A 55903-nucleotide genomic window follows, 5' to 3' on the forward strand; every position below is an offset into this window, starting at 1 on the left:
TGGTTATAGGGAAGACTGTCACTCATGCGTGGAACAATAAAAAATCCTTTGCTCCGAAGCTGCTTCATAGCAATCGGGTCAGGCTGCATAGGCTTGAGATACGCATCCTCTGGGGAAGTTTCCACAACAAGCCCTTCCTGTCCCTGATAACTCCACGGCTTTACGTTGATGCCCAGGCTTGTAAACGTACGTAAAATTAACGGTTTTAGTGCCTCAGCATTTTCTTTGTCAGCGAAAACAACGTACGTAAAATTCTCATTTGCAGGTGAAAGACGTTTTTCCAGATCCGCAACATTCTGAGTCGTATAGGTTACGACACGGCCCGCTTTACGGAAATCATCCAACGTGCTTTCATACATCGCCATGCTGTTCACACCAGCCTGCTGTAAGCGGTCAAGCTGCTCATTCAGATAGTCCTGCGGATGAGCCTGATACGAAGCCGCCTCTGTCAAATCCCGATAATCGAATACAATCTCTACTTTTTTACTCGAGGATTCTGTCTTTACACGATCGGCGATGACTGGAATGGAAGCCAGCAAGCCAACAGCGACCAGAATCCACAACCATTTTCGAGAAGTCGTATTCCAATACTGCCATTTCTGATACACCAAAGAACCTCCTTAATATTCGGGATTTTGCAAAATTCAATGCCGCCCACCTTGCCATTCTACTTTGATGTAGGTCACCCATTGAATTTTGCAAAATCCTCCGTTGCCGGAATAAGCCTATTTTTCCAAAGCCTCTTCCAGGTTATTCTGCAATACAGAGAAATGACCTCCACGGCGTACTGCCCTTTGCCGTGAGAGGTCACCGATTACTTATTTCATATCTAATTACCTTAACCTATTCTATTATAAAGGGAATTTTCTCAAGCGTCTACGCGAGCCATAACAGCATCGACCAGCTGACTGATTCTTTGCTCCGCGTCTTGCAGCGAGGAACCACGTACTGCAAAGTATACTTTGATTTTAGGCTCTGTGCCCGAAGGACGCAGGCAGAACCATGAACCGTCCTCCAATAAAAACTTGAGTACGTTTTCCTGTGGAAGTCCGTCCAGGCCTTGTGAGTAGTCCAGTACTTTGTCTACCTTCACACCTGCAATCTCTTGAGGTGCGTTGCTGCGCCAATCCATCATTTTGCCCTGAATTTGCTCTACTCCATCCTTCCCCTTGAGTGTACGAGACTCCAGCTTCTCAAGGAAGTAGCCAAACTGCTCGTACAGCTCTTGTAAAACATCATAGAGCGTCTTGCCTTGCGTGCTGTAGTAAGCAGCAGCTTCAGCGATCAGCATGGCCGCCAAGACAGCATCCTTGTCACGAGCATAATTTCCTGCCAAATAGCCATAGCTCTCTTCATAGCCAAAGAGGTAGGTATACTCGCCAGTTTGGTCAAACTGGTTCATTTTCTCCCCAATATATTTGAAGCCGGTTAGTGTGTTAAACACTGTTGCTCCAAAATGTTCGGCAATGACTGCACCCATTTCACTAGTTACGATGGTTTTGATAACTGTACCATTGTTCGGAAGCTTTCCAGTTTCTTTCAGCTGATTCAGCAAGTAGTAAACCATAATTGCGCCGGACTGATTACCGGACAAGACCACATATTCGCCATCACGGTTTTTCACAACTGCCCCCATACGGTCAGCATCAGGGTCTGTTCCGATCAACAGATCTGCACCAATTTTCTCACCCAGCGCAATGGCCAACTTGAACGCATCACGTTCTTCCGGATTAGGCGATTTAACGGTCGAAAATTCTGCATCTGGCTGCTCTTGCTCAGGCACAATATGCACCTGTTCAAAACCGATTTTCTCCAGTACACGACGAACAGGTATATTTCCAGTGCCATGAAGAGGTGTAAACACAACTTTGAAGTTCTTGCCCGGTCCAGCTGCAATCAGTTCTCGGTTCACACTCACACTGGCTACCGTATCTACAAACGCTTCATCTTCCTCTTCTCCAAGCCAAACCAACAATCCCTGTGCCTCTGCTTCTTCACGTGTCAGACTTTTGATGTCAGCAAAAGAAGGAACCTCACGAATATAGCCAATCACCTTTTCAGCCTGATCCGGAACAAGCTGACCACCTTCATCATTGTATACCTTGTAACCATTATACTCGGGAGGATTGTGACTCGCCGTTACAACAATTCCGCCACTAGCTCCCAAATGACGTACACTAAACGAAAGCTGTGGCGTTGGACGCAAGGAAGGGAACAACTTAGCTATGATACCATTGCCCGCCAGTACCAAAGCTGCATCCAACGCAAACTCTGGCGAAAAATGACGCGAATCATGTGCAATGACAACCGAAGGTTTGCCTTCTTTGCCAGCATGCTGCTCTAAAATATAGCGAGCGAGCCCTTGAGTCGCACGTCCGATCACATAACGGTTCATCCGGTTACTACCTGCCCCAATCACTCCACGTAGACCGCCTGTACCGAATTCCAGTTCTTTGTAAAAGCGATCCTCTAGTTCCTGGTCGTTGCCTTGCAATGCGCGCAACTCCTGTTTGGTTTCTTCATCAATATAAGGGTCTTGCAGCCAGCTTTCAATGCCTTCTAATGCTTTTTTACTCAACTGCGTCATACGGAATTTCCCCTCTCCATTTTTGGGTTGTCAAAACAGGATCTCTATGTACACATGCACTCGGTTCAGACGTCGTGCTTATGTCGGCAGGGCTAATTTATTGGGGTGGGTCTGATAAAGCAAACATAATCTCGCCCTCAGCTACTACTGTGTCGCCCACTTTCGCCGTAGCTTTTCCTTTGCCAAAAGCGCCTTTGGAACGAGTAATTTCCACTTCAAGTGTCAGCGTATCCCCAGGAACTACCTGCCCACGGAAACGGAAACCGTCCAACCCTGCCAAAAAGCCGATTTTACCGCGATTGCTCTCTAGGTGCAGTAATGCGACTGCTCCGACTTGAGCCAACGCTTCAGTGATCAACACACCAGGCATAACGGGATAACCCGGAAAATGTCCAATAAAATGAGGCTCAGTCATCGTTACATTTTTAATGCCTACTGCTCTCTTTCCTTCCTCCAGTTCAATAATACGGTCCACCAACAAAAATGGCGGTCGATGCGGAATAATCTCCTGAATTTGATTAACATCCAATTGCAATTTGTCCATTTATCTTAATAACTCCTCCCGCTTGCAGATTTGACTCTGTTCAGCCATGAGTTACTGCAAGCATAATATTATCCGGCTAGCGCTGTATAAAAACAGCTCATCACGGCAACAATGTTAGATATCCTTCACCTACTGCAGAAGTGAAGGTTGAGATAAGGGGCTTTTTCCGCCGGTTATGCAACTAGAGGCGAGAAGAAGCCCTTTTGCTCGTGCTTGGTTTTACCCCGCAGTGTTATAAACTCCCCATCATTATACATTCATCAGATGCAAAAAGAAAATTATGCGGAAGTACCATATTTGTTGCTCCTATTATGGAGTGAAGCGAAGTTTCAGTTGAGTCAAGGTGAGCAGGCTACGGGGATGGATCATTCTTCCGATCGCTGTTATCCCCAGATTTTCCATTATATAAAACCCGAAAGGGTAAAATCCGAGGATAAAGGCGAACGCTATCGCTTCTTCAGAACGATTCCATCCCCTCCGCCAAGTTACTTTTGGCTCATAAAGAAAGCCCGCTTCAATAATACTCGCTTGTCGTGAAGGGCAGAGAAATAATCGGATGGCTCTGCGAATGGCCTACATTGGCCGCAAGCCATGCGTGCTGCGCTGGCGGCTCTTGCCGCTGGAGACATAACAAAACCCTGCGCCACTGGCACAGGGTTTTGTTTTCTATACTCCCCACACAATCGCGGGTGGTTTATTTTAATAAGAGTGGCCCTGATGGCGGCCAGCGGAGCGAAGGATTTGAATCTGTAGAAGCGTGAGCGTTCGCCTTTGCAACGGGATTTTTACATCTAAATAACTTATAAAATAAGAAAATTCCGTTGCAACAGCGATCGTAAGATCAAATCATTCGCGAGCGTTCACTTCCCGCCCCCACTCATTAAAGTAAACTAAGGCGCAAATATAAGATCAATCACATGCTGCCAGGTTTTCCATTCAAATACGCCTGCCAGCCCTTGCTTACCTACAATTACATATCCTGCAATTAGGCCGCCTAACAGCGAGAACAGAAGCAACAACGGAACTACGAAATAACGAGCAGTACGCCAGCGGGATTTAGTCTTTTCAGGCATCGGACGGGAATCAGATTGTTCTTCCTTCATCACCAAATCCTTAAGCCCTCAAATTGTTAGCCAGGTTCATCATGGTATCGCTAGAGGTTAATGCCCGTGCCGCCATTTGATACATCCGCTGGACTTGCATCATATCCGTCATTTCGCCCGCTAAATCCACATTAGACTCCTCAAGATAACCGGAACGCACAGATACGTCCGTTGGAACAGCACCTGCCACCCCCGCTGCACCGAATACGTCGGCTTCTGTCACGCCATTTGCTAACACAAACAGGTTATCATCCCGCTGTTGCAATCCTTCTGGACGCTGTACATCCATTAGCTTAATTCGCTGACCAACTGTCGGAGCGCCAGTTCCATTAGCACGAATCAGCAATTCGCCATCAGAGTTAATAGCTACTTTGGAACCCGCTGGCGCAGTCACAGGAACATCGTTATTATCCAGCACAGAATAACCTTCGGCAGTGGTCAACATCATCGTCTCATTATCATTCGGATCAGGAATAAAATGAAAGCTGCCATCACGCGTCCAAGCTTTTTGTCCATTTCCTTGGATTTCAAACAAAGCATTCCCCTGGATCGCCAGATCCGTAGGAAGTCCCGTCTCCTTGAGCGGACCTTGCTCCATATTTTTCATAATTGCGGTCGTTTTGACTCCGTAGCCCAAATTATAGCCGAGCGGCATCGCCCGTCCATTTTGGAGATACGTCGAAGGTTGTTGCTGCACATTGGCCAATACATCTTCAAAGGAACCCTGTTTACTCTTATAACCAACCGTATTGACATTGGCGATATTATCGGCAATTAAATCCAAACGTTGCTGCACACTGGCCATAGACACCATTGCGCCAATCATGGAGTTGTTCATCACTTACCCCCTGTTATACACGGCCTACTTCGTTAACGGCCTTGTCCAAGCTTTTATCATAAAATTGAATAACCTTCTGATTCGCTTCATACGCTCTTAACGCAGCCATCATATCCACCATCGACTGAGCAGCATCTACATTAGATACTTCCAGATAGCCCTGGCGAACAGATACAGTATCATTAGCGGTCATCATTCTAGCCGTAGCACCATCCGTATCATTCAGGCGGAAATTACCGTTGCCCTCACGAACGAGCTGGTACGGCCGATCAATCACACTAATTCCAAGCGTCGTTCCGAGCAACTGGTTGGATTGGCTGTCCACCAATTGACCCCGTTCATTTACTTTAAGCGCTGAGACAGACCCCGTCAATTGAATTGGGTTTCCATTCGTATCCAACACTGCTGAACCAGTCGACGAAAGCAATGCTCCCGTTCCATTTACTTGGAAATGCCCATCACGTGTATAGCGGACATTACCATTATTGTCCCTTACCGTAAAAAACGCTTCTGGACGATAGGTGACTTCACCGTTAGCATTGATGAATTTTCCCGCCTGATCAAAAGCCATAGGTCGACCAGTAGCCGGGTCATTCACATTAATATTGGACTGTATCGCAAAATCCGTAGTTTGTCCACTATCCTTCAACGCTCCCTGAATGTAAGGAGAGAGGCTTTCCTCAGCGAAAACGCCAGTATTAAGCTTGCCGACCGTGCGGTCCGGGTTATCAGGGTTTCCCCCCGTCATGGAAATAAGCATTTCGGGGAATGAGCGCTGAACGCTATTCTCCTGTTTATATCCCGTAGTATTCATATTAGCAATATTTTGCGTCACAGTGTCATGACGTCGTTGTTGTGTCATCATTCCGGCGGCCGCAGTATATAAACCTCTCAACATGTATCGTGCACCCCAATCCTATACTCTGCTCATCAATTATATGCTCGCATGGAGGCACTTAAGCCAAAATGCTAGGCAACATGCCTGACCGCACACGAGTCTCTTATAGTCACTATCGGCAGATTAGAACTTTTTCTTAACCACATGATCCAAATTATCCAACATAATTCCTGTGCCTTTAACGACACAATGCATCGGATCTTCGGCAACCAGCACTGGAACACGCAATTCTTCAGCAAGCAGCTCGTCCAAACCGCTAAGCAACGCACCACCGCCAGTCAAAATGACACCACGGTCAATAATATCAGCTGATAGTTCCGGTGGGGTCTGCTCCAGTACAAACTTAGCGGCAGCTACAATCGCTGACACGGGATCTCTCAGTGCATCCTGCACTTCTTCCGCGGAAATACTTAACGTTTTGGGCAATCCGGATACCATATCCCGTCCACGGATGTCCATCTCAGCACGTCGTCCGCTCGGATGTACGGTTCCGATAGCAATCTTGATATCCTCAGCCGTACGTTCTCCGATGAGAAGCTTGTACTTCGTTTTTACATATTTCATGATGGCTGTATCAAATTTGTCCCCTGCCATTTTAATAGAAGAAGCTGTTACAACATCTCCCATAGACAGGACTGCAACGTCTGTTGTTCCGCCACCAATATCTACGACCATGTTGCCGCTAGGCTCAAAGATATCCATTCCTGCCCCGATGGCAGCCGCTTTTGGCTCTTCTTCCAAAAATACTTCTTTCGCCCCGCTACGCTCCGCCGCTTCACGAATCGCTTTTTGCTCCACTGAGGTAATGTTCGTCGGCGCACAAATCAAAATACGAGGGTGGCTGTACCAGCTTTTTCCCCCTACCCGATTAATAAAATATTTTAACATCGCTTCCGTGACTTCAAAATCGGCGATGACACCATCACGCAATGGGCGGATGGCTATGATATTACCAGGAGTACGTCCTACCATACGGCGTGCTTCCTCTCCGACAGCCAGAACTCTTTTTGTATCGCTTTCTATCGCAACAACGGAAGGTTCGTCAAGAACAACCCCCTTACCTTTGACGTGGATAAGCACGTTGGCCGTACCGAGGTCGATACCGATATCATTACTGAACATATTAAAAAGGCCCCCAAAGTGATATTTTAAAAAGCTAAGATTCGACAAGAAGCGGCAAATATATGTATAAACCTACGGTTACATGTCATTTTTCGTCTTGTACCATCTTTTAACATATCATACTTCAGGGGGTTGATTCAATGGCTTTGCCAGCCAATTCACTATATATTTTTAGGACTTGCCGGAAACAAGAATTCCCCTTCTTTTCCCACTCGTTTTTTTGTACTTAATTTTCGTCGCTTCCCCTCCCCGCAGATGGCGGATGGATTTATGGTATTCGAGAATGTGCTTCACCTGATCGGCAAGATCCGGGTTAATTTCAGGCAGCCGTTCGGTCAGATCTTTATGCACCGTGCTCTTGGAGACACCAAATTCCTTGGCAATCGTACGGACCGTATTCCTTGTTTCCACGATACAGCGACCGATTTTGATGGTCCGTTCCTTGATGTAATCGTGCACGCTCCCGCCTCCCTACTGTGGATAGTTTGGTACATTATATGAGGAGTGTGCCTATATATTCGCGGTTTGGCGGGAAGACATGCTTCGCAAGGCCTATTTATTTGGCAAAAGCAGCTTTGTTTACCCTATGCGCTAAAGCTACACAAGAAAAAAGCAGGGAATATGAATTCCCCGCTTTGCATGCAAAGCTATGGCCTAATTTATTTTTTAGGAAGCAGACCTGTTGGATTCACCGGCTTGTCATCCTGGTACACTTCAAAATGCAGATGTGTTTTCAAATCCTTTTCAAGCTCGTTGCGTCCTGCTGAAGCAATCACATCATTTTGTTTCACTTGATCGCCTTCTTTTACTTTCAGGTCACTCAAGCTTTGATACACTGTTTTGAGATTATTATCATGCGTGATTTCTACGACATTACCTACCAGCGGATGTTGTTCCACACGGGATACTTTCCCACTCAGGGCGGCTCTCACCTCAAATGCCTGATCGTCGGACCGAGAAAGATCAATTCCGGTGTTAGCGGTAAATGTTTTATCGTACTCTACCATAGCTGCCGCTTGCTCATCAGCTGTCGCGTTTTCGTCAAAGAAAGGCTTTACGACCTGCACTGCGCTAGCATCTGCCACCGGCCATGCGATATTTTCCGACTGAGCAACAACCTCTACACTTTCTGGTTGTTGTTCGTTGACATCGGTACTCACTGCGCTTGTGCTTTGTACCGATGGACTAGCTGGGTCAGGTTTGAAAGACTTCTGGCTAGCATCCTGATAGACCCATACTAAGGTTAGTATAATGGCTGCTGCGGCAATGTAGGCTGCCGGGTATGCCCACCTTTTGGACAACAGCTTTTTCCACGAAGACGGCCGTGAAGCTCTTCCACCCTGAAAGGTTTTGGGTGTATCTTCATGATTTTGGTTCTGGTTTTTATTTTGTTCACTCATTTGCTCATCACCTCAGTAACCAGTGTTACCGGGCGCAACTCTTTTATACTTCAAAGTTACGAAAAATTTACTAACTTAGAATACGAGAGGCATTCGCAAAAGAAATGCCAGTATAATAGTGAAGAAGAATCTGAGTGGCAGTATGGCCTTCCTTGGCCATTCCATTGGCTCCCCACTGGCTCATACCGACGCCATGACCATAACCATAGGTTGTTATAGCAATCCGATCCCCTTCAGTCTTCCACGTAAATTCAGCCGACCGTAGCCCTAGTTTGTTACGAATTTCCGGTCCCGTAAAGACCGAACCTCCCACCTCAATCTTCTTGATGCGATGCCCTTCTGTTTTGGAGAGTATACGAATCTCTGGCATACTTCCCCCTCCAGTAGAAGCGGTGACCGCAGCACGACTCAATCCTAATCTATCGAACACGCTCTGACGGCTCAGTGTAACGGTTTCTGTAAAACGAGGGGCCAACTGCTTGTCCCATGGACTGGACACACTTCGTAAATAGGGCACGGCCTTCGCCCATACATCCTCTGAATTTTCAGTATAGCCATTGCTGGTAGAAAAAAAAGAAGCAGTAATGGGTTTGCCCTCATATACCATGATTGTATCCTTGGTGTCGCGTACAGCCTGGCGAATCTTTGCCAGATCTACGGATTTACCAGAATGCTCCCATTCCCTAGTAAGTTTAGCTTTGGAGATGTAGGCCTGGTGTTTAACGGTATCTGTCACATCTGCGCCTGCGGGGGCGCCGCTGGTGTCATCAGCCAACAAACGCCGGGTAATGAACGTACGCGCGGCAATGGCCTGTGCTTTCAGGGCTTCTTCCTCGAAGCTGGGCGGCATTTCAGCTGCTACTACGCCGACAATGTATTGCTCCAAAGGCAGTGTCTCCGTCCGGCCAGTAGACGTGACGTACACCCGCACGTCCGGCTCTGCCGCTGCCGGCACGCTGCGCGCTGGAGCAGCCGGTACGGCCGGCATCGGCGGGACACCCGGCAGGCGCGTAACGGGCGCCTCGCTCTTTGCCGCCGTATTAGGCTTCGCGGGTTCGGCTGTGCGGCTCCCAGACGGCAAAGGCTGCACTGCCTGGCGTGGCCATGCCATTAGTGCGGGCACCGTCATGGCAAGCACCAGCACCCCTGCCATCGCGGCAAAGGGCAGCCATGGGCGGCGGCTACCCCAACGCGGGGCTCGCCCGGATGTAGGCCGCAGATGCGGCTGCGCTCCCTGTATCCTGCTTGCGTCGCCTGTGTTACCGGTCGCTGTTTCAGCATCAGGAAGCATCGTACCGACAGTGTGTATAGTGGGAGTCAAGGCTGTTGTCCGCCGATTGCTTTTGACGCAAATCGGCAATGCGCCTGTTCTGTCAGGCTGCTGCTGCATAAGCTTATTTTTCTGCAACGAAGTTGCTATAGAGCCAGAGCTTTCCTTCGCAAGTGAAGCCTGGCGATGTTCCTTAGGATGATGAATGGGTATACAGATGCGAACCTGTGAATCTTTCATAGGCTGAAACCTCCATCAAAGGGCTAAGTGTCCGGCTAAAGTACAGATATACTCCAGCAGATATTCTCAATCATATGAGGTCGTCCACTTTGATAGAACCGTTTTGAGAGAACTGAAAGAATGAAAAAGACAAGCAGCAAAAACACAAAAAAACCAAGCCCTTTCGGACTTGGTTCTAATGGTTCAAGTTAATACCTATGCCAATACATTAAAGATTAGGCGAGGGAAGGCTGAATCTTCTTGAACAGATTCCCTGACGTTTCTTCTGGCACAACGCGCTCTGTGCTGGCCGAATGATCCAGTTTGGATTCATCTACAGTCACTCTGTAAATATCCGCTCCCAATCCAGTCAGTTTCTCAGCCAAATGAACGTAACCACGATCAATGTGATGAACGCCAGATACCTCCGTTGTACCTTCCGCAATAAGTCCGGTCAGAATTAACGCAGCTCCTGCACGCAAATCAGTCGAGGTTACTTTCGCACCCGTCAGCTTAGCATTGCCAGTTACAATCGCCGAACGACCTTCGACCTTAATTTCCGCATTCATGAGATGAAATTCATCCACATGCATAAAACGATTTTCAAACACAGTTTCCGTAATGATGCTCGTTCCTTCAGCGGCAAGTTGAAGTGCCATCATCTGAGACTGCATATCGGTCGGAAACCCAGGATATGGCAATGTTTTAACATCAACGGCCTTTAATGGCTTATCAGCAATGACACGAATACCATTTTCATCAGGTTGAATCGTTACACCCATTTCTTCCATCTTGGATATAACCGGTCCCAAATGATCGGATATTGCGCCTTCTACATATACGTTCCCGCCTGTGATCGCAGCAGCAACCATATAAGTACCTGCTTCTACCCGGTCGGGAATGACCGTATGTTTTACACCATGCAGCTTCTCGACGCCTTCTATACGAATTACGCCTGTGCCTGCACCGCGTACTTTGGCCCCCATGCCATTCAGGAAATTGGCGAGATCAACGATCTCAGGTTCCTTAGCAGCATTCTCAATGGTAGTTACGCCCTCAGCAAGAGTAGCGGCCATCATAATATTCTCGGTTGCTCCTACGCTGGCTACATCCAAATAAACTTTAGCTCCGCGCAGACGACCGTTACTTTTAGCTTCAATAAAGCCCTGGCCCAAGCTTATCTCGGCGCCCAACGCTTCAAACCCCTTCAAATGCTGATCAATAGGTCTTGTTCCAATTGCGCATCCGCCTGGAAGCGAGATTCTTGTACGTCCCAAACGTGTAAGCAATGGCCCCATAACCAAAAATGATGCGCGCATTTTCCTAACCCACTCGTAAGGGGCTTCACAGGAAATTATCTTCCGCGCGTCAACACGAATGACCTCGTCTTGGTATGTAACGCCTGCTCCTAAGGACTCCAGCACTTTGTTAATGGTCATCACATCGTCTAGAGGAGGTGCATCCATAATAACACTTTCTCCTTCTTCTCCTAACAGAGAAGCGGCGATGATCGGCAGAACTGAGTTTTTGGCTCCGCTGACTTTGACACTCCCGGTCAATCTGTTGCCACCGCGGACGATAAATTTGCTCATCTATGGTTCCCTCCGCGCGTCATTTCTCTTTTCCATTTTTGAAAAAAAGAACATATTCCGCTATTTTCATGCCTTGCTTTTTCATTGCATAAAAAAACAAGATTTTACTGATACCCTAACTGCCATCATACCACTGATTAAAACAAGTATACAAGCGTTTTTTGTTCTTGACGATCAATGCGTTCTAACTGATTCAACCAGTTATACATGTATGGGTCTTTTGTTTACCATTGTTAACAATATGGCACGATGTTATTCGACAATTCCTGCACATCCACAGCCATAAAATCATATAACCCGCCTACTTCATGTTAAAACAAATTCTAGAGCATCTGGCTCCAAGAGATGTAGTCCAACAAGAACCCAGAAACCAACTGTCCCAAAATAATAGCAAGAAACAAGTGAAGCAATCTGCCCTGCGGTCCTTTGGGTTGCCGGATTAACAAATCCAGCTTTAAGCTTTGCAACGCCCACCAAGCTAACGCTATACAGATGAGCGATACGATCATGGAGATCAGCGCGGTCATACTCGCCGATTGACTCAACTGTTCAGCCAACTGCTGCTTCCCGTTCATCCGTAATTCCTCCCATCTGCGTCACAGACTTCTTTATAATACTCGGCGAGCGCCTAATATGCCAGTGCTATTTCTGTTTCCAGTACATTTATTTCGACAAAATGTGAATAATCACTTCTGTTTCGCGAATTTAAAAGGTACTAAATACCTAGCTACCAAACAAGAAATAGGACTACACTTTTGGAAAAGGTAGCTAAAAAAGGGCTCGATCACAGTGATCGAAGGAAGCAAAGGTCACTTACCTTCTGCAGGCATTCTTGGGCAGAAGTTATGAAGTGGTCTCTTTGTCATTCCATCCGTATACTATGCCGAACCCTTTTAAAATTCCACTCAAAATCCAATATTAATTCTTATTGGTTCTGATACTTGTAACATTCAATCGGTTAAGCGCCCGTTGCAGAGCGACTTCTGCCCGATGATGGTCTATCTGTTCCTGCTTGCTCTGGAGCCGCAGTTCTGCCCGCTCCCTTGCCGCACGGGCACGCTCCACATCAATTTCTTCGGAACGTTCCGCACTCTCAGCCAAAATGACCACTTTATCTTTGCGGACTTCAATAAAGCCCCCATTGACCGCAATCACTTCAGTTTGACCACCGATTTTAATACGTATCGGTGCAATCTTCAAGGGAGTGACCAAGGGAAGGTGTCCTGGTAAAATCCCAAGATCGCCTTCCGAGCCGCGAACACTGATGCTGTTTACCTGTTCTGCATAGACCAGGCGCTCCGGCGTCACAATCTCTAGTAAATAGGTGCTCACTTGAATCCCTCCTGGAAGCTGCCCACAGGCAGCTCACTTCGTAAGGCTCGGCTATTTTCTGCCTGTATGCTTACAACGTTTTAGCTTTTTCCACTGCTTCTTCAATGGCTCCTACAAAAAGGAAGGCCGCTTCTGGAAGGTTGTCATGCTTGCCTTCCAAAATTTCTTTGAAGCTGCGCACCGTCTCTTTAACCGGTACATATTTACCCGGGAAGCCGTTAAATGCTTCGGCAACGTGGAAAGGTTGTGAAAGGAAACGCTGGATTTTACGGGCACGCGCTACCAGCATTTTATCTTCTTCACTCAACTCGTCCATACCCAGGATCGCAATAATATCCTGAAGCTCATTGTAGCGGGCCAAAATTTGTTTTACCCCTTGCGCTACATTATAATGCTCTTCACCCACAACGTCTGGAGACAAAATACGGGAGCTCGATGCGAGTGGATCAACCGCTGGGTAAATACCCATTTCGGAAATTTTACGTTCCAGATTCGTTGTAGCATCCAAGTGGGCAAACGTCGTAGCAGGAGCCGGGTCAGTATAGTCATCCGCAGGCACGTAGATTGCCTGAATGGAAGTAACCGAACCTTTTTTTGTAGAAGTAATCCGTTCTTGCAATTGACCCATCTCAGTTGCCAGCGTAGGCTGGTAACCTACTGCGGAAGGCATACGTCCCAACAGGGCAGAAACCTCAGAACCTGCTTGGGTAAAGCGGAAAATGTTATCAATAAAGAGCAACACGTCACGACCTTCTTGGTCACGGAAATACTCAGCCATCGTCAGACCTGTGAGGGCAACACGCAAACGCGCACCCGGAGGCTCGTTCATTTGTCCGAACACCATCGCTGTTTTGTTGATAACGCCGGAATCTCTCATTTCATGGTACAAGTCATTTCCTTCACGTGTACGTTCACCTACACCCGCAAATACGGAAATACCACCATGCTCCTGAGCGATATTGTTAATCAATTCTTGAATGGTTACGGTTTTACCTACACCAGCACCACCAAACAATCCGACTTTACCACCTTTGGCATAAGGAGCCAGCAAGTCAATAACTTTAATACCCGTTTCGAGCATCTCTGCTTGAGTTGTGAGCTCTTCGAAAGAAGGCGCTTGACGGTGAATCGGATTTCTAGCCGCTTCACTCATATCAGCACCATTATCAATTGGCGTTCCAAGCACGTTAAATACACGTCCAAGAGTAGCTTCGCCGACAGGTACCGAGATAGGCGCTCCCAGATCTATTGCTTCAGCTCCACGAACCAAACCATCTGTGGAAGACATGGCAATACAACGCACACGGTTGTCACCTAGATGTTTTGAAGCTTCGAGCGTCAGATCAATTTTGACTCCGCTCTCCAGCACAGTCCCAATATGAATGGCATTCAGAATTTCCGGAAGCTGTCCACGTTCAAACTCAACGTCGACAACCGGACCCATGATGCTCACTACGCGTCCTTTGTTCATCTTTTGGTTTCCCTCCTACAAGCTTGCACAGCCGCAAATCCGAACCATTCTGATTTGTTTTGCGCCCGCAATTTATCATAATAGTGTAGACCCTGTTATAAATCAGTCGCATTAAGACTGAGCGTTAGCCCCTGCGACAATTTCCGTAATTTCCTGGGTAATAGCCGCTTGACGAGCACGGTTATAGGTCAAGGAAAGCTCTCCAATCAACTTGGTAGCATTCTTCGTAGCAGATCCCATTGCCGTCATCTTCGCTCCCAACTCACTTGCTTTACCATCCAGCAAAGCGCCATAAATGAGCGTTTCCGCGTAACGCGGCAGTAATACTTCAAGCACTCCTTCTGGTGAAGGCTCATAATCATAGTTAATTGAGGATGAAGCTGCAGCTGAATCCGGTGTTGCCATTGGCAACAAACGATCAACTGTTGGAATTTGAGTTAATGCATTGACAAAGCGGTTATAGCATAGATAAAGCTCATCAAATTCTTTAAGTTCAAAGCCTTGAACGGCTTTGCTAGCAATCGTTTTGATGTCTGCAAATGCAGGTGTATCTGACAAATCTGTTACCGATTCGGCGATAGGGAATTCACGCCGTCTGAAATAATCCCGTCCTTTTCGCCCAATGATGAAGATCACAAATTCATCCTGTGAACGGTGACGTTCAGCAATTGTCTGCGTAACCTGCCGCAAAATATTGGCGTTATAACCACCAGCCAGACCACGATCAGATGTAATGATGAGATAAGCCGTCTTTTTAACTGGACGACTCTCCAACATTGGATGCTTGATGTTATTCGCTCCAGAAGCAATGCTGCTTACAACTTCTTTAAGCTTCTCCGAGTAAGGACGAGCCGACTCCGCTTTCTCTTGAGCTTTTCTCAGTTTGGAGGCAGCGACCATTTCCATCGCTTTCGTGATCTGCTTCGAACTCTGCACACTTTTAATCTGACGTTTAATGTCGCGCATACCTTTTGCCATGATTTCACCACCTTCAAGCTTTGACCAAGCCAAAGCTAACTTCGTAAGTTTAAAATCCAGACGGATATATGTTAAAGGACCTGTTATTGAGGGTAAAACATGCCAAGGAAGCCACAACCCAGAGGGTACGCTTCCTTAGGACACCTTTCATCATAAACAGGCAAATTCTAATATATTAAACCGACGTGGCGAACGATTTTTTAAATTTCTCGATAGCTGCCTTCAAAGCCGCTTCGTTATCAGCTACCAAGTCTTTGGTGTCGCGGATAGATTGAAGCACATCCTGATGATCGGACTCCATGAAAGACAAGAAGTCTTTTTCAAAACGTTTAACATCCGATACAGGAATATCATCAAGGAAGCCTTTTACAGCAGTATACAAGCTTACTACTTGTTGCTCTACAGCAAGCGGTTGGTGAACACCTTGTTTCAGAATTTCCATCATGCGTGCACCGCGATCAAGACGGGCTTTAGTGGATTTATCCAAGTCGGACCCGAATTGGGAGAACGCTTGAAGCTCACGATATTGAGCAAGATCCAGACGCAGGGAACCTGCAACCTTTTTCATCGCCTTAATCTGAGCGGAGCCACCTACACGAGATACGGAAATACCTACGTTAATCGCTGGACGTTGCCCTGCATAGAACAAGTCAGCTTCCAGGAAGATCTGTCCATCCGTGATGGAAATAACGTTAGTTGGAATATAAGCAGAAACGTCGGAAGCCTGTGTCTCGATGAACGGCAACGCGGTAAGTGATCCGCCACCCAACTCATCATTCAGCTTCGCCGCACGTTCCAGCAAACGAGAGTGCAGATAGAAAACGTCACCCGGATATGCTTCACGACCCGGTGGACGACGCAGCAACAGGGAAAGTTCCCGGTAAGCTGACGCTTGTTTAGTCAAGTCATCATAAACAACTAGAACATGCTCGCCTTTGTACATAAAGTATTCACCCATGGCACAGCCAGAGTAAGGAGCAATGTACAGCAACGGTGATGGTTCGGAAGCTGATGCCGTAACGACAATCGTGTATTCCAACGCACCATGACGACGCAATGTTTCAACAACTTGAGCAACCGTGGATTGTTTTTGACCAATAGCGACATAAATACATTTCATGCCACTGCCTTTTTGGTTCAAAATTGCATCGATTGCGATAGAAGTTTTACCCGTTTGACGGTCGCCGATAATCAACTCACGTTGACCACGACCAATCGGAACCATCGCATCAATAGCTTTAATCCCCGTCTGCATAGGCTCATGTACCGATTTACGGGCCATAACGCCTGGAGCCTGACTTTCAACCGGACGGAATTCTGTCGTAGCAATCGGTCCTTTACCATCCACAGGTTGCCCCAGCGGGTTAACTACACGTCCGATCATTGCTTCGCCCACAGGGACTTGCATGATCTGACCTGTACGTTTTACTTGACCACCTTCACGAATGTCGGAGAATTGACCCAAAATAACAACACCGACATTGCTTTCTTCCACGTTGAGCGCCAAGCCCAATACGCCAGTGTCGAATTCGACCAATTCACCGGCCATAACTTTTTCCAGTCCGTAGACGCGGGCAATACCGTCGCCGACTTCAACAACAGTGCCGACTTCAACGACCTCGATATCATTTTTATATTGTTCAATCTGACTTTTAATCAATGAACTGATTTCCTCAGGTTTGATACTCAAGTGTGTTCACCCCTATCTTCTATACTCGTCTGTTAAAGGATTTCTCGAGACGATCCAGCTTGCCGGCCAGACTGCCGTCGTACAGTGTATCGCCGATAACCACTTTCAATCCGCCCAGTAGACTCGGGTCCACTATATTTTCCACACGGATTGTTTTATGTTCACGGGTTCCGAATTCCTCGGCTACCGCTGTTTTTTCCTGATCACTTAAAGCATAAGTCGAATACACCTTAGCATGAGCAATTCCCAGCTTGTATTCCTGAATATCGAGGTATCCGGCCAGAAGAGATTCGAACAAATCTGCTCTACTCCGCTGAATCAACAGCTTAATTGTGTTAATCAGCGACGCAGACAACTTGCCTTCAAAATTGCTAGCCAGAACCTGAAGCTTGACTGCTTCCGTAATGTTAGGAGAATTAATGAATTTACGGATTTCAGCATCCCCCGATACAGCTTCTACAAAAGCACGTAGCTCCTGTTCGGTTTCCATAATGGTTTGTTCCTGCTCTGCTACTTCATACAAAGCTTTCGCATACCGTTTGGCAACTACCGTATCTCGGCTCATGCTTTGCCTCCTACCTCTTTAAGGTATTGGTCGACAAGCTCTCCCTGGACTTGGTCTTCCTTGATTTCTTTTTGAATCAGTTTGGAAGCAATTTGTACCGAAGCTTTACCCACTTCGCTGCGCAGTTCGGCAACTGCCTTATTACGCTCGCTTGTGATTTCACGAACAGCTTCGTCTTTCAGGCGGACAGCTTCGTCTTTAGCCTGAGTAATAATTTGCTCCGCTTGCTTGTTACCTGTTTGTTTTGACTGCTCTATAATATCGTAGGCTTCCTTACGCGCCTGCTGGAGAGCCTGCTTTTGCTCCTCAACATAAGCAGTAGCCTGCTCACGCGTTTGTGCCGCCTCATTCATTTGCTGTAACACGAGTTGACGACGCTTTTCCATAACGGAAAAGAGAGGGCCAAATGCATAGCGCGTCAGTAACCAGTACAAGATCAAAAATGCAATGATAGTGAAAACGATACTTGTCCAATTTAAACTCAATTGAAGTCACTCCTTTCCGGTGAACGTCGGTTCTGGATCTTTCATGTTCAAACGAACAAAGAAGGCGCGGATGGCTGTGCCTTCCCCGCCAAACCTTGCTTAGTTCAATTCATTAAGCCTTAGCGTAAAAAATAAATGCCAGAACGACACCGATAATAGGTAGGGCTTCGACCAGACCTACACCGATAAACATAATAGTTTGCAAGGTGGACTTCGCCTCTGGCTGACGAGCGATACCTTCAACTGTTTTACTTACGATCAGACCGTTACCAATACCTGCGCCCAAAGCGCCCAAACCTACTGCGATCGCTGCTGCTATTAATGCCCAAGCTCCCATTTTAAAAATCCTCCTTAGAGATGTGTATTTGTATTGTACATGTATTTGCAGTTAAGCGCGAAGCGTACTCCTGAACTTAACTAAAAACCTGAAACATAATTCACCTAATGTTCTTCTTCATGTGTGTCAATTGCCTGTGATATATATACGAACGTCAAAATGGTGAAGACGAACGCCTGAATGCTGCCGACAAAAATACTAAATCCTTGCCAGACTACGAGTCCCAATACGGAAGCAACCATACCTCCCACACCAAGTGCTGTCATTTTCAGCAGAACACTGATCAAAACTTCGCCGGCAAAAATATTACCGAACAGACGCATACCGTGTGTCAATAGTTTTGAGAACTGTTCAATCAAGTTAATTGGCAAAAAGAACGGAAATGGCTGAACGTAATGCTTGAAGTAAGCTTTGGTATTACGGAAGATTCCCAGGAAATGAACCAGGACAAAGATCATCAATGCCAGTCCAATGGACACCCCTGCATCTGCGGTAGGTGATTTCCACCAGCTGATACCTACATGGGCAGCTTCGCCTGGGTGAGACGCCTGTGCTTGTTCTAGTGCTTCTTTGACTGGAATGATTTCATGTCCAAATACCTGGGCACTTTGCACATTATCGAATTCAGTCACAATTCCGAACGGTAAACCCAGCATATTGCCCACGAAAATGAACATGATCAGCGTCATCCCCAAGGAGAGGAATGGCTTCCCTTTTTTCAAATCCATCGTGCTGGAAATCAGTCCTTGAACGAATTCTACGACCCATTCCATAAAATTTTGCAGCTTGCTCGGATTGTCCACAGACAAATTGCGTGTTGCAGCAAATGCCAGTCCAAATACAATCGCGCAGGTCACAACCAGCATAATAATGACGGACAAGTCAATGTTAAACCCGCCCAATTCGATAATCGGTGATTCATGCAACATGTTTTCTCACCCCTTTCTCAGTTGAGCCATTATTTTTCCTGTAGCGTGAATATGATGCCTATAATTAGAAGAAGAAATTGCCCAGTCACCAGGCTTGCCATTACAGCGATCTCATGGAAATAAGCTGGGAATTCCATAGACAGCACCACCGCCAAAATAGAGGTCGCCAATCGAACGCCAAAGCCAATCCCCACCTTTTTCTTCTTTCCTTCACCGGCAGCCGCACTCGCAACCTGTCGAATCTTGTAGGCCATATATAGCACATTTAGACAGCTTACTCCCGTTCCCAGAATGATTCCGTGAGCAATGTCACGATGTTGGGGCATGAAGGCGGAGACCAGGAAACACAGAGCCATAATCATAAGCGCTACGATCCATAACATCTTTTGCATTCGGGTCATCTCATTCATTTATCCCTCAATACCTTTCCGATCACAAGGGCAATACTGAATGCGCCTACAACCAAGCCTGCGAGAACGCTTACGCCAGTCCAGATTCCAGATCCACCAAGTTTGGCATCAAGCCATTTTCCAGCATAGAAACCACCCAGTGTGCATATCGTCAAATCAATGCCGATCGCGCTCACCAGTCCTATAGCCTTAAAGGCATTTCCGGTGTTGTTTCGGTTGTTGTTTTGCTTGGAAGGTTTGACCACTTTTCTCATGTCACCCCTGCAATTCCAGTCCATTTTACTTAAATATAAGATGCTTTGTCAATTGAGATATTTTAGCGCCCTAAAGTATAAAAATCAGTCGACAAAGCATCTTAAAATGCTGTATCCCTTGGTAACCGTACAGTTTAACTGTATGCTTACCTTGTAAAGATTAATTATTACGAACGGACGCCTTTTGTGAACATTGTGTGAAATTCTTCAGGACGTTCTGTTTGAACACCATAATGGCGCAAAATCGCATTGACAATTCTTACAGATGCCTGTCCATCACCGTAAGGATTCGCTGCCTGACTCATAGACTCGTACAACGTGGAATCTGTCAAAAGAGCCTTTGTCCGATTGTACACGTTCTCTTCACTTGTACCCACCAGTTCCAAGGTACCCGCTTCAATTCCTTCCGGTCTTTCGGTCGTATCACGCAGCACCAAGACAGGTACTCCGAACGAAGGCGCTTCTTCCTGAAGACCACCGGAATCGGTAAGAATCAGATGTGTGTGTGGATAAAAATTGTGCAGGTCCACTACATCCAGCGGATCAATCAGCTTAATACGCGGATGGTTGCCCAAAATTTCAAATGCAGGTTCCTTCACAGCCGGACTCGGATGAACCGGGTAAACAATTGCAATATCCTCAAACTCGTCTGCGATCCGCTTAACCGCATTAAAAATCTGACGATGCGGTTCCCCTTGGGACTCCCGCCGATGTGCTGTCATGAGAATCAGGCGTTTGCCCTGAGCCCAGTCCAGTACCGGATGCTCGTAGTCCTGGCGAACTGTATACTGAAACACGTCAGTTACTGTATTGCCTGTTACATATATTCGCGATTCAGGTTTATTTTCCTTCCGCAAATTTCCAGCCGATAAAGAAGTAGGCGAAAAATGCAGATCGGACAGCACACCTGTGAGCTGACGATTCATTTCCTCAGGATATGGAGAAAGCTTGTTCCATGTCCGCAAACCTGCTTCCACATGCCCTACTTCAATTTGCTGCATAAAGGCTGCATAGCTAGCCAGAAAAGTCGTCAGCGTATCGCCGTGAACCAACACAATATCAGGCTTGGCCTCACGCAATACGGGCTCCAGACCTTGAAGTACACGTATGGAGATTTCATTGAGTGTCTGGCGATCCTTCATTACATCCAGATCATAGTCAGGGTGAATATTAAAAACTTCCAGAACCTGATCAAGCATCTGGCGATGTTGAGCTGTAACGCATACCACAGACTCGATATGCTCCGGATGACGCTGAAGCTCCAAAATGAGAGGAGCCATCTTAATCGCTTCCGGACGCACACCGAAAATTGTCATCACTTTGATTTTAGACATTTTCAGTTGAACCCCTTTTCGTAATAAACATCTGCTTCCCAGACCTTCCGTTATTCAGATAGATGATCTGTCTTTAGCGTCCATAGATTTTGCCGAACCGCTAAAAGCATCTACTTGGTTCCGTACAAGCGATCTCCCGCATCCCCAAGACCCGGAATAATATAGCCATGATCATCCAAACGCTCGTCCAATGCAGCGACATAAATGTCTACATCAGGATGCGCATCCTGCACAGCTTTCACTCCTTCAGGAGCGGCAATCAGATTCATCATTTTAATTTGAGTACAGCCTCTCTTTTTCAACACATCAATCGCTGCGATCGCCGATCCGCCCGTTGCAAGCATTGGATCAATTACAATCAATTCACGTTCAGTTACATCCGTAGGCAGCTTCGTGTAATATTCTACAGGTTGCAATGTCTCAGGATCACGGAACAATCCCACATGCCCTACTTTTGCAGCAGGCAAAAGCTTTACGACACCATCCAGCATACCCAGGCCTGCACGTAAAATCGGAATAAGCCCTAGCATACGACCAGAAATCACTTTACCTTCAGTTTCTGCAACTGGTGTCTGCACCGTAATGCTCTCCAGTGGGATATCCCTTGTAATTTCATAAGCCATCAATGTTGCTACTTCATCAACCAATTCGCGGAAATCTTTCGTGTTGGTCCGCACATCGCGGATAAATGTAAGTTTGTGTTGGATCAAAGGATGATCGCAAACCACCAGTTTTGCCATGATATATTCCCTCCGTTGCTTCTCAGATACTGTGTTATTTCTAATAAGTTTATCAAGTATCCTTCATAAATCCTAATCATTATATCATTCTAATCGTGCTTTTACACTAAAGGGCGTATATGTACAAAAGTCATAAGCTAAAATTAGTATGCTTCATTATTAGGCATTATTCACACTATCGCTCAATAAACAAGAGACCGTCAATGACAGTCTCTCGTCCAAGCATTCGTTGATTAACTATAATATTACCATACCGCTTTCCCGCTACATGTATATGTGCAATTTGAACTACATGAAAAAGTACATGTGCTTGCACAGCCGCCTGTACAGGAAAAGCTACATGTTCCACAATAGCCTTGAACATCTTCTCTATTTCCAATATTTTTTTTAGAAAATAAGTTTCTCATTTTTTCACCTCCTTTCAGGTGTAATAACCATTAAGCATTTACTTCACTCTTCACCAAGTTTATTTCATTAGTATTAAAATCAATGGTCCAGTTAGAGTCAGGGTGTCTTTTCCATTGATATTTCTTAGAAGTACAAGCCCACCAGTTCTCCATAGCCACCATAGTCTGACCGAGATCTTTTACTATCCTTTCATATAAATCATCATGAATCATTGCAGTATCATTAAAAGAATTAATTAGTTCTTGCAATGCAGTTTTACGTTCATACAATTGTAAGATTTCTTCTTTTTCGGATTCCAGAACAGCTCCTACCATTTCATTTTTCATGATTTGCACCCCTTTAGTTAAATAAGTTATTAATTAATCAATTGCTTTGACTTTGTTTTATAAAACTTATGAATAGGGTCTAAATAATCTACGCTTCTTAAATTATTTCTAAACATTACGCCTTCTTTTTCCAGACAATTTTTAATTCGAACTGAACATTCCCTTTCAATATGGCTAATGATACATTGAATTTCAGAAGGCACATTGATTTGAGTCGTGAGCTTATGGTTCAAATATTTACATCTGTTGCAGTGGAATGCATCACATTCCTTGCATAATGGTGATTTTTCTAAGCCCACTAATTCATTGGTTATCAACTTCTTATCTAGGTCAAGATCGTACATATATTTTTCAGAGTCTTCAAAGTAAAAAGCAGGGCACATATAAACTTTTCCATTGGGAGCAAGTGTGAATGTATTCTCTCCAGCACCACAATTACACATTTTATCCAGCTCTAAAATATCAGTCAGTACATTAATCTCCAAGGGACTTCCCTCTTTGTAACTTTCAATTACTAACGTGGAGAGTTTACTTAACTCTCTTTCATAACTCTCCAAGTTTTCTTTCTTCCAAAGTTCGATATCATCTAAAATAAGATTAATTCTATTGAAGTTAAGCTTTAAAACTTTAATAAATTCTTTAATATTGGTTATATTCGCCTTATTTATTTTGAGAATGCATAATTGATTATCATTTTTATCTATTTGTGTATTCTGAATTTGATATATGTCGTTATCGAAAATTTGTATAAATTTATCACCTTTGTGATAATTAGTTTCACTCATCCGCAGTATTGATGCATCAGCGTAAGGAAAATCTCCTAATAGAATAGGCGTCAAGTTTTGATTTTTACAAAACTGTAGTCCAAGCTTATAAGTCTCCTCATCCATATATTCACTTTCTGATCTAATTTTACTTTTATATGAGCAATGCGTTGTTATATGATCCGATTCCAAAAACATTAAATACTTCTCTTTCCCATCTGGTACTGATACTGATGGCTTTATTCCTGTTCTTTTTTCAAACTTGGTCCAGAAGTAATCATTTGCACTACAATTTGCTTTATGCATCTTACAAATAAACGTTGCCCTTTGAAATATGGTATCAGTAGATGCAGTGTCATAATTATGTCCCACACACCATGCGCATCCAGACGCAACTTCACAACTGATACACTCTTCTGTACTTTGATTTTGAAGATTAAGTAACATAAAAGGTCTTAGACGGTTCTTATCAATTCCAGAGTGTATATTACCAATGGAGTATCCAGTTCTGTTGCTTAATGAATAATCAACGAATCTGACACACGGGAAAAAGTCACCTTTATAATCTATAGCAAGCATTTTCCCAACTCCACAAAAATTCTGATTTAGTTTTTCCTCATCGAGTGGCTTACCTAAATTTTCTTCAAAAAATCTTACATTATGATCCTTCCATAGATCGTGATCTAAAATATAATCTGCCAATTCTTTGAGCTGGTCCTCAAAAATCTGGTCATCTCCTTCTTCCCACACATCTTCAAATATTACATTTGCTGACACATCATTTATTCCTAATTCCCACAAACTAATTATACTATCTTTAAGATGTGGTAAATCATCATGTGAAAAGGTAGCCTTAGTATGACTATTCGGAAACTGTCTCTGCCACAACGAAATATTATTCTTTACAAGATCATATGAACCACTACCGTCAGGAAAAACCCTTTGCATATCATGTTTAGTCTTGTTTCCGTCAACACTAATTCCAATATTCAACTTACTCTGGTTTTTCTTAATAAATCTCTGAACTTTAGGCGTATGATATAAAAGACCGTTGGACGAAAAATTAAAACGATAATTGTTAAACCAGGGATGATTCAATTGATACATCTGAATTTTTATATAGTCACAAATTTTATCAATTAAATCAATTTCCAGAAATGGCTCGCCTCCAATAAAGTCCCAAATCACAGCTTTTTCTGGAAATTCTTCCGAATGACTCAGTATATAATCAACTGCCTTTTTAGCAATTTCAAATGTCATTTTATTTTTATGATTTTTGCCTACTATATAACAATACTTACAAGCTAAGTTACAGTCCTCAGTAACACAAAAAGTAATTTGTTTACCTTCTTCTGCTCTCCACTCTTCTACGGTTTTACCTAACATATAATTCAGTGTGCTCATATTTCCCCTCCCATAATTCCTCTTTTTAGTAGTGAACTTATTTCATCATACCTAAAGTCTTTTTTACTAATTAACCTGGCTATATGACCACTTATGAAAGCTGCTGCTATACTGGAGCCTATTAAATACTTATAATTTGGAATTTCGCCAATTCTCCTAACATCATTAACATTATCGCAAGCATAAAAATATTTATTATTAAAACAATAATCTTCAGGACTTAAATTAGACAAACCCAAGACTCCAATAACATTCTTTAATCTAGCGGGTAAGGATCTAACTTTATTATTATTAGCAGCAGCTACAACAAAGACTTTATGTTCTCTAGCTTCATACGCCAATTTTTTTAACGGCTTTGCATACCTAAATTTTTTCGTCCCTAAACTCATGTGTATAATATCAGGATTACAATCTATTGCCCTTTTAAAGGCATATAGTAATACTCTTCCGTCAGATCTTAGTTGTTCATTTAGTATATTCATACTTATAAATTCAACGTTCGGCGTGATATGCTTAATGGCCAATGCGACTGCTGTTCCATGATCGTTATTATATGAAAACTGTTTTTTCTCCAATATAATACCGTTATTATCCAAACTAAAATGTATAGATTCCTTTACATGTTCTACAAGTCCCCCTTTGTCTATATCTATTCCGCTATCTAAAACAACAATTTTGACAGGTCTAGAAGCAAAAGTATTGTTTTGAATCACCTTCTTCCTCCTTATTATTAAATTGACATTTCAGAACTAAACAGATCTATATAATTTTTATTACTAGTTAAACTAGTATGGATGCCACTCTCAATAACCTTTCCTTTATCGAGAATGATAATTTTATTACAATCAATAACATTTGATAGATGATGCGCTATAATGACTATTGTATGGTTATGAGAAAGTAAGTTAAGTGTCTTATTAATAAAGTACTGTGACTCATTGTCTACAGAAGAAGTAGGTTCATCTAACAAAATAATCCTAGTATTTCTTAATATTGCCCTTGCAATTGCAAGCCTTTGTTTTTCGCCACCCGATAAATTGGAACCGCTTTCGCCAATTGTGGTTTCATACCCATTCGGCAAATTAATAATAGCATCATGTATGTATGCCTTTTTACACGCTTCATAAAGGTCATCAACGGCGGCATCAGGATTAGCGACCAGCAAATTTTCTTTTATTGATCCACCAAAAAAATAAGGTACCTGTTGAACAAGCGTAATATACTTTCTAAGACTAAGCTCATCAATTTCTTGTAAGTTATAATTATCAATATATATATGACCACTTAAAGGTGAATAAAATCTAAGTAATATATTGAAAATTGTTGATTTTCCAGCACCACTTCTTCCTACAATTGCTGTTTTGGAGAAAGGTGATATTTCAAAGCTTACATTATCAAGAATTACACGTTCCGTCTCATAGGATACAGACACATTTGTGAAACTTATTCCTCCAATTAAATTATCCGTTACCTCCACCTTTTTTAATTCTAAGTTGTATTCTTTTCTATCCATAACAGCGAATATTCTTTCAAGTGATACCATTAATCTTTGAAAATCCGCATTGAATTCTGTAACTTGCATTAATGAATTAATTAATTGAAATGAATATGTGTTTAAAGCGATAAAAATTTCTATAGATAATGTTTTAGTTTCAACAACAAGATATGCACCTATCAAAATTATAAAAATTTGGATTGTGAAGCTAACAATCTGAGCGAGGTTTTGAGAAATAGCCTGTAAATGTACAATTTTGATTTTTTTTAATTTAAGTTTTTCTATAGCAGTACCGAAGTTAACTAAATTCTGATCTTGTATATTAAGATTTCTAATTTCCTTAATACCAATAAAAGACTGCTGTACTATGAAATATATATAATCATTAATACTAGAAGCTTCAGTACTTCTAGCTTTAATATGCTTAGAAAATAACCTTATAATCAAATATAAAATTGGAATTAGCACAACAATTAAGAGCGCTAATTTCCACTCAATGAAAAAAAGAGTTACACCTATAGCCAAAGACGTTAGTAAATTCACGATAAAGTGTACCGACTTACCCACAATGACGTCGGCAACTATCTCAGTATCATTATGCAACTTAGAAATAAATTCAGACACGCCTATTTTTTCAAAATCATAAATTGATAAGTTCATTATTTTCTTATATAACGTCTGTTTTAAGTTTAATATAATAGATTCATTTAAAAACGAAAAAAAATGAGCTCTTCCGATATTCACCAAGGTCTGAATTAAAAAGAATATTATAAAATATAATGTGAATTTGTATAGTTCATTTAGGTTTTGATTGTATAAGGAAGTAAGAATCTTTGCCCATAACAAAGGCTGAGCAAGACTTAATATAACTGAAGCTATGATCACACCTAAGTTTACTAAAAATTGTACTTTATAAGGACGGATTAACATCCACATACGCCCTAGTAATTTTAGGGTTATTGGATTTTTAATATGATCCATAAACTAGCCCCTCGCCTTGTGACTTTCAAATCTCTTAACATATAATAATACAATTCATTCCATATTAATGTGATCATTCTCTCAAATGAATATTTTTTTGAATAAAAGCAATTTATATACAATAATATGCAAATGAAAAAGCTTATCCGATAAATGAATCGGAAAGCTTTTCCATTTTTATCTATACTTCAGATTGTCCCATGCTCCCTGAAATTGCTGAAGCATTTCGTCCTTCGTAATAACGCCTGCGATATAGGCTTGCATACTACTGCTTAAATCCTGATTTAGCCCCTTCGGGAAGCGCTGGAAGTTCCAGCTCCATATCTTGCCTTCCTTCACGTGCCGAGATATTTCCGCACCCAAATCACCTGTGGTCTCGTCACTGGACGTGATACTTTTGAAGGCAGGAACGAACTTAAACTCCTTGGTGATATAATGCTTGCCTGTTTCTGATGTGACCAGCCAGTTGAGAAATTCCTTTGCCTCCTGCTTCACAGGCGAGTTTTTGTTGACAACCCAGTTCGAAGCCACTCCCACAGCCAGTTTGTCTCCAGTGGAAGAATTATTGTCTATAGGTGTAGGAAGAATACCCAAATTCAAGTTAGGATTAATTCCATCTATTTGCGGCTGCGTCCAGTTCCCCTGGTGCATCATAGCGGCCTTGCCTGTTGAAAACAGTGTCACTTGTGTATTGTAGTCCGTTGTGAGCGGATTGAGGTTTCCATATTTTAAAGTCAGGTCAAGCAACTTCACCCACTGATCGAACACGGGGTTACCAGGAATGCGAGCAGTTCCTTGGTTTAAATCCGCAACGTAACTCTCCGGGTTCGGCTGTCTGGCAAAGGGGATATTGATAAAATGGTTTCCCAGAACCCACCATTCTGCATAGCCGTTTGCAAAAGGGATAATCCCTGCTGCTTTCAGTCGCTTGGCTGCTTCCTCCAATTCATCTAACGTCTGAGGCAAATTGGTTATACCCGCTTTTTTGAACAAATCCTTATTATAAACAAAACCAAATCCCTCCAGGTTCATAGGCTGTCCATAAATCTTACCGTTAACCGTCATCGGCTTACGGGCGAAATCGTCCAGGTCCTTCACCCATGGCTGATCCGACAAATCCTCCAGGTACTCAAACCACGTATCACGGTCCTGGTAACCCTCATTCGTGAAAATGTCCGGCTGATCGCCTGAGGCGAATTTAGCCTTCAACGAAGCACCGTAGTCCGTACCCCCACCGACAGATTGAATATCCAGCTTGATACCAGGGTGCGTTCTTTCATACTCAGCCTTCAGTTTGTTCAACGGTTCCGAAATCTCCACTTTAAATTGATAAATGTGTATCATTTTGGTCCCACTCTGTTGAGCCTTTGTTTCACTACAACCTGCAAGCATACACGTAAGCAGCAACATCAGGGAGATGACAAGCAGCACTGTCTTTTTCATCCGATAACCCTCCCATCAGCCTTTAACCGCTCCGGCCGCAATGCCAGAAACGATGTATTTTTGCATCACCAGAAAAAACACAACGATTGGCGTGATTCCGAGCACCAGTGCGGGCAACGCCAAGTCCCATTGCTTGGTATATTGACCAAACAGCATATAGGTCGCAATCGGAATCGTACGCAGCTCAGGATCATTCAAAATGAGCGAAGGCAGTAGATAATCATTCCAGATCCATAACGTATTCAAAATAAGTACAGTCACGAACATAGGGAGCAACAGTGGACAAACGATGCGAAAGAACACCCCGTAACGAGAGGAACCATCTACTCTCGCCGCTTGCTCAACCTCAATAGGCACCGTTTTAATAAAGCCATGAAACAGAAACACCGATAAGGGCGCTCCAAAACCCAGATAGCACAAAATCAGTCCTGGTATGCTGTTGTTCAGACTCAATACGTTGGACACTTCCATAAGCGGCAGCATAATCGATTGAAAAGGTACGACCATCGCAGCCACAAGCAGCCCGAACAGGAACCGATTAAACAGAGTATCATGCCGAACCATTTGGTAGGCGGCCATCGAGCTGATCAGCAGCAAAAGCGCATTGCTGACGATGGTGACGATCAGTGAATTCCCCAGTGCTGTGGGAAAGTTTATTTTATTCCAGGCGTTAGCATAGTTTTCAAAACGGAAGGTTGTCGGCCACGAAGCGGAATGAGCCAAAATGTCTCCAAAAGATTTAACGGAGTTCACGAGCAAAAAATAGAACGGAACTAGAAAGATCAACCCAATCACAATTAGCAATATTTCAGCTACCCATGTGCTCAAACGATAGTTTGATGTTTTTTCCATTACATTTCGACCTCCTTTTTCTTCGTGAGACGCACCTGAATGCTGGTAATGATCGCAACGACCACGAAGAAAATCATAGCCTTAGCAGTTCCCAATCCAAGTCGATTATTTGTAAACGCTTCATTATATATGTCCAACGCTACAGACTCTGTCACCTTGAATGGTCCACCCTTTGTCAAAGCCAAATTCAGCTCAAATACTTTAAAGGACCAGGATATCGCCAGGAACAAGCAGACGGTCACTGCTGGCATAATAAGCGGCACCACGATATGACGCAAAACCTGTCTTCGGCTCGCACCATCAATTTGGGCTGATTCAATAAGAGCATGCGGGACATTATTTAGAGAGGATATGTAAATAACCATGAGATAACCTGCGTATTGCCATACAAACACAATGACAGTTCCCCAAAATGCAGTAGGCCCATCACCCAACCACGGCAGTTTGAAAAAGGAAAGCCCTGTCGCTTCTCCCACCGCTGAAAAACCACGTACAAATATAAATTGCCAGATAAAGCCGAGCAGCAAGCCGCCGATCATATTAGGCAAAAAAATACAGTTCGCAGTGCATTGCGAGTACGCAACGGCTTTGTAAGCGCATAGGCTAGGAAAAAGCCCACCAGGTTAGTTAGAATGACACCACATACGGTAAAACGTACCGTAAACCAAAATGCATTACGGAAATCGGGATCATCTTTAAAAATATGAACGTAATTCCCTAGCCCGAGCCATTTGACATGTTCAGATACGCCATCCCAGTTCGTCATGGAATAATACAGCCCCAGCAGGAACGGAATGACCATAATTAAGACGAAAAAAAACGCCATCGGTCCTACAAATATGAGCTGCTGCAATAATTGCGCGGATTTTCTTTGACTCAATGCAATCACTCCTTTGTCGTAGATCATGAAGGAAAACGCGCATAAATCCTTACTTTAATCGCTTATTACCCAAAAATGTAAGTTTCGAGTCGTCTGGAAGCAAAAAAGGCTGTTCTCCCTTCGCTAACGAAAGGAAAACAGCCTTATCATATAAAGATTAAAAGGAATGGCGACGAATTAGTATTGTGTTCCTGGATAGATCGGGAACTTGTCTGTCAACTCGCCAACCGCTTGGCTTGCTTTGGACAATACAGTATCATCTTTTGGATTTTTAAGAGTATCAGCAATAATTTTACCGATTTTAACCATAGCCTCTTCATCCATTCCACGAGAAGTTGCAGCAGGTGTACCAATACGGATGCCGCTGGTAACGAACGGACTCGTTGGGTCAAAAGGAATGGCATTTTTGTTGACCGTGATACCCACGGAATCCAATACATGCTCCGCTTCTTTACCTGTAATATTCAAATTGCGAGTATCCAACAGCATCAGGTGATTATCCGTACCACCGGATACAATGTTGATTCCCTCTGCCAGCAGTGTTTCAGCCAGCACCTGTGCGTTGCGAACTACGTTTTGCGCATAGGTTTTGAATGATGGCTGGAGCGCTTCACCCAGAGCAACTGCTTTGGACGCGATCACGTGCATCAGTGGTCCTCCTTGAGTACCAGGGAAGATAGCTTTATCAATCGCTTGCGCCCACGCTTTGCGAGTCAGAATTAGACCCCCACGCGGACCACGCAGCGTTTTGTGTGTCGTTGTTGTCACAAATTGGGCATGAGGAACTGGACTAGGGTGAATCCCTGCTGCCACGAGACCTGCGATATGTGCCATATCCACCATGAATAAAGCACCTACATCATTAGCAATGGAAGCAAAGGCTTCAAAATCGATAGTACGCGGATATGCACTTGCACCCGCTACGATCAGACGAGGGCGGTGCTTGAAGGCTGCTTTGCGCACTTCATCGTAGTCGATGCGGAAGTTGTCTTCACGTACACCGTAAGCAGCAAAGTTATACAACAAACCGGAGGCATTAACCGGGCTTCCGTGTGTTAAGTGGCCGCCATGCGCCAGATTCATACCCAGTACAGTATCTCCAGGTTGAAGAGCTGCCAGATATACCGCCATGTTAGCCTGTGCTCCAGAGTGAGGCTGCACGTTCGCATGCTCAGCGCCAAAGAGTTCTTTCGCACGATCACGTGCAATATCTTCAACGATATCTACATGCTCACAGCCACCATAGTAGCGTTTGTTCGGATAACCTTCAGCATATTTATTGGTAAGCACGGAGCCCATGGCTTCCATTACTGCTTCACTGACGATATTCTCAGATGCGATCAGCTCGATATTGTGGCGTTGCCGTTTCAGTTCAAGCCCCATTGCTTCCATCACTGTCGGGTCACTTTTACGCAGATGTTCCATCATGATTGATTACTCCCTCTCCATGGTCAAATTGTTGGGTATACAAGCAAATGCCTGCTCCTCTGTTAGGTGCCTCATCATCAATGCAAAAAAGATTAGTACAAACATGCCGACATGCCAAATGCTAATCGCAGTTTCCGCCGGTTTCTTGTTCCAGACTGTACACTGCCCGTTGTCCGCCAATAAGTGGAGGACGAGTGAACGCAGCCGTCACACGTGCTTCACCAATCCAGCGAAGGCTTGGGCGAAACGGAACGGCAATCGGGCGCAAATGCATGCCAATCAGCGTTTCGCCGATGTCTATCGCGGCATGAGCCTGCACGTTCGCTGCCAGACACGCATCGTCCATAGAACGATAGGCAACGGTAGCCATAGAACCCCCTGCTGTACGAACAGGGACAGCCGCAACCTCCATCAGGCCCAAACGCTCCAGTAGAGAACGTTCAACGACCAGTGCTCGGTTCAAGTGCTCACAGCATTGAAACGCCACATCAAAGCCATACTCTCTGCGAACGGATTCCACTCCAGACAACACTTGCTGAGCCACATCGAGCGCTCCTGCTGTGCCGATTCGACTTCCAGCCACTTCACTCGTGCTCGCGCCAATAATAAGCAGGCGACCAGCTTTGAGACTGGCTGCTTCTGCAATTTCCCGCACGACAGAAGCGGTCTGTGCTTCGAGTGAAATCTCATGATCCAATTGTTCTACCATTGGAACCTCCTTTGGTTGAACAGCCTCTCAGAGACTAGGCATGGTCCCATGCCCCAAGTTCAACACACTCTCTCCTGATCACAATCTGACTATATTATAGCCGATGTTTCAGATTTCGAGCAGAAAAAATGGAAGAACAAGAAGGCAACAGAAGATCTGCTGTAGCTCGTATACGAAAAAAGAGCAGTCCACACCTATGTGGAATTGCTCTTTTGCCCAGGCGACCGGCCGTATATCCGATGCTCCATCGTGGTTGATCCCACTTTTGTCGCCAGTTACATCGGATTCTCATTTTTCCACCTTATCTTAACGGATTAACCGTCGAAAATCAACAGATTCCGTACAAAATAGAGGAATGATACCAACTTTATTCGGAAGATCCCTTTAGCTTGTCCAACAACTTATGCAAAGCTACACGGATTTCCGCAGCTGTGACATCGTAGTCCTCCCGCGAACCGCCAAACGGATCTGAGATATCGAAGCCCGGAATCCGTTGATGTAATTCAATCATTCGTTCACGTTCCTGCGCCGATAGCTCTTGTCCGAGTGAAGCCATCAACTGCTGTGATGCATACAAGCCATCTAACTCCTGTACGTCATTCAGCACTGCGTCCCGGTCCTCCACATATTCCTTCAGCGTAAATACTTTGCCTGCCGTTTGTGGAAACCGTTGAATGACATGCTGTTTATGTCCTTGCGTCAAGGTTAAGATCAGATGTGCCCACTCGGCAAGTCCATTGCTTAAAGAGGTTGAAGTGATCTGATCGGATATATCGTGATCACGTAAAACCGCCTCTGCATGTCGGGATATCGGTGTGCCGTCCATCGCAGCTACTCCCGCAGAACGCACGTCCAGTTCCAGTCCATGCTCAGCAGCCAACTTACGCAGCATCCCCTCAGCCATTGGACTACGGCAAGTGTTCCCTGTGCATACAAATAAGATATTCTTCAATGTCTTCACCCCCCGTATGTCGAAAAAATATATAAACAGAGGATTACTCAAATCCTGTATTTATTTTACACTGTCCACGTTAAAATCAAAACATAAACATAAAGCCGAATGCCAGCAAAATGGCTCCGCCCACCGCTTCTCCATAATCCCCCAGATTGCGGCTGACCTTGCGCCCCAGTAACAGGCCTAGCATCGCCATCGCTCCCCCACAAAAACCAAAGGCCAGAACAGTCAGCACCAAATCACTCTGGAACATCCCCAGGGACACTCCCACAGAAAATGAGTCAATGCTCACCCCAAGTGCAAATAGCAAAAGACCCAAAGGCGACCGATGATCCAATACGTGTACACCGTCTCCCTTGAAGGAATTGTACACCATATGCCCGCCCAGAAGGATGAGTAATCCCCCTGCGAAATAGGTCGTCACATGGCCTAATAAAGAACTCATATAATGGCCTGTGAACATTCCCAGCAACGGCATCAGGATGTGAAAAAAACCGATCACAATGCTGATGCGCAGCACGTCTCGCAAGCGTATCCCCTTCATACCGATCCCTACGCCCAGCGACAGCGCATCCATCCCTAGCGCTACCGCCATGATCAGAATCGTTACAACCTGCCCAGCATCGGCAGAGGCTGCCAGCATACTCCATCCCTCCATTATCCGTCTGTTCTTGTACACGTTATGCGGACAAGGGGCAAATCAGTACAAGCAGGTACTGAAAACACCCAAAACAGAAACGAGGAGAGAGGAGAAATTAAAATTAAGAGACTCCATTCTTTACAGAAGCTACAGACGGATGATTCGATGACCTGCCGCTTTAAGCAATCGATTCATGACAGCGTCTCCCAATCCTTTCGGCGGACAGGCTTCCGCCAAAATGTAGGTGACGCCGTCCTCATCGCAGCGACGCAGCACGCCGTACAGGCGCTGCGCCGCCTCATGGAGCGCGTCCAGCTTGCCTAGCGTGTAGACGCGTTCTCCGGCGTAGCCGGCAGTATGGTCGTCGAATGCGAGCACCGCCGTGCGCTCCCCGCGCGCGGCAGCCTCCGCCAACGCAGCGCGAATCCAGCCCGTCACTTCTTCGGACGTCGGGCCTTGTACCACGCTCAAGCGGCCTCGTGGCGCATAGTGCGTATACTTCATGCCTGGCGAGCGCGGCGCCAGGCTATCGGCGCCCTGTCCGGGTGTGGTAGCCAGCGCCGGGTCCAGTACGACGGCGCGAGCCACCGCAGCGAGCTGTTCAGCCGTCACGCCGCCGGGGCGCAGAATGGTGACGGTTCCGTCGTCACCGACTTGCACTACCGTGGATTCCAGCCCCACCCCCGTGGGGCCTCCGTCCAAAATGCCACCGATGCGGCCCTCCAGATCCTCCAGCACATGCTGTGCTAGGGTCGGACTGGGTCTTCCTGAGCGGTTGGCGCTTGGTGCAGCCAGCGGACAACCGGCTTCCGCGATCAATCGCAGCGCTACCGGATGATCGGGCATGCGCACACCGACCGTATCCAATCCTGCTGTCACACGCGATGACAGTGCCTGCGGCACTACCGGCAATACGAGAGTCAGCGGTCCTGGCCAAAATGCATTCATCAGCGCTCGGGCTGTATCGTTTATTTCCACTACCATACCGTTTAATTGAGTAGCATCGGAAATATGTACAATGAGCGGGTTATCGGAAGGACGTCCTTTAGCAGCGAATACCGCCTCCACCGCTTTAGTGCTGCGCGCATCGGCCCCCAGTCCGTACACGGTTTCCGTAGGGAAGGCTACCGTCTCTCCAGCCTGGAGAAGCACGGCGGCCTCGCGTATGCCCTTTTCCGCAGCGATTTGAGCCTGTCCAGCCGAAACTTCGTCAGAACCATCCCCGTCAGTGTTGTTCACAGAACCAACGGAATCCGCTTTTTCCACCTCAAAAGAACAGGTAGCAGGTATAGTCCTGTTCTCTTCAGGAACCAGACATCTTACATCCCACCAGTGTGTATGAGAAGACTGTGGCGCCTGCTCCTGCCCTGCTCTCTCTTTTTTCACAAAACCTGCGTGCAAGTCATGCATTTGATTCACTTTATCGCTCATATCAGATCATCCCATATCTTATTGTCATACAGGCCAGTTCATTGCCCTGATCCCCCAAAAACCTACTTTAACTAATCAGTTCAAATTGGTTCTGCCATCTGTATATCTATCACAAGTTCCATTATAACATATGGGCAAACTTACACTCGTCGTTCTCTTTCCATAGCACTGGGGAAACATTTAAACAAACAAGCCACTCATCCAGCCCCACAGACTCGCAAGGGCATCCCACAGGAAAAAACGCACTTCCGGCTCCTTGTCAGCAGCATTCGTTCGACTGTCTCCATGACTCGTTTTTGCCGATACAGTTTGTGCTGCTGCTTCACCACTGCCTGCATCAATAAAACACAACGGCGGGAACAGCACACACCACCAATTTTGTCCTTTCCCTTGTCCCAGTGTAACCCGAAGCGCCTCATAATTCCCTGCCGGGTAGACAAGACCACCGTACATTTTCGTCGGAAAAGGTACACTGGCCAGCTCCACCTGATGATCATACGCTATACCGCGCCGAGCCAGCTCCGCACCTACCAAGCGATCAATTTCAGGTAAATGTGCGTCAATCAACACTCTTGCTTGACTTAGGCTTTGTGGATCGTCCAGTTCACCCACCCACGCATTCATCTGCTGCACGATGGCATCCCGTATTTCGCGCTTAACCAACTGATCTTCTGGACGATCCGAATTAGCCAAAATGCGCAGTCGAATGGAATCATGCGGAATCACTTTCAGCCCTGTGGTGGTTAATCCAGACACTAAAGTTCCTCTTGCTCCTGTGGTCATAGCAGCATCCGTTTTTTGACCTTCCCAAGACATCATTAATATCGAAACACAAAAGAGTATCATTGCAGCTTGCTTTATCCAACTTTTCATCTTCGTCCCCCCATACCCAAACTCTATCATGTCTATCAGTCTGTCCGGTTTGGGGGAGTCTAAACCTATGAATCTCGTAAAAAATTCAGGCTATTGCAAGCTTGATCGTCGCCTAGGAATATAAAAAAGCCCAGATTTCACAATCTGGACTCTTTCGTTGCACCGTTTCAACTCGCACAAATAAATATCAATATTTAGCCACAATCCACCTGTACTAGGCTTTTTTCGCCTTCGTCAAGCTTACTCTGGAAGGCTGCGGCAGGTCATCCTCTAGCTCCTGACCATGCACCTTAATGCTCATAACTAAGCCAATACTAGCCATGTTAATAAGCAACGAGGTACCACCATAGCTTATGAACGGGAGCGTAATCCCCGTAAGTGGCATAATGCCCAGAAACGCACCAATGTTCTCAAAAATCTGATACAGCAACATGGACACAATCCCGACAATAATATATGGTCCAGCTCGATCCCGGCATTCCAGCGAAATCAGGATCATTCGATGAATCAAAATAAAATATAGCAATAGCAGAATGGATGAGCCTACAAACCCAAACTCCTCTGCTACAACTACAAAAATAGAATCCGCATAGGTATAGGGAACACGTCCGGACTGTACCGAAGTTCCTTGCAAGAAGCCCTTGCCCATCATTCCGCCAGAAGCTATGGCCAGTTTGGCATTTTTCGTATGATAAGATGCCTTCGCGGTCGCTTCCTCCGGTACCAGCCAAGGGTCCAAACGCTCTACCCAGTGACTACGGCCAATACCTTTCATAAAGGAATCAATCTGATCGTGAAACGAGATATACGCTTTGATACCTCCACCAACGGCGACTGCAAATACGATAAATCCGATTAGTGCATGAGATGCCTTCACATTACCAATCCATAGCATACCAATGACGATGACAATGTAACCGAGCGCATTACCCAAGTCATTTTGTGCCATGACCATGGCAAACGGGACAAAGCTCACCAGAGCAACTGGAAGGACATCCTGAATAAAATACAGCTTGCTCTTGCGCTTTTTAATCAGCATATACGTCAAGAAAATGATAAGAACCAGCTTGAATACCTCAGCAGGCTGAAGATTCAAACCACCTATTTTCAAAAAGCCTTGAGAGTTATTAACCGTCCCGCCAAAAAAGCCGAGAATCAGCAGGAATATCCCGCCTCCATATACATACAAGGCTTTTTTAATGAATATCCGAAAATCAACTATCGCTAAACCCAAGATCGCTACAAAGCCCAATATATAATACCCGATCATCTTCTGGTAATCGTTGCCGTGCTCTGCCAAGTTCGTAGGACCCCTACCAGCACTGTATACCGTTATGATACTAATCGTCATGAGCAAAACCAGAATAAAAATAACCGGACCATCAATTTTTTTCAATTTCTGAAGCATGATTTCCCCCTGAGCCGTTTCTCGGTCATACTCCTCTTATTCTAAAGGAAAGACTCGCAAAAAGAAAATGCAGCATTACTCCGAGACGCCTAGGACATGTCGCTCGATCCCCGCAAGGTCAGGAATGATTAGAATGTTCTTCCAATGACCTACCTGTTCCAGCAGGTCAGCCACGTCTCTGGCCTGTCCCATCCCCAGCTCAAACCCGATTAGCCGGGGTGGGGCCTGAAGGAGCCCCAGCTGCTCCAGCATTGCCCGATACGGGCCAAGCCCGTCAGGACCGCCATCCAGCGCCATTCGCGGCTCATGATCGCGCACCTCCGGCTGCAAGCCAGCGATGTCAGCAGCCGGGATATATGGCGGGTTGGACACGAGGATGTCTAGCGCCGTTCCCGCAAACGGCGCCAGCAGATCGCCCTCGCGGAATTCTATGACTGCGCCGTTCGCAGCGGCGTTCTGGGACGCCATTTCGAGCGCAGCAGCAGAAATATCCCCCGCCGCTACGTGCCAGCGCGGCCGCTCAGCCGCCAGCGTCACGGCAATCGCGCCGCTGCCCGTACCGATGTCGAGCGCGTGCGGAGCACCGCTCGGCCACAGCCGGTCGCCGTGCTGGAGTATCGCCTCGACGAGCAGTTCCGTCTCGGGGCGCGGAATCAGCACCGACGGTGAAACCGCGAACGGGCGGCCATAAAATTCCTGCCGTCCGATAATATACTGCGCCGGTTCACCCGCAGCTTTGCGGGTGATGATCCGTTCCCATGTCTCCTTGACGGAGCAAGGGAACGGATCGCCCAGAGCAGCGTAAAACCTCGTACCTTCCAGCCCAAGCACATGTTCCAACAGCAAGCGGGCATTATGCTGCGGCTCCAACACGCCGCAACTTCCTAAAAAAGAAGAAGCCTCAACTAAGGCTTCTCTGACACTCATGTTCCGTTCCGGCGGCATCCGATACACACAATCGCGTTCGTTCCCCAAAACTTAAACCTCTTGTTCCATCAAATCAGCCTGCTCTGCAATCGTGAGTGCTGATACGATTTCTTCGATCTCTCCGTTCATCACCTGGTCCAGCTTGTGCATGGTCAAACCAATGCGATGATCCGTTACACGGCTTTGCGGGAAGTTGTAAGTACGTATACGCTCACTGCGATCCCCGGTACCTACTTTGCTCTTACGCTCGCCTGCATATTTGGCTTCCTCTTCCTGACGCATCATATCCGAAATACGGGCACGCAAAACTTGCAGCGCCTTCTCCTTGTTGGAGTTCTGGGATTTGCCGTCCTGGCAGGTTGCCACAATACCCGTTGGCATATGCGTTACACGCACCGCCGACTTCGTTGTATTAACGGACTGACCGCCCGCACCGCTGGAGCAGAAAGTATCCACGCGGATATCCTTATCTAAAATTTCGATATCCACTTCCTCTGCCTCAGGCATCACGGACACCGTGGAGGTAGACGTATGAATACGTCCGCCAGATTCTGTTGTCGGAATCCGCTGTACACGGTGTGCGCCACTTTCGAATTTCATTTTGCTGTATGCACCACGTCCGTTAATCATGAAAATAACCTCTTTAAAGCCTCCGAGGTCATTCATGTTCGCGTCCATGAGCTCTACACGCCAACCTTGGGTATCGGCATAACGAGTGTACATCCGGTACAAGTCAGCAGCAAACAGTGCAGCCTCGTCACCACCCGCAGCACCACGAATTTCGATAATAACGTTCTTATCATCGTTCGGGTCCTTCGGCAGCAGCAAAATACGAATTTTCTCGTCCAGCTCCCGCTTACGGGCACTCAGCTCTTCAATCTCCATTTTGACCATTTCACGCATCTCGTCGTCCAGCTTTTCAGCCTGCATGGCTTTAGCAGCGTCCAGCTCCTCAACGACAGTTTTATATTCGGTATATGCTTCATAAGCAGGCTGTAAATCAGACTGTTCTTTGGAATAATCTCTAAGTTTTTTGCTATCGTTCGCCACATCCGGATCGCAGAGCAGTTCGCTCAGTTTATCGTAGCGGTCCGCCAATGATTGCAATCGGTCCAACAAGCGATTCACCTCTTCAGTTAAATTAATATGAAACCAGCTTTAAATTCACTGGCTACAGCTCTTTATTATAACAACTATTCGATTAATTAGCTACATAAAATACTTGCTAATTTAGGATTTTGCAAAAATCCGCAAATCAATTGAAGTCGAATAAACAAAAACCTGCTAATGATTTGGTAACAAACTCTCAATCAGGAAAAAGAAATGCGAATCAAATAAAAAGCCGCCGCCCGGGACAGGCAGCGACTACGTGAGTTAGTACATGCGGATAACACATATACAATTACCTAATTATTTGTATATAAACTCTGTTTGCTATACGGAGAGATGACTACTAAACATTAAAACGGAAATGCATAACGTCCCCGTCCTGCACCACATATTCCTTACCTTCCAAACGAAGCTGACCACGTTCTTTGGCCCCGTTCATAGATCCAGCAGCGACCAAGTCATCGTAGGATACAACCTCAGCGCGAATAAATCCGCGTTCAAAATCCGAGTGGATTACGCCCGCAGCGCCAGGTGCTTTTGTTCCTTTGTGAATGGTCCATGCGCGTACTTCCTGCACACCTGCCGTGAAATACGTATACAGTCCCAACAAGCGGTAAGCTGCTTTGATCAGACGGTTCAGACCAGATTCAGCCAGCCCCAACTCCTCAAGGAACATTGCCTTGTCTTCGCCTTCCAGCTCAGCAATTTCAGCCTCTACTTTGGCGCTAATCGGTACCACTTCAGCATTTTCCGCTACTGCAAATTCACGTACCTTCTGCACATATGGATTGCTGTCAGCTTCCGTTACACCATCTTCACTGACATTAGCCGCATACAATACAGGCTTCATCGTAAGCAAATGAAGGTCGCGTATAATCAGCTTTTCGTCTTCTGACAATTCTACGCTACGTGCTGGTTTGTCAGCATACAGCGATTCCTTGATCCGTTCCAGTACTTCAACCTCTTGGGCATACTGCTTGTTGCCGCCCTTCATGTTTTTGCGGGAACGGTCAATGCGCTTGTCTACACTTTCGATATCCGCCAGAATCAATTCCAGATTAATCGTCTGAATGTCGCTTATCGGATCAATTTTGCCGTCCACATGGGTAATATTTTCATCTTCAAAGCAGCGTACCACATGAACAATGGCATCTACTTCACGAATATGAGCCAAAAACTTGTTACCCAAACCCTCGCCTTTGCTGGCACCTCGTACAAGTCCAGCAATATCAACAAATTCAAAAGCCGTTGGCACCGTTTTGTTCGGTACTACCAGTTCAGTCAGCTTATCCAGCCGCTCGTCCGGCACTTCAACGACCCCTACATTGGGGTCAATCGTACAAAATGGATAGTTTGCGGATTCCGCCCCCGCCTGCGTTATTGCGTTAAACAGTGTTGATTTGCCCACGTTCGGCAGACCCACGATCCCCGCTTTTAAAGCCATAATCAGAACAACTCCCGTTTATATAAAATATGCGCTATACCCTCTGTTAGTTTACCAACCCACATTATATAGGAGAACCTATACATGCGGCAAGCATACGGCTGTGAATTTAGGATTTTGCCGTATCCCTATTTTGATAGCTTTATTTAGATTTCCTTGCTCATCTGGATATCCGTAATCCGATAACCGGCCTTACGATATACATGTAAAGCCCGCTCATTATGCCCAAATACATGCAAACCGATGCGAGCCGCACCCAGCCTCCGAGCTTCTTGTTCCAACGCCTGCATCGTCAACGTACCCAGTCCTCGCCCCTGATATGAATCGTAAATGAGAATATCCAGCAAAAAAGCTTCTTTACCTTGCGTACCTTCTGTAATGTTGAACCAAATATATCCCACTTCCTCGGGGCCTTGAGCCACACTATCTGAATACTCAAGCATGTACAGGTGAGCATGGGGGGTATCCAGTCTTTGTGGCAAAAATGTTGCAAAGCTTTCCTTTGCCCGTTCTGGTGCCTCTTCCACCGTCCAGGCGCCTGCCTGGATTTTCTCTTCCGCGTAATCCGCGAGCGATCGTTGCTCAAAGCGATCATACTGCTCTGTGTTCATCGGAACCAACTTAATGAATCCACTCATCCGTTCGCCTTCTTTCTTAGTCTGGTCGTGTCTTTAAGACCTTCGATCCCAGCTACTCCGATGCCAAACATGACTGTACGCAATTCCAGCTCTACTTGCTCCAGTCGTGCTTCCAACGCCTCGCTGGAGGTGACTGCCGAGCCAAGCAAAGAGCGACCGAATCCTGCCATGTCAGCACCCAAAGCAAGCGCCTTCGCAGCATCGACACCGTTTTTCAGTCCACCGCTACCGATCAGAGCGCCATTAGGCTGGGCTGCTCTAACCTCCACGATACATTCAGCGGTCGAATTACCCCAATCGGCGAACGCCTCTGCCGCTGCACGGCGCACAGGGTCAGGATTACGAAATTTCTCCACCTGGCTCCAGCTTGTTCCGCCTGCACCAGCGACATCAATAAAAGCGGCGCCTGCATCATATAATCTCGATGCCGTCTCACCATCTATGCCCCAGCCAACTTCCTTCACTCCTACAGGCACCGAAAGACGACGACACAACTCCTCGATGCGCTCAAGCAGCCCGCTAAAATCCAAATTCCCCTCAGGTTGGAATATCTCCTGCAATCCGTTCAAATGCAGCACCAACATATCCGCTCCGGCAATTTCTACTGCACGCTGGCAATCGTCCACACCAAATCCGTAGTTCAGCTGCACTGCACCCAGATTGGCAAGGATCGGGATGCTGGGTGCCAGACGGCGAACCGCAAAAGTTGAAGCCAATTCTTCTTTTTCCACCGCAGCTCGTGCGGAGCCGACACCGAGCGCCCAGCCGCGTCTCTCTGCTGTCTCTGCCAATCGTTCATTAATCGCTCCTGTCTCGGTGCTCCCGCCTGTCATTGAACTGATGAGCAGCGGTGTCCGTACAGTACGTCCCATAAAATTGGTATCCAGACGCACCTCGTCAAAGTGTAGCTCCGGCAAAGCGCAATGCTTAAAGCTATATCGCTCCAGCCCACTGGTGATACCATGTCCGGCCACATCTTCTTGCAGACAAAGGCGGACATGCTCAATCTTCCGTTCGCCTGTCCATGCGGCAGGTAACAAAGAACCGGATCTGTCTGAGCCGTCAGATAATCCCTTTTTATTTTCTGTATTACTCATCTATGTTCCACCTCATCCAAAGTCACTCTGTTTATTCCATCAGGTTCGTGAAGCACAAATAAGACCGTCCCCGAACACGGTAACCGATCTATTTATCGTCTCATATATCAAATATCTAAGCTCTTAAAGCACTATTTTAAGATATTTTCATTGTATCATGGATGGAAAAATATATACATGACTGTGAACATTTTTTCTTGTCTATGGGATGAAAAGCAGCACCTGCTTAAGATGCAGCTTTTCTACAAAATGCCCCTGCGAAAGCGGACCCCAATCCCAGCAGGATAAAGGTCATGACAGCCTCCTTTAGCTCTTCATCGAATCAGGTATAGTTGTAATATTTTCTTGTGGTTCCTTCGTACGCCGATGTCCAAATTTGAAAACGAGAATACCACCGATAATGACCAGCACACCAATCAACTTATTGAAGGTAAACGGAATCTTTTCTAGTCCAAGCCATCCTAATGAATCCCACAACAAGGCGGTACCTAATTGTGCCGTCAATACAATAGAGATCGCATAGGTTGGGCCCAGTCGCTTCATTCCTTGTACCAGACAGAACACAACGCCGACACCAATCATGCCACTAAACCAGTACCACAACTGCATATGCTGTAAAGCAAATGTATTTTTCCCTTCAAAGATAAGACTCCCGAGCAAGGAAGCCAGGAACCCTGTTCCCAGTACCAAAGTCGTTGTGGCCCATGAACCTGTCCGCTCATTCACCTTATTATTGAATATCGTTTGCAGACTGACCAAAGCACCTGCGATAACTGCCAAAATAAGCCCTAATAACATATTTAACTCTCCCTTAATAGTCCCTTTATTGTGTTGGCCTTATTCAAAGCACTATGATTACAACGATTCATAAATATTATGGCCCGCCAGTTCACTCAAACCTTTTCTGTCTTTAATGACAATATAGCCTTTTGCCCGTTCAACCAATCCCTCTTCAATCATTTTGCGAATGACACGGTTGAGGTGCCTGTAGCTGGTTCCGATCAAATTCGCCACATCCACTAGACTGGATGCCCGTAGTTCCTCATGAAAAGCAGAATGGGATTCGTCAAAAGAAACAGATAGCAAGTAGCTCGCCAGCCTGACTTCCACCGGATACATTAGGTTGAAGCTGGAGAAATCAGAGTCCAGGCAGAACTTTCGCGTGACAATATCCAATAGAAATTGCAGCAAAGGAGCATAGTCTCTACCGTACTTATTCATCCACTGATGATGGACACCAATCACATAGATCGGCGACACTGCCTCTACTGTATTGATGACGTGACTATTACGGATATATTCAACATCTCCTATGACCTCGATCGGTGTTTTGAAGCAAAGGATCAGAGTCTTCCCTTCTGTAGAGCTGGTAAAAATTTTGACCTTGCCTTGCACCAGAATATACAGATGTTCAATGGCGTCCCCCTGCGAACAAAGCTTTTCTCCTTGCTCCAAACGATGCAGCGACAAATAGGGATGTAGTGGCTCGTAGAGTATGGATTCTAACTGATGCAGATGCAAAAAATACTTTAGCTGCTCTTGGTCCTGAATTTCTCTCATTCCTCAGCTCACCTTCAATTTCTACGTTCTAAGCTTTTTCCGTAAATAAAGTTTTATTTTTAGAGCTTTAGAATAATGACACCCGCGATCATCATACCAATACCTATAAATTGTGGCAGCTTCATCTTCTGCTTCACGATGCCGAACCATCCCTTGATGTCTACCAGGAAAGTTAAACATAACTGAGCAATCAACAGTGCCGAGATTGTGAACGTAACCCCAATATGTTGAATGGCTGTGACTTCACTAAATATAATGATAGCCGCAAAAGCACCACCCCAAAGATACATTGGCTTTACCTGTTTCATTTCAGACACACGGCCATCCTTTGTAAACATCCAAACTAATGCTGCCAAAATAAAACCTATTAGCTGAGTAACGGTAGCCGCCTGCCATGTCCCGATATCCTGACTAATCCGTGTATTCGCTACCCCCTGCAACGTAATACAAGCGCCTCCCAGAAAAGCAAACAAGATTCCTCTCATCAATCGTTATTCTCCCCATATCAATGACTTTTGTATCTATTTAAGTATAGGTCAGCCTGCCCATAAAGGACATATGTCCTCAATTATTAACGTTCTCTATTTCATTCCGTTCAGCATTCCGCTTCAATCCTGTGGACTTGCGGTAATAATTAGACAGTATCTATTTCATAATCTGCATGTTCGGACACGATAAAATGGAATGCAGCATTCAATGGAGGAGCTGATCGTCGTATGACTAAACATAATCCGCTGCATTCTGTGCCGGAATCCCAAAGAAAATCCATGCATAAGGGTCGTGCTCTTAAAATCGCCTTTTTGGTCCTTATCCTCTGGCTGATTGCCGTCATGCTGTATCAGACCCATAAACCATTGCCTCCGTTAGTCTCTTATGAAAGTCAGGAGTATTCAACGAACGAGGTAAACTTTTGGACGGATTTGACCTACCCTACTGGGGATGGAAGCACTGTACAACATGAAGGGCAAATTTTGAATCGTATGCTCGGGATCATTGATGAAGCCCAACAATTTATCGTCATTGACCTGTTTCTGTTCAACGATTATAAACATAAAGGGCAGCTCTTCCCCGAAGTCAGCGCGCAAATGACCCAGCATCTTATCGCCAAAAAGAAAGCCCATCCTGAGATGCCTATCTTTTTCATTACAGATGAAGTCAATACCAATTATAATTCTGCTCCCAATCCTTTATTGGAGAATATGAAACGAGCAGGAATTCAGGTCGTGCAGACCGATGTAGATCCATTGCGGGACTCCACGCCCATCTATTCAGCGGTGTGGCGTACCTTTTTCCAGTGGTTCGGACAGCAGGGCACAGGCTGGATTCCCAATCTGATGGCCAGTGACGGACCTGACGTTACGGCTCGCTCCTATTTAAAGCTGTTAAACGTCAAAGCCAATCACCGAAAATTGGTTGCCAACGAGCAAACTGCTCTCATTTCTACAGGCAATGTTCACGATGCAAGTACCTATCATTCCAATGTTGCCCTAGAGGTGAAGGGGCCGATCATCGGTGATATTTTACAAACAGAGCAGGCGGTATTGGACTTCTCGGGTGGAGAGCAACTTCCTGCCTACACACCTCAAGCAGAGCCCCTAGTCCCTTCAGGTAAGGACAGCTACCGGATCAAGTATCTCACTGAAGGCAAAGTGTATACCTCCGTTCTGAATGGCATTAAGCAGACGAAGCAAGGTGACAGCATTCATATGGGCATGTTTTATTTGGCTGACCGCAAAGTATTGAATAGCCTGCTGGATGCCTCGGCGCGCGGTGTACACATCCAATTGCTGCTGGACCCCAACGAAAACGCGTTCGGGCAGGAAAAAATAGGCATCCCTAATCGTCCGGTTGCCCAAGAGTTGTCCGATAAATCAAATGGGAGCATTCAAATTCGCTGGTATCATACTACCCATGAGCAATTTCATACGAAGCTGATTTATATTGCCAAGGCACAAGGAGAGCATTTGATCTGGGGTGGCTCTACCAATTTGACCCCCCGTAATTTGGATGATTTAAATCTGGAGAATGAACTGTGGGTGGCCGCTCCGGCGGACAGCAAGCTGACCCGACAGGTGGCGGCCTATTTTGATAAGCTGTGGAATAATCGGGGAGCTGAATACAGCCTGGAGCTGGCGGCTTACGAGGATCATTCAACATTTTGGAAAGATATTGTATACCGTCTCCAGGATATTTTGGGCTTTACTACATTTTGACTCTAAGACCTGCTGCCTTATCCACAGCTCATCGTTTGTGCATTACAGCAGTGGTGAAAGCAGCCGAGCGAGCGATTCCATCAAACGTTTGAACAGACGTTTCTTCATGAATTCCTCGCGTACGATCAAGCTGGCATTGTGCAAATCTCGCTCATAGTCGTTCACCATCTGTTGCACACTGTGTGTTTGAATCAACAGAGCGTTCACTTCAAAATTCAAATGGAAGCTGCGCATATCCATATTGGCTGTCCCAATAGTCGCAACTTCTCCGTCAATAATGAGAAGCTTGGAGTGAAGGAACCCTTTTTCATATTCATATACCTTGACTCCCACCTCCAGCAACGATTGGAAGTACGAATGGGATGCGAGAAAAGGCAGCCATTTATCCGGTTTCGCGGGGAACAGAATACGCACATCCAACCCGGATAGAGCAGCCATCCGCAAAGCAGTCAGGATATCTTCATCCGGGATAAAATAAGGAGTGGCAATCCAGACGGATTTTCGAGCGGATGTAATCATGGAGAAAAACAGATTTTTAAGCACTCTCCGCTCGTTATCTGGGCCGCTGGCAATAATCTGTACGCCGCCGTCCGTGATCGGTTCAATATCGGGAGACAGATATTCGCTATCCAGCACCGATTCGCCCGTCATATGAAGCCAATCCTGTAAAAATATAAGTTGCAGCGTCCGCACAGCTTCGCCCTTCACAATCATATGCGTGTCACGCCAAAAGCCGTAGGCTTTATTGCGGCTGAGATACTCATCTCCCACATTTAGGCCACCGATTAATCCAATATTACCGTCGATAACTACAATTTTACGGTGATTACGGTAGTTTACCCGACTGGAGAAGAACAAAATCCGAGCGCCGCCGTATGCAACAACCTCGATCCCTGCATCTTTCATTTCCTTCAAAAATGCCTTCGATAATTGTATACTACCGACCGCATCATACATAAACCGAACCTTAATACCCGCTTTAGCCTTCTCGATCAAAATTTTCTGAATGCTGGTACCAATATCATCCGAGCGGAAAATGTAATATTCCATATGGATATGATGCTGCGCCTTGCGCAGTTCTTCCAGCAGCGTGGAGAAGGTTTCATCTCCATTATTCAGAATCTGGGTTTCTGTCGCAAAATAAATCGGGGAGCGTGCCAGTCTGCGCGCCAGACGCATTAACTGCTGCTGCTCATCTGTAAAGCAGGTCAAATCTCGTTTGACCCGCAAAGCATCCTTTTCAATACGCTCGTAAGCCTGTTGGTCACGCAATGCCTTTTTGTCATACTTACGGCGCTTGAATACATTTTGCCCAAATAAAAAATAAAGAGGAAGTCCAACGACTGGCAGCAACGCCAGCAGCAAAATCCATGACATGGTGGTCGAAGGATTACGATTCTCCGTAAATATAATCAGGCTTATGGAAATAACCGTCAGCGTAGAGAAAATACTGATGACAGTTCCTTCATTTTTACCGATGTAATTAAACAAGCCAAAATAATAAATAATAAACACCATAGCCGCGATCAATACGGCCAGTAAGCTTCGCCTCATAACTAACCTCACTTCCAATGGACTGCATTCAAACAGATATTCCTCATTATATTGTACATGAGCCCCTTATTTCTTCCCACTTTTTTATTTAAATGTTGAATAAAAAAATCCAATTACATAACGAAATGTCGATGGGTTGACACTTACTTTTTTTCATGTGAGAATAAACTAACGAACGTTAGGTAGGTGATAATGATGGGAATGGAAGAGATTCGAAAGGCCGCTCTTTTCCAATTTGCCGCTAATGGGTATGAGGGAGCATCCTTGAGCAGTATTGCCGCCGAGGTTGGAATCCGAAAACCATCTATTTATGCGCATTTTCAAGGCAAGGAGGATCTGTTTTTGCAGGTGGCAAGTTATGCGTTTCAAGAGCAGAATTTACGTATTTTCGAATACTTTACGGAACGCAAAGAACAGTCGCTGGAACATTCACTGCATGATTTCCTGTTCTGGATGGAACAGGAATATGAGGGCAACAACTCAGCCAAGTTTATGCTTCGTTTTTCCTTTTTTCCGCCTGTATCTTTATATAACGAGGTACTGAATATTGTGAATCCTTTCCTGGAACAAATGGAGCGAAAATTAACTCGTCGCCTCCGAAATGTACGGGATCGGGAACCCTTTGGACATATGAAGCCAGCGGATGTGGCTTTAGCCTACATGACGCTGGTGGATGGAATCATGGTAGAGCTACTGTACAGTGGAAGCACCAACTACCACCGAAGGCTGAACGCTGCATGGCCTATTTTTTGGCGTGGGATTACGTTAACTTCATCTCATGAAGGGTGACGCAGTCGTAATTGTAAAATTATACTGAATTGAGGAGAAATTCATCATGAATCGCAGTTGGATTTACGTTTTTGTTGGAGGCCTGATTGAGGTCGTATGGGTATCAGGCTTGAAGCATGCACATTCTGTACTCACCTGGGCTGTAACTGTGCTGGCTGTGGTGGCCAGCTTTTATTTAATCATGAAGGCTGCAAAGCGTCTGCCTGTAGGCACGGTATATGCTGTATTTACCGGACTGGGGACAGGGGGAACCGTCGTAGGCGAAATGCTGCTTTTCGGGGAACCGTTTCAATGGTCCAAAACGCTGTTAATCGCCCTTTTGCTAGCAGGTGTGATCGGCTTGAAGTTAGTTACCGATCGTGATGCTCAGGAAGGGAGTGGTGCATAATGGCTTGGATTGCACTGGTTATCGCGGGCTGCTCGGAAGTGCTTGGAGTCATCGGCATGAAGGGAGTTACGGTCGGCAAAGGGTGGAAGGCCCTGGCACTTATGATTTTATCCTTTATTCTTAGCTTCTCTCTGCTCAGCTTCGCCATGAAAAGTTTGCCGATGGGAACTTCTTATGCCGTATGGACAGGCATTGGAACCGTCGGCAGTACGATTACAGGCATGTTCTTGTATGGTGAGCAAAAAAGCGTACTGCGTGTTTTATTCATCGCCATGATTCTTGCCGCAGCATTGGGCTTAAAGCTGATTTCTTAAAGGAGTGATGCCTTGTGATTACCACCGTAACGCTTAACGCGGCAGTGGATAAGATCTACACGGTTGCAGGCTTTGGATTGAATGCCGTCCACCGCATAGAAAACGGTCTGACAGTACCAGGCGGCAAGGGCGTGAATGCCGCTCGTGTCATTCGCACGCTAGGTCAGCCTGTACGGGCGACCGGGTTTGTAGCTGGACATACCGGACGGCTACTCATCGACGGGTTGAGCACGGAGGGCGTAAGCGCCGATTTCATCGAAACGGCATACGGGGAAACCCGTCTCGCCATAACCGTGCTCGACCCGGCTGCCCGCACGCAGACCGAGCTGATTGAGAGCGGCCCGACCGTTGGGCCGCTTGAACTAGCCGCACTGCGGCGCAAAATCGCGACCCTTGCCGAGAATTCGGCTTGGGTCGTTCTCTCCGGCAGCCTGCCACCCGGCTGCCCGTCCGATCTGTATGCCGAGCTGTGCACGCTGGCAAAGGAACGCGGCGCGCGCGTGGCGCTGGACGCGAGCGGCGAGGCGCTGCGCTTGGGGCTGCGCGGGAAGCCCGACCTCGTGAAGCCTAACGAGGATGAGGCCGCCCGCTTCGCGGGGATCGACGCCACGCGCCCAGATGCCGCTGAAGCGGCGGCATCACAGCTACTGGAAGCCGGAGCGCAGCTGGCCGTCATCTCGCTCGGCGCACACGGGGCACTAGCGGTAACGCGCGATGCACGCTACCGCGTAAGCCTGCCGGACGCGGACATTGTCAGCGCGCTCGGCAGCGGTGACGCCATGGTCGCCGGGCTGGTTAGCGGCGCGGTGGCGGGGCTGGAGCTCCCTGCCATGCTACGACAGGGAGCGGCCTGCGGCACGGCGGCTGCTCTGCACGCCATGGCCGGCAAGATCGAGCTTCAGGACGTGGAACGTCTGAAGCAAGGAATTACGGTGACGCTGGTGTAATTCAGCGTCACTTTTTTTATTTCATCCAATCATTCGCTTAATTTAATGCTACGAATAACAGCTTTCTGAATGATTTATGTTCCAAATATGCGTTGCCGGATGACTTACAACAAAACCCTGTTTTCCAGTATATTTTTCATACAAATATGCGATTTGGAAGGCCCCAGCTTGACTAGTGAATCCTGAAACTCTGCAATTTCCTCTACAGACGCGCTTTGTACCTTAATGAGATAATTAAATTCCCCGCTGATGCGAAACAAATCGGTAACCTCCTTCGCCTCCTTACAAAAATCAATCAGCTCTTGGCAATGTTCTGTCTTTATCAGAATAAACGTAGTTGTCCCCCGATCCAGTTCCCGTAAATTAAATACAGCATTATATCCAGAAATAATCCCTCGTTCTTCAAGCTTGGTCATTCTTTCTTTAACGGACGGTTGTGACATCGAAATTTCTTTGCTGATTTGGGAAATCGTTATTCGCGCATCATGCTGTAACAATTTCATGATTTTGTAGTCTATCTCGTCTATGTGATGCTGCATATCAAGTACCTCCTGATTTGGATTTAAAAAGTAACGTTTTTCGTCAAAAATATCTTCGGTTTCATAACCAATATAGTATAAAAAGCTTATTTTAAATATATATGTAGCACATAATTATTCATATAATAAGGTTTACTTACATATAAGGAGGATCTGAAATGAGTGTGAAGGGACTAGCTCATGTGGCCATCCAAGCCCGTGATTATCAAGCAACCATTGCATTTTATACCGAAGTACTGGGATTTAAAAGAGGACATCACTGGAGTCTTCCATCCTTTCGGATTCAAGAAGCTTCCATGCTGATCTCACCTGACCAAAGAACCTGTCTCGAAATCTTTGATAACGATGCCGTCATTCCTGCCCAAGGGAAAAAGGCTGCATCCGAGCAGGACATTGCTCATGGGGCTTTATTACACCTCGCATTTTACGTAGACAATGTGGATGAAATATACCAAAAAGCCCTTGTCCACGGAGCAAGAACCTTTGTGGAACCCAATCAGCTTACACTTGGCGAACCTCCTCTAGTAGTCACCAATGCATTAGTCCACAGCCCTAATGGTGAGGTTATCGAATTTATCGAGGATGTTGATTTTGACATGTCCCAATCGAGCAAGAAGTAGTCCCCACAGCTATTAAAAAGATCCACTTCCCGGGGAAGCGGATCTTTTTTTATACTCCATTCATCTCCACCTTATTCTCTATGGAAAAATTAAACTATTCTTAAGTATTTCCGATATATTGTTTATCACTTGGTTTGAAGGAGTAGATTATCATTTCAATTGATTTCAATGTGTACTGGTTTCATTTTAGCTCCGATCTGCTCATGCCGTTGTTCAGCTTGATCGGTCTGCTGCTCATCTATTTCGGATTCAGAACGATCCGTCGCCACCGTTATCGTAAACGCCACTGGGTCCGTACCAAAGGGCAAATCGTTGACGCGCATATCGAAGTAGACATAGATGTCGTTCCCTTTGACCGTGATGATCCGGTAGATACCAGCTACACCCGCCGATTAAAGGTACGCTTCTATACCGCTTCAGGTGAAGTCGTGGAATTCTGGAATCCTTATAGTACCAATCTCAGCCTCAACCGGGTTGGCAGCAAGATTAAGGTACTATACAATCCGGCCAACCCTCGGGACGCCCGAATTGCTGGCGGTGTAAATGGTGCAGGCTGTCTGGCCTTTATGTTGTTTTTGATCGGTGTCCCCTTTGCTTTGAGCGGGGTATTCGCTTTATTGAAATTTTTCTTCTAACAAGGCTTGGGTCACATACTAGTCATAAAAGTTATCGCCATATAAATGGCCAGACCCAAAATAATCAGTGCCGATATTTTGTTGAGCATAGTACCAAACTTTCCTTCTGAATCCATACGTCCTACAAGCCGGCCCGCCGTTGCCAGACCCACAAACCATATCCACGATACTGACACGGCAGCCAGACCGAAGGCCCAACGTTCCCCGCCGTTATATTGAAGGGAGCTGGTTCCAATTACACCAACCGTGTCAAGTATGGCATGTGGATTCAGTAGCGATACCGAGGCAGCAAAAATCATCTGGCGTTTCGGCAGCATCGGCTGGCTTTCTCCCGAGGAAGCAGCCTTGGACCTCCAAAGAGTCCAAGCCATATACAGCAAAAACAAACAGCCCGCCGCATAAAGCACATTCGTGAGCCATAGAAATTGCTGCAAAACAAGGGATACACCCCCAACGGCAAGCGTGATCAGAATGGTGTCACAGACACCCGCTGTAATGACCGCAGGCAAGGCATTGCGAAACCGCGACTGGGACGCCCCCTGATTAAACACAAATACATTTTGTACCCCTAAAGGCAAAATCAATCCCAATGCCAATAAAACGGCATGAATAATAGCTTCCAGCATGTTATGTACTCCCCCTAAAACATGATATATCTTTTCACTCATCTTCCACTATTTCTTCTATCCTTAGGTGAGAGCATTGTTCTGAATTCCTTATTTTTCTAGGTTTTCTCTATTCTCTGTTTTTTGCATGGACGGTACGTGTTGTATACCCTCCAATTGTTTCGCGATAAGCTGGTAATCCTGTGGATAGTTCATGTTAAACACAGCTTGCTTCCACATGTCTAAGCTCGCTCCCGGCCATTCGCCAGCTTTCTCATAACGAACATTCAAGGAGTTCAGCCAGTCGATCAGACGAAGCCGGCCACTCCGTAGGCATTGCTCAGCAGAAGGCAGCACACTTCGATGATATAGCCCCAGCAACGGATGTATACGTCCATCCACAGATGCAATTATCGCCTGTAATTCTAGTTGTGTTGACTGAGGCAATAAGTCTTTTCCACAAAATGTTTTTTGCTCTCTTTGGACCTGTTGCTTCCTTTTTTCATTAGCTATCTCTTGCGTAGCTTCCCAGTTTGTTGCGTGTGCAAGTAAAGCATGGAATATCTCTTGTTGCACAAAAGGCATATCGCAGGCTACTACGACCCCCCATTCTGTTTTGGAAGCAGAAAGTCCTGCATGGATACCGCTCAAAGGACCCAAGCCTGGATATAGATCTTCCGTTGTTTCCAGCCCAAGTGCCCTATACTGTTGTGAATCCCGAGTCACTACAATAACTCTTCCCGCGACTTTCTCTAGCTCAGCAACTATCCTCTCCAGTACCGTAACTCCTCCGAACTTGAGCAGTGCTTTGTCCTGTCCCATTCTGCTAGAGCGTCCACCCGCCACAATAATTCCAGTCACCTCCACCACCACCATCGCACCTCCTTTTTTCTAAAAAACTATCTTGAAACAGCGATAGCTCTAATCATAGCATTTATTATAAAGCATAAAAAAACGGCGATCCCCACGGACCGCCAAAAAAGAGTACTTATTCGTCTAATTTATTGTTCTTTAGTTTGTAAATTTAATCAGTTGCAAAAACCGTTTTAATATCGAAGTTGCTTCTACCCGTGTTGCATGTTGTTTGGGAGCAAGCAGGTCTGGAGACACGCCCTTAATTAACCCTTGCTCTGTAGCCTGCGCCATAGCCTGTTGGGCCCAAGGAGAAACAGTAGAAGAATCGCTGTAAACCTCTTTATATTCCTCACTAGAAGGAATGGTATTTAAAGTCTGAACGTAATCTACAGCCTTTTCAGCAATGACCGCAATTTCCTCGCGAGTAATCACCTTTTCTGGTCCAAATGACTGATTCCCGTAACCTCGGATCAGACCTGCATCTATCGCAGCTCCAACACTACCAGCATACCAGGCATCTTCTTTTATATCTGTAAAGTGTTTAGGTAATGGCTTTTCCTGCATACCCAATCCACGGACAAGCAGTGCCACAAATTCAGCTCTTGTTATAGCCCGATTTGGCTCAAAAATATCAGGCTGAACACCTTTGACAATTAGCTTGTTTGCCATCATTTCCACATCTTTTTGCGCCCAATGATTCTCCAGATCCTTAAATTTTTTGTCTGCTGAGACTACAGCATAAATACTGTTATGATTGGATTTGATGATTGCCTCCGTTTGTCCATTTACATTTCGGACCAATACGGGAACAGACGATAAAGCACCTGTCTTAGGATCGAACCATACAGCCACTACATGCTCAGGATCAACTTGAAGCCCCAGAATCAATTTCCGCTCCACGTAATTCCCGAAAAATTCAGTGATCTCTTGATTTCCAGCCATAAGCTTAAAGTCAACCGGATTCACCAAAACATCCGTTAGCCCTGTATCAGCAATAGCTTGTCTTACTTGTGTCCCGTTTTCGTCTGTTAACGACGAAATTTCGACTGTCAGGCTTTCTTCTGGATATAACGAAACCAATTTATCGATCAGTTCAGTAGAAAGAGTAAACTGAGCTACATCTGTCCGTATGCTTATCGGCAGATTTGTGTTTTCTTTCTTGTATTGTTTTAAAAAGGCGGAAGGTATACTCACTTTTGCTGCTTTACTATAGCCTGAAGCATCAACCACCAGTTCTTTCTGGTCAACATTTGTAACATTCAGAGCTTTACTGGCATCGGCATTATTTAGCCCCACTAGCTGAATTGAAGAATTCATATCGACTGTAGTTCTAGTATCAGTTAATACTCTTTCTGTGTTTGTCGCAGATTCGGAATTAACAGATAGGAAATCTGATTCAGACGTTTTCTTGTTTTTCGAACGATTCGATCTCCCGCCGTGCTCATACCGCGTACGGAACGTCCAATCCTCCGGTGTATGCATCCCTGCATACGGGTTCATTGCAAAGTCCGTCAGTGCTCCCGAGGTAATTTCCAGATAGTACGACTTCCCTTCCTCTAGTCCACCCGAAAAG

60 protein-coding genes and 1 riboswitch (1 of these 61 only partly in view) are annotated in these 55903 nt (G+C 45.7%); of the genes, 7 read left to right on the forward strand and 53 right to left on the reverse strand.

Going from position 1 to position 55903, the window contains the following annotated elements; translation table 11 throughout:
* The 48 genes from ACN6NF_RS22980 to ACN6NF_RS23215 form a co-directional block, all read right to left on the reverse strand.
* Positions 1 to 608, reverse strand: the 5' end (the start) of a protein-coding gene (locus ACN6NF_RS22980) for a DUF5693 family protein (protein ID WP_474319756.1). It extends 1408 nt beyond the left edge of the window; only the first 608 of its 2016 coding nucleotides appear in the window; its start codon is at positions 606 to 608; the stop codon falls past the left edge of the window.
* 260 nt (positions 609 to 868) lie between these two features.
* Positions 869 to 2587 carry a phospho-sugar mutase gene (locus ACN6NF_RS22985; RefSeq protein ID WP_474319758.1) on the reverse strand — a complete coding sequence of 573 codons (1719 nt, stop codon included), beginning with the start codon at positions 2585 to 2587 and terminating at the stop codon, positions 869 to 871.
* Between the two features lie 97 nt (positions 2588 to 2684).
* Complete coding sequence (gene fabZ / locus ACN6NF_RS22990) at positions 2685 to 3131, reverse strand: 3-hydroxyacyl-ACP dehydratase FabZ (RefSeq protein ID WP_013373420.1); 447 nt, start codon at positions 3129 to 3131, stop codon at positions 2685 to 2687.
* 890 nt (positions 3132 to 4021) lie between these two features.
* Positions 4022 to 4234, reverse strand: a complete 213-nt coding sequence (locus ACN6NF_RS22995) for a DNA-directed RNA polymerase subunit beta (protein ID WP_019688814.1) — start codon at positions 4232 to 4234, stop codon at positions 4022 to 4024.
* A 10-nt stretch (positions 4235 to 4244) separates the two neighbouring features.
* Positions 4245 to 5072, reverse strand: coding sequence for a flagellar hook-basal body protein (locus ACN6NF_RS23000; protein ID WP_016822895.1), 828 nt, complete (start codon positions 5070 to 5072; stop codon positions 4245 to 4247).
* Positions 5073 to 5085: 13 nt separating this feature from the next.
* Positions 5086 to 5970: a flagellar hook-basal body protein gene (locus ACN6NF_RS23005; RefSeq protein ID WP_474319761.1), complete on the reverse strand. Its 885-nt coding sequence runs from the start codon at positions 5968 to 5970 to the stop codon at positions 5086 to 5088.
* A gap of 123 nt (positions 5971 to 6093) precedes the next feature.
* Complete coding sequence (gene mreB, locus ACN6NF_RS23010) at positions 6094 to 7092, reverse strand: rod shape-determining protein (protein ID WP_016324820.1); 999 nt, start codon at positions 7090 to 7092, stop codon at positions 6094 to 6096.
* Between the two features lie 171 nt (positions 7093 to 7263).
* On the reverse strand, positions 7264 to 7551 hold the full coding sequence (gene spoIIID / locus ACN6NF_RS23015) for a sporulation transcriptional regulator SpoIIID (RefSeq protein WP_013373425.1): 288 nt from the start codon (positions 7549 to 7551) through the stop codon (positions 7264 to 7266).
* Between the two features lie 200 nt (positions 7552 to 7751).
* Complete coding sequence (locus ACN6NF_RS23020; RefSeq protein ID WP_017427132.1) at positions 7752 to 8492, reverse strand: M23 family metallopeptidase; 741 nt, start codon at positions 8490 to 8492, stop codon at positions 7752 to 7754.
* 70 nt (positions 8493 to 8562) lie between these two features.
* Complete coding sequence (gene spoIID, locus ACN6NF_RS23025) at positions 8563 to 10002, reverse strand: stage II sporulation protein D (protein WP_474319763.1); 1440 nt, start codon at positions 10000 to 10002, stop codon at positions 8563 to 8565.
* A 215-nt stretch (positions 10003 to 10217) separates the two neighbouring features.
* Positions 10218 to 11573 (reverse strand): UDP-N-acetylglucosamine 1-carboxyvinyltransferase, encoded by a 1356-nt coding sequence (gene murA, locus ACN6NF_RS23030; protein ID WP_474319764.1) that lies wholly within the window; start codon positions 11571 to 11573, stop codon positions 10218 to 10220.
* Positions 11574 to 11896: 323 nt separating this feature from the next.
* Positions 11897 to 12148 (reverse strand): DUF1146 family protein, encoded by a 252-nt coding sequence (locus tag ACN6NF_RS23035; RefSeq protein WP_474319765.1) that lies wholly within the window; start codon positions 12146 to 12148, stop codon positions 11897 to 11899.
* A gap of 343 nt (positions 12149 to 12491) precedes the next feature.
* Positions 12492 to 12905, reverse strand: a complete 414-nt coding sequence (locus ACN6NF_RS23040) for a F0F1 ATP synthase subunit epsilon (RefSeq protein WP_474319766.1) — start codon at positions 12903 to 12905, stop codon at positions 12492 to 12494.
* 70 nt (positions 12906 to 12975) lie between these two features.
* Positions 12976 to 14376 (reverse strand): F0F1 ATP synthase subunit beta, encoded by a 1401-nt coding sequence (gene atpD / locus ACN6NF_RS23045; protein WP_013373432.1) that lies wholly within the window; start codon positions 14374 to 14376, stop codon positions 12976 to 12978.
* A 111-nt stretch (positions 14377 to 14487) separates the two neighbouring features.
* A complete protein-coding gene (gene atpG, locus ACN6NF_RS23050; protein ID WP_474319768.1) occupies positions 14488 to 15354 on the reverse strand; it encodes an ATP synthase F1 subunit gamma in 867 nt (288 codons plus the stop codon).
* Between the two features lie 175 nt (positions 15355 to 15529).
* Positions 15530 to 17044: a F0F1 ATP synthase subunit alpha gene (atpA, locus tag ACN6NF_RS23055; RefSeq protein WP_474319770.1), complete on the reverse strand. Its 1515-nt coding sequence runs from the start codon at positions 17042 to 17044 to the stop codon at positions 15530 to 15532.
* Positions 17045 to 17063: 19 nt separating this feature from the next.
* Positions 17064 to 17609: a F0F1 ATP synthase subunit delta gene (locus ACN6NF_RS23060; RefSeq protein WP_016822885.1), complete on the reverse strand. Its 546-nt coding sequence runs from the start codon at positions 17607 to 17609 to the stop codon at positions 17064 to 17066.
* Complete coding sequence (atpF, locus tag ACN6NF_RS23065) at positions 17606 to 18094, reverse strand: F0F1 ATP synthase subunit B (RefSeq protein WP_040102703.1); 489 nt, start codon at positions 18092 to 18094, stop codon at positions 17606 to 17608. The genes ACN6NF_RS23060 and atpF overlap by 4 nt, the downstream gene beginning before the upstream one ends.
* Positions 18095 to 18206: 112 nt before the next feature.
* Positions 18207 to 18431: a F0F1 ATP synthase subunit C gene (gene atpE / locus ACN6NF_RS23070; protein ID WP_013373437.1), complete on the reverse strand. Its 225-nt coding sequence runs from the start codon at positions 18429 to 18431 to the stop codon at positions 18207 to 18209.
* Positions 18432 to 18535: 104 nt separating this feature from the next.
* Positions 18536 to 19360, reverse strand: coding sequence for a F0F1 ATP synthase subunit A (gene atpB, locus ACN6NF_RS23075; RefSeq protein ID WP_474319772.1), 825 nt, complete (start codon positions 19358 to 19360; stop codon positions 18536 to 18538).
* Positions 19361 to 19389: 29 nt separating this feature from the next.
* Positions 19390 to 19770: an ATP synthase subunit I gene (locus ACN6NF_RS23080; protein ID WP_474319773.1), complete on the reverse strand. Its 381-nt coding sequence runs from the start codon at positions 19768 to 19770 to the stop codon at positions 19390 to 19392.
* Entirely contained in the window at positions 19767 to 20024 is a 258-nt protein-coding gene (locus tag ACN6NF_RS23085) for an AtpZ/AtpI family protein (protein WP_474319774.1), read from the reverse strand. The genes ACN6NF_RS23080 and ACN6NF_RS23085 overlap by 4 nt, the downstream gene beginning before the upstream one ends.
* A 167-nt stretch (positions 20025 to 20191) precedes the next feature.
* The gene (gene wecB, locus ACN6NF_RS23090) at positions 20192 to 21358 is read right to left on the reverse strand and encodes a non-hydrolyzing UDP-N-acetylglucosamine 2-epimerase (protein WP_474319775.1); all 1167 of its coding nucleotides are present in this window, start codon (positions 21356 to 21358) and stop codon (positions 20192 to 20194) included.
* A gap of 110 nt (positions 21359 to 21468) precedes the next feature.
* A complete protein-coding gene (upp, locus tag ACN6NF_RS23095; protein WP_013312332.1) occupies positions 21469 to 22098 on the reverse strand; it encodes a uracil phosphoribosyltransferase in 630 nt (209 codons plus the stop codon).
* A gap of 245 nt (positions 22099 to 22343) precedes the next feature.
* Positions 22344 to 22505 carry an AC3_0185 family rSAM-modified Cys-rich RiPP gene (locus ACN6NF_RS23100; protein ID WP_474319776.1) on the reverse strand — a complete coding sequence of 54 codons (162 nt, stop codon included), beginning with the start codon at positions 22503 to 22505 and terminating at the stop codon, positions 22344 to 22346.
* A 30-nt stretch (positions 22506 to 22535) separates the two neighbouring features.
* Entirely contained in the window at positions 22536 to 22832 is a 297-nt protein-coding gene (locus tag ACN6NF_RS23105) for a CXXX repeat peptide modification system protein (RefSeq protein ID WP_474319777.1), read from the reverse strand.
* Positions 22833 to 22861: 29 nt separating this feature from the next.
* On the reverse strand, positions 22862 to 25000 hold the full coding sequence (locus tag ACN6NF_RS23110; protein ID WP_474319778.1) for a radical SAM peptide maturase, CXXX-repeat target family: 2139 nt from the start codon (positions 24998 to 25000) through the stop codon (positions 22862 to 22864).
* Positions 24997 to 25713, reverse strand: a complete 717-nt coding sequence (locus ACN6NF_RS23115; protein WP_474319779.1) for a S8 family serine peptidase — start codon at positions 25711 to 25713, stop codon at positions 24997 to 24999. The genes ACN6NF_RS23110 and ACN6NF_RS23115 overlap by 4 nt, the downstream gene beginning before the upstream one ends.
* 17 nt (positions 25714 to 25730) lie before the next feature.
* Positions 25731 to 27476 (reverse strand): ABC transporter ATP-binding protein, encoded by a 1746-nt coding sequence (locus ACN6NF_RS23120; protein ID WP_474319780.1) that lies wholly within the window; start codon positions 27474 to 27476, stop codon positions 25731 to 25733.
* 177 nt (positions 27477 to 27653) lie between these two features.
* Positions 27654 to 28919 (reverse strand): ABC transporter substrate-binding protein, encoded by a 1266-nt coding sequence (locus ACN6NF_RS23125; protein ID WP_474319782.1) that lies wholly within the window; start codon positions 28917 to 28919, stop codon positions 27654 to 27656.
* Positions 28920 to 28934: 15 nt separating this feature from the next.
* The gene (locus tag ACN6NF_RS23130) at positions 28935 to 29771 is read right to left on the reverse strand and encodes a carbohydrate ABC transporter permease (protein WP_017427138.1); all 837 of its coding nucleotides are present in this window, start codon (positions 29769 to 29771) and stop codon (positions 28935 to 28937) included.
* Entirely contained in the window at positions 29771 to 30325 is a 555-nt protein-coding gene (locus tag ACN6NF_RS23135) for a carbohydrate ABC transporter permease (RefSeq protein ID WP_474319812.1), read from the reverse strand. Before ACN6NF_RS23135 ends, ACN6NF_RS23130 begins: the two co-directional genes overlap by 1 nt.
* A complete protein-coding gene (locus ACN6NF_RS23140; protein WP_474319783.1) occupies positions 30307 to 30651 on the reverse strand; it encodes a carbohydrate ABC transporter permease in 345 nt (114 codons plus the stop codon). The genes ACN6NF_RS23135 and ACN6NF_RS23140 overlap by 19 nt, the downstream gene beginning before the upstream one ends.
* A 177-nt stretch (positions 30652 to 30828) precedes the next feature.
* Positions 30829 to 32079 carry a serine hydroxymethyltransferase gene (locus ACN6NF_RS23145; protein ID WP_474319784.1) on the reverse strand — a complete coding sequence of 417 codons (1251 nt, stop codon included), beginning with the start codon at positions 32077 to 32079 and terminating at the stop codon, positions 30829 to 30831.
* Positions 32080 to 32200: 121 nt separating this feature from the next.
* Positions 32201 to 32788, reverse strand: coding sequence for a TIGR01440 family protein (locus ACN6NF_RS23150; RefSeq protein ID WP_474319785.1), 588 nt, complete (start codon positions 32786 to 32788; stop codon positions 32201 to 32203).
* A gap of 207 nt (positions 32789 to 32995) precedes the next feature.
* A riboswitch (ZMP/ZTP riboswitch) is annotated at positions 32996 to 33077 on the reverse strand.
* Positions 33078 to 33155: 78 nt separating this feature from the next.
* On the reverse strand, positions 33156 to 33740 hold the full coding sequence (locus ACN6NF_RS23155) for a low molecular weight protein arginine phosphatase (protein WP_474319786.1): 585 nt from the start codon (positions 33738 to 33740) through the stop codon (positions 33156 to 33158).
* Between the two features lie 85 nt (positions 33741 to 33825).
* Positions 33826 to 34386: a manganese efflux pump MntP gene (locus ACN6NF_RS23160; protein ID WP_058711476.1), complete on the reverse strand. Its 561-nt coding sequence runs from the start codon at positions 34384 to 34386 to the stop codon at positions 33826 to 33828.
* Positions 34387 to 34530: 144 nt separating this feature from the next.
* A complete protein-coding gene (locus tag ACN6NF_RS23165; protein WP_474319787.1) occupies positions 34531 to 35814 on the reverse strand; it encodes an L-threonylcarbamoyladenylate synthase in 1284 nt (427 codons plus the stop codon).
* Between the two features lie 180 nt (positions 35815 to 35994).
* Positions 35995 to 36687, reverse strand: a complete 693-nt coding sequence (spoIIR, locus tag ACN6NF_RS23170) for a stage II sporulation protein R (RefSeq protein WP_474319788.1) — start codon at positions 36685 to 36687, stop codon at positions 35995 to 35997.
* A 214-nt stretch (positions 36688 to 36901) separates the two neighbouring features.
* A complete protein-coding gene (locus tag ACN6NF_RS23175) occupies positions 36902 to 38095 on the reverse strand; it encodes an FtsW/RodA/SpoVE family cell cycle protein (protein WP_474319789.1) in 1194 nt (397 codons plus the stop codon).
* A gap of 75 nt (positions 38096 to 38170) precedes the next feature.
* Entirely contained in the window at positions 38171 to 39070 is a 900-nt protein-coding gene (gene prmC / locus ACN6NF_RS23180; protein WP_474319791.1) for a peptide chain release factor N(5)-glutamine methyltransferase, read from the reverse strand.
* A 3-nt stretch (positions 39071 to 39073) separates the two neighbouring features.
* Positions 39074 to 40141, reverse strand: a complete 1068-nt coding sequence (gene prfA, locus ACN6NF_RS23185; protein WP_013373454.1) for a peptide chain release factor 1 — start codon at positions 40139 to 40141, stop codon at positions 39074 to 39076.
* A gap of 334 nt (positions 40142 to 40475) precedes the next feature.
* Positions 40476 to 41576, reverse strand: coding sequence for a redox-regulated ATPase YchF (gene ychF / locus ACN6NF_RS23190; protein ID WP_016822869.1), 1101 nt, complete (start codon positions 41574 to 41576; stop codon positions 40476 to 40478).
* A 146-nt stretch (positions 41577 to 41722) separates the two neighbouring features.
* On the reverse strand, positions 41723 to 42214 hold the full coding sequence (locus tag ACN6NF_RS23195; protein ID WP_474319793.1) for a GNAT family N-acetyltransferase: 492 nt from the start codon (positions 42212 to 42214) through the stop codon (positions 41723 to 41725).
* On the reverse strand, positions 42211 to 43311 hold the full coding sequence (gene fni / locus ACN6NF_RS23200) for a type 2 isopentenyl-diphosphate Delta-isomerase (RefSeq protein WP_474319794.1): 1101 nt from the start codon (positions 43309 to 43311) through the stop codon (positions 42211 to 42213). Before fni ends, ACN6NF_RS23195 begins: the two co-directional genes overlap by 4 nt.
* A gap of 306 nt (positions 43312 to 43617) precedes the next feature.
* Entirely contained in the window at positions 43618 to 44109 is a 492-nt protein-coding gene (locus tag ACN6NF_RS23205; RefSeq protein ID WP_474319796.1) for a DMT family transporter, read from the reverse strand.
* 57 nt (positions 44110 to 44166) lie between these two features.
* Positions 44167 to 44871 (reverse strand): Crp/Fnr family transcriptional regulator, encoded by a 705-nt coding sequence (locus ACN6NF_RS23210; RefSeq protein ID WP_474319797.1) that lies wholly within the window; start codon positions 44869 to 44871, stop codon positions 44167 to 44169.
* A 59-nt stretch (positions 44872 to 44930) separates the two neighbouring features.
* On the reverse strand, positions 44931 to 45356 hold the full coding sequence (locus ACN6NF_RS23215) for a DMT family transporter (RefSeq protein ID WP_167437859.1): 426 nt from the start codon (positions 45354 to 45356) through the stop codon (positions 44931 to 44933).
* Positions 45357 to 45587: 231 nt separating this feature from the next.
* On the opposite strand from ACN6NF_RS23215, the gene ACN6NF_RS23220 reads away from it, so the two are divergent.
* On the forward strand, positions 45588 to 47084 hold the full coding sequence (locus tag ACN6NF_RS23220) for a phospholipase D family protein (protein WP_474319799.1): 1497 nt from the start codon (positions 45588 to 45590) through the stop codon (positions 47082 to 47084).
* A gap of 42 nt (positions 47085 to 47126) precedes the next feature.
* Here the strand turns inward: ACN6NF_RS23220 and cls are convergent, their stop codons facing one another.
* Positions 47127 to 48638 (reverse strand): cardiolipin synthase, encoded by a 1512-nt coding sequence (cls, locus tag ACN6NF_RS23225; protein WP_474319801.1) that lies wholly within the window; start codon positions 48636 to 48638, stop codon positions 47127 to 47129.
* Between the two features lie 195 nt (positions 48639 to 48833).
* On the opposite strand from cls, the gene ACN6NF_RS23230 reads away from it, so the two are divergent.
* The 4 genes from ACN6NF_RS23230 to ACN6NF_RS23245 are packed head-to-tail and all read left to right on the forward strand — an operon-like array spanning position 48834 to position 51076.
* Complete coding sequence (locus ACN6NF_RS23230) at positions 48834 to 49427, forward strand: TetR/AcrR family transcriptional regulator (RefSeq protein WP_474319802.1); 594 nt, start codon at positions 48834 to 48836, stop codon at positions 49425 to 49427.
* Between the two features lie 46 nt (positions 49428 to 49473).
* Positions 49474 to 49815 (forward strand): DMT family transporter, encoded by a 342-nt coding sequence (locus tag ACN6NF_RS23235; RefSeq protein WP_474319804.1) that lies wholly within the window; start codon positions 49474 to 49476, stop codon positions 49813 to 49815.
* Positions 49815 to 50129, forward strand: coding sequence for a DMT family transporter (locus ACN6NF_RS23240; RefSeq protein ID WP_016822860.1), 315 nt, complete (start codon positions 49815 to 49817; stop codon positions 50127 to 50129). The genes ACN6NF_RS23235 and ACN6NF_RS23240 overlap by 1 nt, the downstream gene beginning before the upstream one ends.
* 14 nt (positions 50130 to 50143) lie before the next feature.
* Complete coding sequence (locus tag ACN6NF_RS23245) at positions 50144 to 51076, forward strand: 1-phosphofructokinase family hexose kinase (protein ID WP_474319805.1); 933 nt, start codon at positions 50144 to 50146, stop codon at positions 51074 to 51076.
* Positions 51077 to 51180: 104 nt separating this feature from the next.
* Here the strand turns inward: ACN6NF_RS23245 and ACN6NF_RS23250 are convergent, their stop codons facing one another.
* Positions 51181 to 51615 (reverse strand): Lrp/AsnC family transcriptional regulator, encoded by a 435-nt coding sequence (locus ACN6NF_RS23250; RefSeq protein ID WP_019688833.1) that lies wholly within the window; start codon positions 51613 to 51615, stop codon positions 51181 to 51183.
* A 158-nt stretch (positions 51616 to 51773) separates the two neighbouring features.
* Between ACN6NF_RS23250 and ACN6NF_RS23255 the strand changes: the two genes are divergently transcribed.
* The gene (locus tag ACN6NF_RS23255) at positions 51774 to 52235 is read left to right on the forward strand and encodes a VOC family protein (RefSeq protein WP_016822857.1); all 462 of its coding nucleotides are present in this window, start codon (positions 51774 to 51776) and stop codon (positions 52233 to 52235) included.
* 170 nt (positions 52236 to 52405) lie between these two features.
* Entirely contained in the window at positions 52406 to 52870 is a 465-nt protein-coding gene (locus ACN6NF_RS23260; protein WP_016822856.1) for a DUF3592 domain-containing protein, read from the forward strand.
* Positions 52871 to 52881: 11 nt separating this feature from the next.
* On the opposite strand, the gene ACN6NF_RS23265 is transcribed toward ACN6NF_RS23260, so the two are convergent.
* The 3 genes from ACN6NF_RS23265 to ACN6NF_RS23275 all read right to left on the reverse strand — a co-directional run.
* Complete coding sequence (locus ACN6NF_RS23265; protein WP_044786172.1) at positions 52882 to 53496, reverse strand: LysE/ArgO family amino acid transporter; 615 nt, start codon at positions 53494 to 53496, stop codon at positions 52882 to 52884.
* 90 nt (positions 53497 to 53586) lie between these two features.
* Positions 53587 to 54351: a molybdenum cofactor guanylyltransferase gene (gene mobA, locus ACN6NF_RS23270; protein ID WP_177189495.1), complete on the reverse strand. Its 765-nt coding sequence runs from the start codon at positions 54349 to 54351 to the stop codon at positions 53587 to 53589.
* A 135-nt stretch (positions 54352 to 54486) separates the two neighbouring features.
* A partial coding sequence (locus ACN6NF_RS23275; protein ID WP_474319807.1) for an S-layer homology domain-containing protein occupies positions 54487 to 55903 on the reverse strand: 1417 nt, incomplete at its 5' end.

The organism is Paenibacillus sp. TSM33 (genome assembly GCF_056099025.1).

What these genes read in the sequence shown, in the direction of transcription:
- ACN6NF_RS22985 (WP_474319758.1), bottom strand. Translation starts at nt 2,587, where the DNA reads ATGACGCAGTTGAGTAAAAAAGCATTAGAAGGCATTGAAAGCTGGCTG.
- fabZ (WP_013373420.1), bottom strand. Translation starts at nt 3,131, where the DNA reads ATGGACAAATTGCAATTGGATGTTAATCAAATTCAGGAGATTATTCCG.
- ACN6NF_RS22995 (WP_019688814.1), bottom strand. Translation starts at nt 4,234, where the DNA reads ATGAAGGAAGAACAATCTGATTCCCGTCCGATGCCTGAAAAGACTAAA.
- ACN6NF_RS23000 (WP_016822895.1), bottom strand. Translation starts at nt 5,072, where the DNA reads ATGAACAACTCCATGATTGGCGCAATGGTGTCTATGGCCAGTGTGCAG.
- ACN6NF_RS23005 (WP_474319761.1), bottom strand. Translation starts at nt 5,970, where the DNA reads ATGTTGAGAGGTTTATATACTGCGGCCGCCGGAATGATGACACAACAA.
- mreB (WP_016324820.1), bottom strand. Translation starts at nt 7,092, where the DNA reads ATGTTCAGTAATGATATCGGTATCGACCTCGGTACGGCCAACGTGCTT.
- ACN6NF_RS23020 (WP_017427132.1), bottom strand. Translation starts at nt 8,492, where the DNA reads ATGAGTGAACAAAATAAAAACCAGAACCAAAATCATGAAGATACACCC.
- spoIID (WP_474319763.1), bottom strand. Translation starts at nt 10,002, where the DNA reads ATGAAAGATTCACAGGTTCGCATCTGTATACCCATTCATCATCCTAAG.
- murA (WP_474319764.1), bottom strand. Translation starts at nt 11,573, where the DNA reads ATGAGCAAATTTATCGTCCGCGGTGGCAACAGATTGACCGGGAGTGTC.
- ACN6NF_RS23035 (WP_474319765.1), bottom strand. Translation starts at nt 12,148, where the DNA reads ATGAACGGGAAGCAGCAGTTGGCTGAACAGTTGAGTCAATCGGCGAGT.
- atpD (WP_013373432.1), bottom strand. Translation starts at nt 14,376, where the DNA reads ATGAACAAAGGACGCGTAGTGAGCATCATGGGTCCGGTTGTCGACGTT.
- atpG (WP_474319768.1), bottom strand. Translation starts at nt 15,354, where the DNA reads ATGGCAAAAGGTATGCGCGACATTAAACGTCAGATTAAAAGTGTGCAG.
- ACN6NF_RS23060 (WP_016822885.1), bottom strand. Translation starts at nt 17,609, where the DNA reads ATGAGCCGAGATACGGTAGTTGCCAAACGGTATGCGAAAGCTTTGTAT.
- atpE (WP_013373437.1), bottom strand. Translation starts at nt 18,431, where the DNA reads ATGGGAGCTTGGGCATTAATAGCAGCAGCGATCGCAGTAGGTTTGGGC.
- atpB (WP_474319772.1), bottom strand. Translation starts at nt 19,360, where the DNA reads ATGTTGCATGAATCACCGATTATCGAATTGGGCGGGTTTAACATTGAC.
- ACN6NF_RS23080 (WP_474319773.1), bottom strand. Translation starts at nt 19,770, where the DNA reads ATGAATGAGATGACCCGAATGCAAAAGATGTTATGGATCGTAGCGCTT.
- ACN6NF_RS23085 (WP_474319774.1), bottom strand. Translation starts at nt 20,024, where the DNA reads ATGAGAAAAGTGGTCAAACCTTCCAAGCAAAACAACAACCGAAACAAC.
- wecB (WP_474319775.1), bottom strand. Translation starts at nt 21,358, where the DNA reads ATGTCTAAAATCAAAGTGATGACAATTTTCGGTGTGCGTCCGGAAGCG.
- upp (WP_013312332.1), bottom strand. Translation starts at nt 22,098, where the DNA reads ATGGCAAAACTGGTGGTTTGCGATCATCCTTTGATCCAACACAAACTT.
- ACN6NF_RS23100 (WP_474319776.1), bottom strand. Translation starts at nt 22,505, where the DNA reads ATGAGAAACTTATTTTCTAAAAAAAATATTGGAAATAGAGAAGATGTT.
- ACN6NF_RS23105 (WP_474319777.1), bottom strand. Translation starts at nt 22,832, where the DNA reads ATGAAAAATGAAATGGTAGGAGCTGTTCTGGAATCCGAAAAAGAAGAA.
- ACN6NF_RS23110 (WP_474319778.1), bottom strand. Translation starts at nt 25,000, where the DNA reads ATGAGCACACTGAATTATATGTTAGGTAAAACCGTAGAAGAGTGGAGA.
- ACN6NF_RS23120 (WP_474319780.1), bottom strand. Translation starts at nt 27,476, where the DNA reads ATGGATCATATTAAAAATCCAATAACCCTAAAATTACTAGGGCGTATG.
- ACN6NF_RS23125 (WP_474319782.1), bottom strand. Translation starts at nt 28,919, where the DNA reads ATGAAAAAGACAGTGCTGCTTGTCATCTCCCTGATGTTGCTGCTTACG.
- ACN6NF_RS23130 (WP_017427138.1), bottom strand. Translation starts at nt 29,771, where the DNA reads ATGGAAAAAACATCAAACTATCGTTTGAGCACATGGGTAGCTGAAATA.
- ACN6NF_RS23145 (WP_474319784.1), bottom strand. Translation starts at nt 32,079, where the DNA reads ATGATGGAACATCTGCGTAAAAGTGACCCGACAGTGATGGAAGCAATG.
- ACN6NF_RS23150 (WP_474319785.1), bottom strand. Translation starts at nt 32,788, where the DNA reads ATGGTAGAACAATTGGATCATGAGATTTCACTCGAAGCACAGACCGCT.
- ACN6NF_RS23160 (WP_058711476.1), bottom strand. Translation starts at nt 34,386, where the DNA reads ATGCTGGCAGCCTCTGCCGATGCTGGGCAGGTTGTAACGATTCTGATC.
- ACN6NF_RS23165 (WP_474319787.1), bottom strand. Translation starts at nt 35,814, where the DNA reads ATGAGCGATAAAGTGAATCAAATGCATGACTTGCACGCAGGTTTTGTG.
- spoIIR (WP_474319788.1), bottom strand. Translation starts at nt 36,687, where the DNA reads ATGAAAAGTTGGATAAAGCAAGCTGCAATGATACTCTTTTGTGTTTCG.
- ACN6NF_RS23175 (WP_474319789.1), bottom strand. Translation starts at nt 38,095, where the DNA reads ATGCTTCAGAAATTGAAAAAAATTGATGGTCCGGTTATTTTTATTCTG.
- ychF (WP_016822869.1), bottom strand. Translation starts at nt 41,576, where the DNA reads ATGGCTTTAAAAGCGGGGATCGTGGGTCTGCCGAACGTGGGCAAATCA.
- ACN6NF_RS23195 (WP_474319793.1), bottom strand. Translation starts at nt 42,214, where the DNA reads ATGAGTGGATTCATTAAGTTGGTTCCGATGAACACAGAGCAGTATGAT.
- fni (WP_474319794.1), bottom strand. Translation starts at nt 43,311, where the DNA reads ATGAGTAATACAGAAAATAAAAAGGGATTATCTGACGGCTCAGACAGA.
- ACN6NF_RS23205 (WP_474319796.1), bottom strand. Translation starts at nt 44,109, where the DNA reads ATGTTATTAGGGCTTATTTTGGCAGTTATCGCAGGTGCTTTGGTCAGT.
- ACN6NF_RS23210 (WP_474319797.1), bottom strand. Translation starts at nt 44,871, where the DNA reads ATGAGAGAAATTCAGGACCAAGAGCAGCTAAAGTATTTTTTGCATCTG.
- ACN6NF_RS23215 (WP_167437859.1), bottom strand. Translation starts at nt 45,356, where the DNA reads ATGAGAGGAATCTTGTTTGCTTTTCTGGGAGGCGCTTGTATTACGTTG.
- ACN6NF_RS23220 (WP_474319799.1), top strand. Translation starts at nt 45,588, where the DNA reads ATGACTAAACATAATCCGCTGCATTCTGTGCCGGAATCCCAAAGAAAA.
- cls (WP_474319801.1), bottom strand. Translation starts at nt 48,638, where the DNA reads ATGAGGCGAAGCTTACTGGCCGTATTGATCGCGGCTATGGTGTTTATT.
- ACN6NF_RS23230 (WP_474319802.1), top strand. Translation starts at nt 48,834, where the DNA reads ATGGGAATGGAAGAGATTCGAAAGGCCGCTCTTTTCCAATTTGCCGCT.
- ACN6NF_RS23235 (WP_474319804.1), top strand. Translation starts at nt 49,474, where the DNA reads ATGAATCGCAGTTGGATTTACGTTTTTGTTGGAGGCCTGATTGAGGTC.
- ACN6NF_RS23240 (WP_016822860.1), top strand. Translation starts at nt 49,815, where the DNA reads ATGGCTTGGATTGCACTGGTTATCGCGGGCTGCTCGGAAGTGCTTGGA.
- ACN6NF_RS23250 (WP_019688833.1), bottom strand. Translation starts at nt 51,615, where the DNA reads ATGCAGCATCACATAGACGAGATAGACTACAAAATCATGAAATTGTTA.
- ACN6NF_RS23255 (WP_016822857.1), top strand. Translation starts at nt 51,774, where the DNA reads ATGAGTGTGAAGGGACTAGCTCATGTGGCCATCCAAGCCCGTGATTAT.
- ACN6NF_RS23265 (WP_044786172.1), bottom strand. Translation starts at nt 53,496, where the DNA reads ATGCTGGAAGCTATTATTCATGCCGTTTTATTGGCATTGGGATTGATT.
- mobA (WP_177189495.1), bottom strand. Translation starts at nt 54,351, where the DNA reads ATGGTGGTGGTGGAGGTGACTGGAATTATTGTGGCGGGTGGACGCTCT.